A 54766-nucleotide genomic window follows, 5' to 3' on the forward strand; every position below is an offset into this window, starting at 1 on the left:
AATGGCGAGATGATCGCGTCGGTATCAGCGGTAAATTACGACGAAACCTTCGCATTCCTGGGGTTCTATATCGTCAAACCCGAGTTTCGCCACCATGGCCACGGGCTTGAGATCGCTCAGCATGCGTTGGCCCATTGTACCGGGCGCAATATGGGGCTGGATGGCGTGGTCGAGCAACAGGACAATTACCGCAAGTCCGGCTTTACCTTTGCCTATAACAACTATCGTTTTGCCGGCACGAAAAGTCGGATGTTGGCTAAGCTGGGAACCAGACAGAACGATCAAATCACCGATCTGACCCAAGCATCCGACGCCTTGAAAGACTATGATCGCGAACTGTTTCCCGCGCCACGCGACTTGTTTCTGGGCGACTGGCTGAGTGCCTATAGCCACGTATCGAAAGTCTTTACCGAGAACGGCAGAATCAGAGGGTACGCAACACTTCGCCCCTGCCTCACTGGGTATAAGGTTGGCCCCCTGTTTGCGGATAACTCCGACATCGCAAGGGCTTTGCTGGCCGCAATTCTGACTGCAATCCCTGAGGATCACAATGAGCATGAGGTCTTCGTGGACATGCCTCAACCCAACCCATCAGCGTTCGCGCTGGCCGATGAACTTGGGTTGGACAAGGTGTTCGAAACAGCCCGGATGTATTCAGACTACGAACCAGACATCGATCTGAGCCGCATCTTTGGCGTCACGACCTTTGAGCTTGGTTAAAACGCCTTGAACGTCATCGTGGTCAGCGACCGTTCGATGTTGGGAATCACCAGCAGGTTTTCATTGATGAAATGGCCTACATCTTCGGTCTCGGGGATGTAAAGCTTCAGCAGCAGGTCAAACTCACCGCTGGTCGAATACAGCTCAGAATGGATTTCGCGCAGGGCGATTTGCTCGGCCACCTTGTAGGTAGAGCCGGGTTTGCAGCGAATCTGGATGAAAACGCAAGTGGACATGGGCCGTGCCTTGTTGGTTCAGTTTCCTGCAGGCTGGCATGGGCCGCGACCGGGCGCAATCCCCTGCAACAGTTTGCGGTGAATGCCACGCTTGGTCTGGATAAGGCGGGCCATCCCCGTCTATAAGCGCGCCTGTAGCAAAAGGAATTCGCCCATGCGCAGCGCAAAGATCAGCCGTCAAACCGCCGAGACCGAAATATCGGTCGAGGTCAATCTGGACGGCACCGGCACCTATGACAACCAGACCGGCGTCGGTTTCTTCGATCATATGCTGGACCAGCTGGCGCGCCATTCGCTGATCGACATGACGATCCGCGCCAAGGGTGATTATCACATCGACGACCACCACACGGTCGAGGATACCGGCATCGCGCTGGGTCAGGCGTTGACCCAGGCCCTAGGCGACAAGAAAGGTATCCGCCGCTATGGCGAATGCCACCTGCCCATGGATGACGCCCAGGTGCGGTGTGCGCTGGATCTGTCGGGCCGTCCGTTCCTGATCTGGAACGTGGACCTGCCGACGCCCAAGATCGGCGCGTTCGACACCGAACTGGTACGCGAGTTCTTTCAGGCGCTCAGCACCCATGGCGGCATCACGTTGCACATCGACCAGTTACACGGCTTCAACAGCCACCACATTGCCGAGGCCGCGTTCAAAGCCGTCGCCCGCGCCCTGCGTCTGGCGGTTGAGACTGACCCGCGCAAGGCCGATGCGATTCCGTCGACAAAGGGCGCGCTGTAAATGCTCACGGCCATTATCGACTACGAAAGCGGCAACCTGCACTCGGCCGAAAAGGCGTTTCAGCGCATGGCGCGCGAAATGGATGCCGGTCAGGTCGTAGTGACCTCGGACGCGGATGTTGTGGCGCGGGCCGACCGTCTGGTTCTGCCCGGTGACGGCGCCTTTCCAGCCTGCGCGTCTGAACTGCGCGGCCACAAGGGCATCTATGACGCGATGGTCGAGGCGGTGGAACAAAAAGGCCGCCCGTTTCTTGGCATCTGCGTCGGGATGCAGCTGATGGCCTCAAAAGGTCATGAATACACCGAGACCGACGGCCTGGATTGGGTGGCCGGTGATGTGCTGCGGATCGAACCCTCGGACGATGCGCTGAAGGTGCCCCATATGGGTTGGAACGATCTGGTGCTGGAAAGCGATCACCCAGTGTTCAGTGGCGTCAAAACAGGTGATCATGTCTATTTCGTCCACTCCTACCATTTTCGGGTAACAGACCCGGCAGAGCGGTTGGCTTTTGTGGACTATGGCCAAGAGGTCACGGCCGTGATTGGCCGCGACACAATGGTTGGCATGCAGTTCCACCCCGAGAAAAGCCAGGACGTGGGCCTACGCATGATCGGAAACTTCCTGACCTGGACGCCCTGAACGGTTACTGAACCCGCGTCCAGGTCTGCCCACGGCAGACCAGACCACCAGCAACACAGCCTTTGACAGTCAGTTCATTCTGACTGTCCAGTGTCATTTTCGAGTTGTAGGTCTTGTCGCGGTCCGGTGCCCAGATTTTTCCGCTGTCGTACTGACCATCCCCCTCGGGCACCATATCCCAGATGATCTGTTTGCCCAAGTTTTCGTATTCCAACTGCTGGTTGCCATCACCGTCGAAGGCGCTGTCAATTGTGCCGCAAATCGCACTGCCACATTCCGCAATGGTTACATGCAGATAGCCGCCCGTATCCCCCGGCTGGGTCTTCCACAGCCCATCAACCGGGTCAGCCGCAAAAGCGGTGGTCGCCATGGTGGCAAAACCTGCTGTAAGTAGAAATTTCTTCATAATGCTCTCCCTGTGTTGCGATCACTCTGGCCCGGTGACCGGCTTCGGGCAAGAATGACTTTGCGTCGCGTTGCATCCCCTGCCCTGACTGTGCGATATCCCGCGCGACTGACCAAGATATAGGGCCGCCCGACATGATCCTCTACCCCGCCATCGACCTCAAAGACGGCCAGGCCGTGCGCCTGCTGCGCGGTGAAATGGACAAGGCCACCGTGTTCAACGACGATCCGGCGGCGCAAGCCCGCGCCTTTGTCGAGGCCGGGTGCGAGTGGCTGCATCTTGTCGATCTGAACGGCGCTTTTGCGGGTGAGCCGATCAATGCCGCGCCGGTCGAGGCCATTCTGAAAGCCTGCAACGTGCCCGCGCAGTTGGGTGGCGGCATTCGCGACATGACCACAATCGAAACCTGGATCGAAAAAGGCCTCGCTCGCGTAATTCTGGGTACGGTTGCAGTGGAAAACCCCGATCTGGTGCGTGAAGCAGCAAAGGCATTCCCCGGCAAGGTCGCTGTGGGCATTGACGCGCGGAGCGGTATGGTCGCCACCAAGGGCTGGGCCGAAGAGACCGACGTTCAGGTCACCGATCTGGCCCGCAGTTTCGAGGATGCAGGCGTCGCAGCCATCATCTACACAGACATCAACCGCGATGGCGCGATGCAGGGCCCGAATATTGAAGCAACCGCCGATCTGGCCCGCGCCGTCTCAATCCCGGTCATTGCCTCGGGAGGTGTCAGTTCGCTGGATGATCTCATCGCCCTGCGCGATTGCGGCGTCGAATTGAACGGGGCGATTTCTGGTCGGGCGCTCTATGACGGAGCCCTCGATCTGAAAGAGGCCCTGGCCACCCTGAGCAACTAGAGCGGGCCCAAATGCGCCAGCAAGAAGTGCAGCTGGCGCATTCCTGATGTTATTGAGCCGCGACCGAAGTCAGTTTGGCCAACGCACCGCGCATCTTTTCGATGACCGGAGATTTCTCGACGTCGTCAAGCTCATCCATGGTCTCTTTCGGGTCTTCATAAGCCAGCCAAACCTGACCGTTTTCATCCTCATAGGCTTGAACTTTCAGTGGCAGGAACAATCCCGCCCGCGGATCGATCTGCATCGCGGGCGTTCCCAGCGCCGGATTGCCGAAGATCAACACCTGATTGGCTGGGATACTCAGCCCGACCCTTTCCGCACCAGCCGCGTGATCGACGCGCGCAAATACGGTCGCGCCTGCATTGCCAACGGCGGCTTCAAGTGCATCCATAACCTCGGGCACGGATTTAGCTGTGTTTACCTTGATGATATCGTCTGCCATCGCTGCGACGGTCCCCCCAAATACAAAAGCGGCTGTCAAAAAAAGTTTACGCATCTCTTTGATCTCCTGATGAATTTGGGCGCAGTGTTCACAGTTTTGAACCGGGTGGCAATCACATCTCCGGCATCGGCGAGGCTTTGCCGGTTGCGAATTAAATGGGTTTCAATGGGCCCGCCGCGACCGATGACAAATCGTGAACAATTCCACGTTTCCGGTAAGAGTTTGCACATATCAGCCGCAAAATAGTCTTATTCCGTCGCTAGGGCTGAACCGCAATCTAATGCCGGAGTTTCACTGTGTCCGTTTCAAACGTATCTCAACCGACTGAAAATTGGCGCTATTATGCTCCGGTCATCAGTTTTTGCGCGACAATTTTTGTCAGCGCCAGCCTTCTGTTTTTTGTTCAACCACTTTTCGCAAAACTCGTCTTGCCCAAAATCGGCGGTGCACCGGCGGTTTGGACAACAGCTATGCTGTTTTTCCAACTTATGTTGATCATGGGATATCTGTACGCCCATATCCTGACCCGGTGGTTTAGCCTGCGTTGGCAACTTGTTACACATCTGGCCCTTTGGCTGATCGCCCTCAGCTTTTTGCCCTTGGCCACGCAAGAAGGCTGGAGATTCGATTCTTCGCAATCTATTGCCCTTCAAACGCTGATTCTGTTTGCGGCAGGGGTCGGCGTTCCATTTGCAGTGCTGTCCGCAAATGCCCCGCTTCTTCAGGCATGGTATTCGCGCTCTGGCGGTCCATCGGCCAACGATCCATATTTTCTGTACGCAGCCAGCAATGTTGGATCGCTGCTGGCCCTGTTGGCGTTCCCACTGATGGCCGATCCTTTCTTTGGTGCGCAAGAAATCAGCCTGTTCTGGTCCGTCGGATTTGTCGTGTTTGGTATTCTTATGGCCGTCAGTGGTGTGTTTGCCCTTCGTGGTGGAACCGAACCTGTCGCCGTACATGAACCGCAAACGACAGGCAGCGCCCTGAGCGTCAAGACAATTTCCACTTGGGTGTTCATTGCATTCATTCCGTCATCCCTGATGCTGGCCACAACAACCAAGCTCAGCATCGATCTTGGTGCCATCCCGCTAATCTGGGTTCTGCCACTGGCGACATATATCCTGACCTTCATTCTCGCTTTTACCAAATGGCGTCGAGTCACCCTGGATAGTCTGAAAGTTCCGGTTTTGATCGCGCTGGCAATCGCCGTGGTCCTGCTGTCCAAGGTTGCACCGACGCACAAGGCCTTGGCGTTGATGATGCTGTATGTTCCGATCCTCTTTCTGGTCGCCCTGTTTGCGCATAGGCTTCTGTATGAACTTCGGCCACCAGCCGAGCATCTGACCGTCTTCTATCTGGCGCTTTCGGTTGGAGGGGCTTGTGGAGGCCTGTTCAACTCGATCATTGCGCCGGTCTTCTTTGACCGCGAGATCGAATTCGCCCTGACACTCATTGCGACCGGTGGACTGTTTCTGCTGCACGCAGGTACTTTCAGTATCCGTCACGTTGCCATTGGAATCATTGCGTCGATTCCGCTGTTGTTCGTGACAGGCGCACTGCGCTTCAGCCTCGTGTTCGACTCTCGCACACTTGGTATCTTGGTGGCGTCCTCACTTGTTGCCGCAGTGCTACTGGCCTTTAGAAATGCCCCGACCCGATTGGCGACAGTTCTGCTGATCGTTTTGGCACCGAACCTGATCTCGAAGACTCAGGTCTATTTCCGCGATCGCAGCTTTTTCGGAACCCACGCCGTCTATGATTTTAAAGAGTTCCGGGTCTACAAGAACGGAACCACCGTACACGGCTGGCAAAGGCAAACACCGCCTAGTACGCGGCCGGTTGGGTCTTCGTATTATCATCCGAACGGGCCAATGGCCGAAATCCTGACATCGGAATACGGCCAGAACTTGGACAATATCGCAATTGTCGGCCTTGGGACCGGTGCGTTGGCTTGCTATGGGCAACCGCATCAGACGTGGGATTTCTTTGAGATCGACCAAACCGTTGATCGCATTGCACGCGACCCTGAACTGTTCACCTATATGTCCACATGTGCGCCGGACACGACCACCCATCTGGGCGACGCCCGGATCGTTCTGGAATATCAAAAGTTCGACTTTGATATCATGGTGCTGGACGCCTACAGTTCCGACGCGATACCGCTCCACCTGATCACGCAGGAGGCAATCGAGGTCTATCTGAACCATCTGGATCAGGATGGCACGTTGGTCTTCCATATCTCGAACCAGTATTACGATCTTTCACCGCAACTGGCGCGAGCCGCAGCAGCGCTGAACCTGCACGCGGCACTTCAAATGGACGATGCCACCGAGGAAGAAGAAAAAACCGGCGCGTCTGACACGCATGTCGTCATCCTGAGCCGAGACAAAAATCGCATCGAATCGTTCATCGATACCGGCAAGTGGGAGCCTTTGGTCACCGACGGTCAGGTTCCGTGGACGGATGACAAGGCGAACCTTCTGTCGGCCCTCAAGATACTGCACACAAACTGATTGCAAATAACGCAACCTGTGCCCCGCCACAGTCAGGCTGTTCAGCACTGGCATCGGCGGGGCTTTGTAGGTAGAGGTGCGGCAACAAAGGATGCCGACATGCTGAAAACCCGCATCATTCCCTGTCTGGATGTCGCTGATGGCCGTGTGGTCAAGGGCGTGAATTTCGTTGGTCTGCGTGATGCCGGTGACCCGGTTGAATCGGCCAAGGCCTACGACGCCGCCGGCGCAGATGAGATCTGCTTTCTGGACATCCACGCCACCCATGAAAACCGCGGTACAATGTTTGACGTGGTACAACGCACCGCCGAGCAGTGCTTTGTGCCCCTCACCGTGGGTGGCGGCGTGCGTACTAAAGATGACGTGCGCGCTCTGTTGCTGGCTGGTGCGGACAAGGTCAGTTTCAACTCGGCCGCCGTGGCAAACCCCGATGTGATTGCGGAATCGGCTGATCAGTTCGGCAGCCAGTGCATTGTCTGTGCCATCGACGCGAAGACCGTCAGCCCCGGCAAGTGGGAGATTTTCACCCACGGCGGCCGCAAACCCACCGGCATTGACGCGGTGGAATTCGCCAAAACCGTCGTCGCCAAAGGTGCTGGGGAAATCCTGCTGACGTCAATGGACCGCGACGGCACCAAAGCCGGGTTCAATCTGCCCCTGACCCGCGCGATTTCCGACGCAGTGTATGTACCAGTGATCGCTTCGGGCGGGGTTGGCAACCTTGACCACCTGGTCGAAGGCGTCACTGAGGGCGGGGCAAGCGCGGTTCTTGCCGCCTCGATCTTTCATTTCGGCGAATACACCATCCGCGAAGCCAAGGAACACATGACCGCCGCAGGTATCCCGATGAGGCTGACATGAGTATTCTACACGATCTGGCCGCCACAATTGAGGCCCGCAAAAACGCTGATCCTGACTCCAGTTGGACCGCCAAGCTACTGGCAAAAGGGCCCGAGAAATGCGCCGAAAAATTCGGCGAAGAGGCCGTCGAAGCCATTATCGAGGCCGTCAAGGACAACAAGGCCGCGCTTACGGCAGAGGCGGCGGATGTGCTCTATCATCTGCTTGTCATGCTGGCTGCGCGGGATGTGGCACTGGATGATGTGCTGGCGGAATTGGAACGTCGTCAGGGCACCAGCGGCATTGCCGAAAAATCCGCGCGCCCCAAGGGGTAATCGGCAGGGTTTCGTCATACCGCTCAACCCTTTATCATCGTGTTTCATGCTTTGCAGATCGAAGGGCACGCAGATGATCAAAGCTTTGGCCTTGGTGCTGGCCCTTCTGACGTTGGGGGCATGCGCGTCCCCTCCCCCTTCGACCGGAGATGAAGTTCAACGGCTGGCCAGCGAAATACGCAGCCTCGGCCCCGATATCGACCCGGAAGAGGCTGACCGCGCCGCGCGTATTGCCTATTCCTATACGGCGCAATTGGTGCAGGAATACGAAATCACCGACCCTCCGTTGATCCACAACGCCAAGGTCAACAAGGGTCTGCGCCCGCGCGGGCTGTGCTGGCATTGGGCCGAAGATATCGAGCGCCGCCTGAAGCAGGAAAACTTCCAGACGCTTGACCTGCACCGCGCCATCGCCAACGCCGACAACCCGTTCAGAATCGATCACAGCACGGCTATCATCAGCCGCAGAGGGGAAACGATGTATGACGGTGTGGTGTTGGATCCGTGGCGCTATGGCGGAGTGCTGTTTTGGTCGCCGCTGATCGAAGACACAAAATACGAATGGGTGCCACGCGACGTCGTTTTGGAGAAGCGCCGCGTGGAACAATACGGCGATCTCTTGCCCTATACCGGCGGCTAGATTTTGGACGAGATGACACCAGTGGTAAATCCGCCCATGCGCAACTCACCAAACAGGCGCTGATATTCGATCTTGGGGCAACGGTTCATCACCACATCCACCCCGCGCGCCTGTGCCTTGGCGGCAGCATCAGCGTTTTCGACACCGATCTGCATCCAAATGGTGCGCAGGTTCGGGAATGCGTCCAATGCCTCATCCACAATCGGCGGCACGGATTCGGAGCGGCGGAAGATATCGACCATATCTACGGGTTCAGAAATCTCGGACAACGACGCCCTGACGGTCTGACCAAACAGCTCTTTGCCTGCGTGGCCCGGGTTGACCGGAATGACCGTAAAGCCCTTCAAGGAAAGATATCGTGCCACATAATAACTGGGGCGTACTGAGTTCATTGACACACCCACAACAGCGACAACTTTGGTGCGCTGAAGAATCTCTTTCAGGTGCTTATCGGAATAGTCGGCCATCTGCGCACCCTATGCCGTCCTTAACAAAGAAAAAAGCGCCCAGGTTGAACCTGAGCGCCAGTTGTTGGAACGAGGGACAGTGAAATGACCCGCGGCAGTTCCGTTCCGCGGTCACTGTGACATTTAGGCATAAATTGAGAGAAAAAAAGAGGGGATGCGCATTTTTGTGATGACAGATCACGAAAAGCGAAAACCCGCCTATTGCTCGTAAAGAATTACAGGCCAATGCGCCTCGGCCATACGGATATATTCCGTCCTGGCTTCACGCCACATCGCTTCGATTTCGGGTGAGTGGGTCAGATACAGCCGACCGTCCACGACCTGCCATGCCTTGGGATCGGTGCTAACAAGCGATCCATGCGCCATGGCATAGGCGCAATATCCACCGAATTGAGGGGCAAAGGCACGTGGATCACGTTCAAACGCGTCACGGTTCTCAGCGGTTGCAAAGTGCCATTGGGCCCCTTTCCAGACGACGGCGTATTTCGGCTGACCATGAACCGGAGCATCGCCATTGAAATACGACACCACGTCATACCCGGACATCGCGGTGCCATCGGTCACGTAGAAGACAGGTATCTCCTGCGCTGTTGCGGCAGGAGTGATCAAAGCGGCGACAATCGCGCCCAGAAGAAAACGTCGGGTCAACATCACAGAAATCGGAACAAGGTCATCAGGGTCTCAAGATGCAAGTTTTATGACCAAGTGACACCCCACTTAACGGGCTTGTGATCACCTGTGTCGCCCAGGCGCCACATCAATCAAAGATGTCTTCGATGACATCCCATGCCTCATCCAACACGTGTGAGAAGACACTCTTTTTCTTTTTCTGCTTCTTTTTCTTGTGGCTTGCAGTCGGCTTTGCCGCACCACGCCTTGATTGGCTTTCGGACAATTTACGCTTGGGCATCATCTTGAGGTTATGCAATGGCGCCCCGCAGCTGGAACAGCTCAGCTCATGACGGTCCTGACCTTTCAGAACCAGCGCAGCGCGGGTCCCGCAATAACAACAGGTGGCGATTTTGGACGGGCTGGGAATGGCACTCTCCTGTCTATCTGTGCCTTGAGGCATATAGGGCAATTGCGGCAGCATTTGAGACGTTAAGTGACCCAAACCCGCCCGCTGCGTCGATTTTCACCAGTTGATCAACTGTTTCTTTGGTTTTTTGCCGCAAGCCCGGCCCCTCGGCCCCCAATACCAACGCAACCGGCTGATCAAGTTTGCCGCCCAACGCTGTCTCGATGGTTTCTTCGGCCTCACCATCCAGACCAAGAACCAGAAATCCCATGTTCTGAAGCTCGACGATGGCGTCGGCCAGATTGCGAACCCGCAAATACGGCTGACGTTCCAACGCGCCGCTAGCGGTTTTGGCCAGCGCCCCGGTTTCCGGCGCCGAATGGTGCCGCGTGCCGATCACCGCACTGGCCCCCAAAACCTCGGCTGAGCGCAGAATCGCCCCGACGTTATGCGGGTCGGTCACCCGGTCCAGCAGAATCACGCGAGGAAGCTCGCGCCCGATGCAATTCTCGGCCAGCCCTCCCCAATCCAGCGGTTTAACCTCAAGCGCTGCGCCTTGATGGACAGACCCCGGATCAATCGGCGCGGTGAATTTGCGCGGATCGACCATTTCGGCCTCAATCTCTGCAAAATCAATGGCCTCTGTCAGCTTGTCCTGCGCATTTCGCGTCACGATCAAACGCAGTTTTTGCCGCTTCGGATTCATCAACGCATCGCGTACAGCGTGAAGGCCAAACAGCCAGACAGTTTCGGACGCAGCCGCTTTACGGGCTTGTTCTTTCTCAACGACCCACTTGGGTTTCTTCATTTCTTGGGCCTCCGAGCCGGGAAGTCGGTTTCCTGCGTCAAAGCGGTATTTTCCTGTTGACGCTCCTTTAAGGCGCTAGTAATCACGCCTCCACGTCAGGTGCAACGCCTGACAGTGGGCGACAGGCCGCAAGGTGTGGCAGGGGACTGTAACTCCCTCGCGGAGACGCACGCCTGGTTCGATTCCAGGGTCGCCCACCATCTTCTTCTGATGGTGACAAAGTGCAAGGGGCCGTTAATTCGGCAGGCATTCCCATTCGTCTACCACCTGACCACCCCTAACCGCCAATACGATCCCGAACTGGTTCAGCACAGCTTCGCTCTGGCTTGGGTGTAGCAGGGCGATGTCGCCGGGTTTGACGGGCGCATCTGGTGGGCCTGTCCAGACCTCCTGATTGGTTGAACGTCCGAAAATGGAGGAATAGCCAAAGCCGTTGGGAAATACCGGTTTAGCGCGGAAATACCCCCCGAAAATCGCAAGATCGGTTTTGCGCCGGGCCAGAAAATCCAATCCCGGCAGCGAATTACCGGGCATGGTTTTCAAAACCGGAGTCGCGATGAACGCTGCGGGTTGAAATCCCTGTGTCGTTTTGTGGTCGAAATCTGTGGGTTTCACGAGGACCGACCCAAAAGCGATCTCGGTGGTCTTACCTGTTGTGCGGTAGGACTGAAAAGTCAGACTGCCACCCGTGTTGAGGCACAGCCCTTTGGCCTCATTCGGCAGGTTGGAAACGGCGTGATCGAACGCATCCGCGCTGGCCCGAATGGCACGTTTGCGCAAGAAATGCGGCAGTTTGGCCAGATGCGCCTCGTACCCCATAACACCGGACAACCGCGCATTAGGGTTTGTCTCAATTTCTTGCGCAATGCGCGCAACTTGATCTGGTTGAAAGCCACCGCGATGCAGGCCGATATCAACCTCAAGCGACAGGCGCAGGGCTAGCTGACGATCCGCTGCAAGGGCCAGATAGGATTGCAACCGTTCCGACGAGTCGATCAGCCATTGAACCCGCGCAGCAGCGTCTGGACATTCGCTCAGAACCCGCGCAGCTGACCGGACCGGCAACGGTTTGCCGATCAAATGGTCGGCTTTCGGCTCGGCCTTCAAAAGCGCCAGCAGCATGGGCTCGGAAAACGTCATCAGGCCCGAGGTCTGAATCAGGCCCCGAACATGATCCAGCAGCGGCAAACAAGGCAGGGATTTGGCGACCAATCGACGGTCCAACCCATCATCCGACCTGTCCACCGCCAAGGCACAATTTGCATCGAGCCTGTCCAGATCAACCACCGCGACCGGCTTGTCCACGCCATACGCACGCAGCGTTTCAGAGAGGGATTGCAGATAGTTCGTCATGGTCGAAACAGCCTGGCAAGCGCGGGCATGAGAAACTTGCCCGACGGGTCCAATTGTTCCCGCAGCGCGCAAAAACGGTCGAAATCAGGATACATGGTGGATAGTTCTGTGAAGCCCAAGCTGTGCATTTTGCCCCAATGCGGTCTTCCTCCAGCTTCGACAAATAGTGACTCAATGGCGTCAAAGTATCGCTGGTGATCCTCGTCCGCATCGGTGTGGATTGCGATTGAAATGCGCGGCCCGCCCTGAAATGGGGATAGGCAGGCCGAGTCGCCCGCAGTTTGGCGGACTTCAATTGGAAAATAGATATCCTTGTGGTCGCGATGCAGCCGGGTAATGACCTCTTGCAGAACATCTTGGGCGACGTCAGGCGGCAGGTGGTATTCCATTTCCTTGAACCGAATATGCCTGTCACTGCACAGTACCCGCCAGCTTTCGCCCACATAATCTTCGTCCGATTGCGCCATGGTCAGTAGTCGCAACAGCAAATTGCGTAGCCCACTGCTGAGCCGACCAACATTGCGCGCCAGCTTCAGCACTTTGACGGCAATCATGTCCAGATCACGTGGTGCCCTGCTTTCGGCTGCGTCTGAAATTTCATGGCGCAGCTCGACGGCCTTACCGGTGAAAGGGATATAGAAGAACTCGAAATTTCGGTTCTGTGCCCAGTTCTGGTGCATGTTGGCGATGCAGTCCTGCAGATCAGCCAATCGTACCCTTCGGCGCAGGTTGTATTTCGGCACGACCGAGATTTGGGCCTCGGTCAAAATGCCCAACATGCCCAAAGTGACTTGCGCCATCTCAAGCGGAAGGTCGTCGGTTGTCAGAATATCCCCACCCGCGCTGACCAGTTTTGCGGCGGTGATTTCCGCTGCCAGACAGGGCAGCGAGCGTCCGGTGCCGTGTGTGGCGGTTGATACTGCACCGGCCAAAGACTGTGTGTTGATGTCACCGAGATTGCGAAAAGCCATCCCCTGCCCCGCCAAGGCCGGAGACAAGTCGCGCAGCCGGGCATTTGCGTTCACCCAAACCTTGTCTTCCCCGACTTCTCCGACCACTGGCAAGTCGATATCCGACAAGTCCAGTATCCGATCCCCACCGGCAACAATGGGTGTGAACGAATGACCGGCCCCAACGACCCGCAGCGTGCCTGACTGCGCCACGGCTTGCTGCAACTCGGAAATCGAGGTTGGGCGTTTGATCGGCGTCTGCGTACGCTGGTTTCCGGCCCAGTTGGTCCACATGTGCAATCTCCTCCGAAATCGAAGATTGCAGCACAGGTGGAACGAAACAAGTCAGGATTACAGAGGTTTACCCAACGAGAGGTTAACTCAGGCCGCAGCCGCGCGTTGCGCGTTGACCCGGTCGAACCAAGCAGAGATGGCTTCGAGGTTCGGCTCCAACTGCTCGGCCGCGCCGACGGTGAACTCTTGAAACTTTTCCTTGTTCAAACCGTTCACGCCGACCAGCACGGGGATATCCAGTGTCAACGCTTCGGCGATCACCGGGCGAAAACCGCGCCCGTCAGCCTCATGCTTGCCGAATTTGTTGATGATCAGCAACTGCGGCGCATCCTCAAGCGAGTTGGTGACATACCCCACAGCCCGCTCCAACGCAGCCGGGTCCAGCCGACAACCGCGCGAATGCTCGCCCAGAGATTGCGAGATGCGGATGGTCTCGCCATCTGGCAGCACACGGACATCCATGTCGCATTTGCTGCTGTCGGCGCATTCGGTGTTAGTTTGAACCACGCCGACCAGACGGGCATCGTTGGCCAGAAGATGTTCGGCAACGGCGCTCAGCAGGCGGTCGGTCGCGCCGCGATCGGTGGTGGTAACATAGGCCAGATACATTGAAAGACCCTCATAGTCCTAAAGTGTGACTTTCCAGATAGCACGCATGACCCGGTCCGGCCACTCCTTGCGTTATGGCAGGGGCGAAAGGCCGATCACAGGCGCGTGCAGGTGAAGCAGAACCACAAATGCGGCCAAGGAAATCAGCGCGATCCCCAAGCCAGGCCAGGGTTGCGGCGCGCGCAGGGAAAACCGCGCCGTATTGCGGGATAGGCGTACCCATTCGATCCCCATATCGCGCGCCTTGCGCTGATCGATCAGCGCCATGCCCCACGCCGCAAAACCTGCAAAAAGACCAAATAAGATGACATGCGACAGGCTGCCATTCGCCAGAAGATGCGCCAAGGCCCACAGCATCATGGCAGCAAGAAGCGGGTGACGCGTGGCGCGCAGGATACCGGGGTTTTCGGGGTCGAACCGACGGTGACCCAGGCCGCCAAAAGAAAACGGATTTTGGATTGTCAAACCTGCCACCGCCAACCAGCACACCACAGGCATAGTCAACAGCGGCACCCAACGCAGGATGGGAAGCGGTGGAATTACTTCAACATAGGGCGCTTGCGCTGCGGCGACGATCAGCCAGCCCAAAACTAGCAGGGACAACGCGGAATACGCCGTAAAATACCCCCTGCGTCCCATCACGTCGATCAACCGCCCGCGCACGACGGGTCGGGCGGGGATGGCGTGGGTCAGCAGAAAGGTGATCAGTGCGGCAAGGAAAAGAGCCCAACCCAGCATGGCATTCTCCGTTAATTTTGGCCCCTATTTAGGTCCGTGACGCGGCATGATCCTTGTCCGAAATCAAGTCGGGTGCGGCGCATGGGGTTTCCGCGCATGTTCTGGGCATATTGTTTCAACGCTTGCAACCCGACGATGAACAGGCAACCCTGCCTGCGGAGGACACCGATGCACCATTTCGATGAGATCTACACCATGGCTGCCAATCGCCACGGTGGGCCCGACGCTTTGCGGGCCAAGCTGAGCAAACCTAAAAGCGTGGCTGAGTTGACCGCCCTGCCCGATGATCGCTGGCTGTCGATCATCACGAAATGCGTCTTTCAGGCCGGGTTCAACTGGAAGGTTATCGAAAACAAATGGGATGGGTTTGAAGCTGCCTTTGATGGTTTTGACGTCGGCCGCTGCGCCTTTATGGATGATGAGAAGTTCGACGCCCTGCTGCAAGACACCCGCATTGTCCGCAACGGCACCAAGATCGCCACGGTCCGCGACAATGCCGCGTTTCTGTTGGAACTGCGTCAGGAAGGTGGTGTGGGAAAGGTGCTGGGCGGCTGGCCCTCGACTGATTACGTCGGCTTGCTGGCGATGCTAGGCAAGCGCGGGTCGCGTCTGGGTGCGGCCTCGGCGCAATACGCCATGCGATTTGCCGGGCGCGACAGTTTCATCCTGTCGCGGGACGTCACCGCCCGATTGATTGCTGAAGGCGTGATCGACAAAGCGCCAAGCTCCAAGAAGGCGATGGCTGCCGTTCAAGACGCATTCAACACCTGGATGGACCAATCCGGGCGGTCGTTGACGGAAATCAGCCGGGTTTTGGCGATGAGCCTGTAAAACCGGTTGCAGTGCGGGTGCTTCACACTAGGCTCACTTCATGACCTGCCGCATTTTGATGATGGTTCTCCTTCTGCTTGCATCCTGCGGTCGCCCGCTGACCGAGCAGGAACGTGCTTTTGCCAGCGCTGTTCAGGGCGAGTCGCTGAATCTGGATCGGGTGCGCCTGGTCGAGGGGGCTCCGGTCGCGCCAATCACGTTTTACCGCAAGGAACGGCCCCGTCTGGCCTGCCGTGAACGCATATTGCCAGCCCCGACCGAAGGGGTCGTCACAGCAAAGCCCGCCGCCGTAGCCCTGTTCAACAAGGTCTATTTCACGCGTGAGTGGTATCTTGAGGACTATATGTCCGACTTCCCCGAGCAGATGAACCTAATCGCCGGAATGCTGCTGGCGCATGAGCTGACACATGTGTGGCAATGGCAGAACCGGAAAACCACAGGCTATCACCCTTTGCGTGCAGCGGCCGAGCATGGTGGCAACAAGGACCCCTATCTGTTTGATATCGAAACCTCGTCCGACTTCCTATCCTACGGGTTTGAACAACAAGGCGCGATTGTCGAGGAATATGTCTGCTGCCGGGCGCTGGACCCTCAAGCCCCCCGCACCCAACGCTTGCACGACATGCTGGGCGCGCATTTCGACATTTCACCCCTGCCGAACCAACCGCGTGAGCGCGATATCGTCATCCCCTGGAGCGGCGCAAAGACCGAAGGCATTTGCCGCTAGACGTTACCCGCCTTGCAATGTTTCAAGATAGGCGATCAGATCCACGATCGGCTGGCTGGTCAGAATCGGCTGCCCCTCGGGTGTTTTCATCGAGGTGTCCTGCCCGTCGAAATAAGGACCATAGACTGGCATCGGGCTGCCGTGGCTGACCAACGGATCGCGCCCGTCAATCCGCGCAACGACGCGCGCAGTTGGGAAAACACCGTCTTCTCCGGCCAGCTTGGTCAGATCAACCGGCTGAATGACCAATATCCCCGCCATCGGCCCATGCCCGGTCGCATCGATTCCGTGGCACGTTGCACAATAGTGCTGATACAGCTCGGCCCCGGTATCCACATCCTGCGCCGCGACCTGCGCAGCGGTCACAAGCACTCCGAACGAAACGGCAGTCATTAGGGGTCTGGGCATCGCATCCTCCTGTCAAGATTGACATATACAGGCTTGCCCGAGGGCCGGCTTGGCGCAATGATCCAGATCAACGAAGCAGATGGGTACGGGCAATGACACAATATGCAGTTATCATGCTGGCCGCCGGGATTGGCGTTCCAATCCTTGCCGCTCTGAACGCGGCGCTTGGAAAGCTGATCGGATCACCGACCACCGCCGCCGTCATCCTGTTCGCCATCGCGTTCGGAGCATCCACGCTGGTGATGGTTCTTTTTACCGGCACGGGCGCGCTGCCCAAAGTCACGCAGGCCCCGAAACACCTGCTATTGGCCGGTGTCCTGATCGCCTTTTACGTCCTATCCATCACCCATGTCGCACCGCATTTCGGTGTCGGTAATGCGGTGTTCTTCGTTTTACTCGGGCAACTGATCAGCACGGCAGCCATCGACCACTTCGGACTTTTCGGCGCGCAAGTCACGCCACTGACATGGATACGCGCAGGTGGGATCGCCGTGATGGCCGCGGGCGTTGCGATCACTCAACTGGCCTGAGTACACCGCCCTCCAACCGCAGCTTGCGGTCCATCCGCGCGGCAAGTTCCATGTTATGCGTGGCGATGAGTGCCGACAGCCCCTCGTCCCGCACCAGTGCCATCAGCGCGTCAAACACCTGATCCGAGGTTTCGGGATCCAGATTTCCTGTCGGCTCATCCGCCAGCAGAACGCGCGGCTTGTTGGCCAGCGCCCGGCAAAAAGCAACCCGCTGTTGTTCTCCACCTGACAGCGCCGCCGGGCGGTGATCAGCGCGCGGTGCCACGCCAACGCGGTCCAGCAAAGACTTCGCCCGCGCCTGTGCCGCCGCCTCGGACACCCCATTGGCCAGTTGCGGCAAGGTGATATTCTCCAGCGCAGTGAATTCCGGCAGCAGATGGTGGAACTGATAGACGAACCCCACGTCCTGACGCCGCAAAGCGGTGCGGATCCGGTCGCCCTTACCCTTGACATTCTGACCCGCAATCTCGACCGAGCCGTCATCCGGCGTGTCCAGCAAACCGGCAATGTGCAAAAGGGTCGACTTGCCCGCACCGGATGGCGCAACCAGCGCCACCGCTTCGCCTGCGCGCAGTTCCAGATCGGCCCCACGCAGCACCTGAACCTCGCCCGGTGTGCCCTTCAGATAGGTCTTGGTCAGACCGCTCAATCGCAATGTCACATCATTCATAGCGCAGCGCCTCAACCGGATTCAGCCGCGCCGCGCGGCGGGCGGGGAAATAGGTGACGAAAAAGGACAGGCCCAGCGACAAGCCGATTGCCTTCAACACGTCCGACAGGTGCAGTTCGGCGGGCAGGGCATAGATGCCGCGAATGGAAGGGTCCCAGACACCGCCACCCATGACGTAGTTCACGAACGAAAAGATCGGGTCGATAAAAATCGCGAACAAGCAACCCAGAACAACACCCATCACGGTGCCTATGATGCCGGTGAATGCACCGCAGATGAAGAACACCCGCAGTACGGACCCCTCGCTCAGACCGATGGTGCGCAGGATGCCGATATCGCGCCCCTTGTTCTTCACCAGCATGATTAACCCCGAGACGATATTCATCGCCGCAATCAACACGAGGATCGACAGGATGATAAACATCACGTTGTCCTCGACCTCCAACGCGCGCAGGAACCCGCCCGAGGCGTCCTGCCAGGTCCAGATCTGACTTCGTTCGCCGGCGGCCTCAAGAATAGGGATCAGGATCGGTGTTAGTTCTTCGGGGCGGTCAACCATCACCTCGATCTCATCCGCAACGCCCTCGCGGTTGAAGAAGCCCTGCGCCTGTTCGAACGGCATATAAACGCGGGTGCGGTCGATATCATAGCGCCCGGCTGAGAAGACATAGACCACCCGATAGGCATTCACACGAGGTGAGGTACCAAAGGCCGTCTTCACCCCGTTAGGGGACGTCAGTTTGACCGTATCCCCCACAGTTGCCCCAATACTGCGCGCCACGCCCGAACCGATGGCGATAACGTCCTCTCCATTCTGGAATTCGGAAAGATCCCCCACCGCCTGTTCGCTTTCGGCGACGCCGGGCAGGTCCAGCAGGTCGTCAGGCTGAATGCCAAAGACCTCAACCCCGCTGCTGCGCTCGCGATTGGTAATCAGCACCTGCCCTTTGACCAAGGGCGCGGCGCGTTCAACGCCGGGCACCTGCGCAACGCGCTCAGCCACTCCGTCATAATCCGCGATGGTGCGGTCCAGGTTACCCTGCGCATCGAAATTACCCGCCGAGTAGACAGTGACATGCGCATTGGCCCCCAGAATGGTACCCACGAACTCGGATCGGAAGCCGGACCGAACGGCCAGCGTCGCGATCAGGGCAAACACCGCCAGTGTGATTCCGATCAGAGAAATCCAGGTCATCACGCTGACACCGCCCTCGGCACGGCGTGCGCGCAGGTATCGCCAGGCGATCTTCCATTCGAATGGGGCAAAGGGCGGGGGCGTCTTGGCCATGTCTGCTCCGGGGCTTTTTGGTTTGCGCGACCCTTTCGGCATTTGCCGGGATGGTCAAGGTGGTTATGCGCGTCCCGCCCGGCGATAGGCAATCCTGCGACTTTTATTGGCATGGCCTACTACGAATCACCCTAGGTGTCGGGAAGGCCGCTCTGGCGAAAGGAGAGAGAAAGGATCCAGATTACACCCTTGGTTGTGACCCCCTTCACAGACAACCCCCAATTGTTTCAGCTATGAAGTCAATAGGGCCGTTGCGTGAGTTACTGAACTCAAAATGCAACATTGATTAAGCAATATTCTTTCGCCTTTTGCTTATTTTTTAAAACTTTGTCACCCTAGATGTAAGGGGGATATCATTTTTAGAGCGGGGGTCGCTCATGTTTGTAAAGAGTAATAAGGAATTGTTGGACCCGATTTTGGTCCGAAACGCATCTTCAGAACTGGATTGTGAAACAGCAGCATTGTTGCGCGCAGTCATTCGCCCTGTTTTCGATACAGCGGCAAGCTGGGCAAGTTTGACCGATATCCTGAAAGACAAAGGATACCGATTGGCGTTCCGTCAGGGGCGGCTGTGCATTACGGATCGCACGACCGATCAACGGGTTTGTGGGATACGCTTTCTAGGGTTCGAATACAAAGATCTGGTCAGACGTCTGGGCCGTCCGATTGTCGTAGCACGCGGCAACAGTGCGGATGGTGAAATTCTGACGGAACGACCGGAACCGCAGTGAACCTAGAAAGACCGCCAGAACTGAGCCTTGCGACGTAACGTCTTTGTCAGGCTGTAAAGAGCGGCACGCGCGATAGCGGGCTGCGATAGCGATTTCAGCAAAATGGCGCCTGAAACCCGAACCGGCAAATGGCCTTGCTTGTACCAACCAAAGCGCTGCGCGTCCGAGTACCCGGACAGATCGCAGAACTGACTGTAGTTTTTCAGCCAACATGCGGCCATTTCGGCCCCGGCAGCGTCTGTGTCTGCTGATACTCCACCGATCCGAAACAGTGATATTGGGGCCTGCAACCGCTGGCCGGAATGGCCAGACAGGATCATTCGCAAAACCATGTCATAGTCCGCGGCGATACGGAATTGCAGGTCGTGACCGCCCAATTCCTGAAACAACGCCCGTTTCAGGACCATCGCATTGTGACCGAATGGTAAGCGCTGCAAGATGGATTTCGGGGTTAGCCGACGGGCATGACGGCGGTTGCCCTCATCATCGAAAAAGACGGTTTCACCATACACAAAATCGGGCTTATCGGGCTCGATAGCTTTTTGCACCCTCAACAGGCTGTCAGGGTCTGCAATCAGATCGTCCGAGTTGAGAAACAAGACATACTCGCCGCGACACCGATCAACCGCCTGGTTCATCGCGTCATACAGGCTTTTGTCTGCCTCACAGAAATACCGCACCGGAATGGGGTCGCCCGACTCCGAGAATTTCTGAATCGCGTCTTTCAGCAGGTCTTGCGTTCCGTCATCGGATTGGCCGTCCCAGATCACATGCTCGATGTCACGGAGCTTTTGCGACTGCACGCTGTCCAGGGCGGCGAGGACTTGCACCTCGCGCCCTGCTTCGATCAGGTTCCGCGTAACGGTGACGACCGAGATCAGCGGCCGATGATCCTGTTCAGGCGATTTGCTCATAGATTTCGGCAACTTTCGTGACGGCGGCTTCGGGGCTCAACTCCTCGCTTTCACCGGTACGGCGGCAGGTCAGCTCAACGACGCCGTTTTTCAGACCCCGCGGCCCGACGGTGATACGCCACGGCAAGCCGATCAGGTCCATGGTGGCAAACTTGCCCCCTGCCCGTTCGTTGCGGTCATCATACAGCGGCTCAAGACCCAGTGCGGTCAGCGCGCCATAGAGTTTGTCGCAGGCGGCGTCAGCCTCATCATCACCCTGCTTGAGGTTTATGATACCGCAATGGAACGGTGTTACGCCCTCGGGCCAGATGATGCCCTTGTCGTCATGGCTGGCTTCGATGATCGCACCGATCAAGCGGCTGACACCAATGCCATGGCTGCCCATATGGACCGGCGTTGGCTTGCCATCGGGGCCTTGAACAGTCGCGCCCATCGCCTCGGAATACTTGGTTCCAAAGTAGAAGATCTGGCCCACTTCGATCCCGCGCGCCACACGGCGGCGATCTTCGGGCACCTGATTGAACAGCGCCTCGTCATGGGTTTCATCGGTACGGGCGTATTTCGAGGTGAACTCTTCCAGAATGGCCTGACACTGCTCTCGGCTGTCATAGTCGATCTGACGATCACCAAACGTCAGGTCGGTGACGGCGCTGTCATAGAACACTTCGGATTCACCCGTATCGGCCAGTACGAGGAATTCATGGGTGTTGTCGCCGCCGATCGGGCCGCTATCAGCACGCATCGGAATAGCCTGCAGGCCCATGCGCTCATAGGTGCGCAGGTAGGTAACCAGATGACGGTTATAGGCGTGCAGCGCGTCCTCTTTGGTCAGGTCGAAATTATACCCGTCCTTCATGTAGAACTCGCGCCCCCGCATCACGCCAAAGCGCGGGCGGATCTCGTCACGGAACTTCCACTGGATTTGGTACAACGTCAGCGGCAGGTCCTTGTAGCTGCTGACGTGGCCGCGGAAGATATCGGTGACCAGCTCTTCGGCCGTGGGCGTGAACAGCATATCCCGGTCATGCCGGTCCTTCATACGCAGCATTTCCTGACCGTAGTCATCATAGCGCCCGGATTCACGCCATAGGTCTGCCGATTGGATAATCGGCATCTGGATCGCGATATGACCTGCGCGCGCCTGCTCTTCATGGATGATATTTTCCAACTTACGCAGAACTTTGAAACCCAGCGGCAGCCAGGAATAAATCCCGGCCGATGCTTGCTTGATCATCCCGGCGCGCAGCATCAGCCGGTGGCTGACGATCTGGGCCTCGGACGGGTTTTCCTTGAGAACGGGCAGAAAGTAACGGCTGAGGCGCATTGTATGACCTTCACGGGTGAGAATTCGACTTCAAAGGTCCTTATTCCAAAGCCCCGCCGGGGGCAATCGGCCATTGGTTATTTTGCGACCTCGGGACGGTCGGAATTTTGATTGACCCGCCAGCCAAGGTTTTCAATGGTGGCTAAAATGCAAACCCATGAGGCGCCGATGCAAACCATTCAGGAACCCGCCCGTCAAATTCCCGTCGTTCACAAAACCGACGTTCTAGTTGTGGGCTCCGGCCCCGCGGGGCTGGCCGCTGCCTTGGCGGCAGCGCGCGCAGGGGCCGAAGTGTCTCTGGTCGACCGCTTTGGCTGCATGGGTGGCAATATCACCGCCGTGGGTGTCGAAGGATTTGCTTGGTACCGCCATGAGAAAACCGTCGAAGCAGGCGGCATTGGTCTGGAATTTGAAACCCGCGCCCGGGACATGGGGGCAGCGGTGCCAGAAAGCCAGTCGCTCAGCTATGAGTTGGACAGCGAAGGGTTCAAACTGGTTGCTGACAAGCTGGTCGAAGAGGCCGGGGTGCATCCAATGTTGCACCGTCAATTCGTTGCTCCAATCATGGATGGTGACCGGATCACCGGCGTCATCACCGAATCCAAAGCTGGGCGTGAGGCGATTTTGGCCAAGGTAGTGATCGACGCCACCGGGGACGCGGATGTAGCCCATCGCGCAGGCGCGCCCACCTACAAGACCGCGCGCGAGGATATGATGGCCGCTTCGGTCATGTTCCATCTGGCAGGCGTCGACAAGCGCGCCTTTATGGAGGGCGTCAAGGCCGACCCGCAGACCTATAAGGACTGGGGCGGCGGTGGCGAGTGGAACATTGAAACCAGTGGCAAAGAGGACGACATGTTCTCACCCTTCGTCAAGAAACCGTTCCAGCAAGCCATCGAACAGGGTCTGATCCCACCGCATCTGAACACCATCGCCGGCACTTGGGGCGCGGTCCACGATACGGGTGAGCTGACTTATATGAACCTGATCCATATGGACGGGATAGACGGCACCGATCCCGATAGCCTGACCCGTGGCGAGATCGAGGGCCGTCGACAGTCAATGCTAGCCATCGAGGCGCTGCGCCGTTTCATGCCCGGCTGCGAAAACGCGCGTCTGCGGAATTTCGGCATGACCATCGGCATTCGCGACACCCGCAAGATCGATGCGATCTACAATATGACCGAGGACGACGCCCGGCATCAGGGTCGGTTCGAGGATACGATCGGCATCTATCCTGAATTCATCGACGGCTATGGCATCCTGATCCTGCCGACCACGGGCCGGTATATGCATGTGCCCTACCGTTCGATGCTGCCGAAAGGCGTTAAGGGTCTGCTGGTTGCAGGCCGGTCGCACGGGGCGGACAAGGTGGCCCATGCCGCCACCCGCAATATGTCCTGCTGTGCGGTCATGGGTCAGGGTGCCGGGATTGCAGCCGCCCTGTCTCTGAAGAGCAATCAGGACTTGCATGGGCTGAACCTAGCCCCGGTTCATGCTGAACTTGACCGCCAAGGCGTCAGGGTTCACTGATGGGTGGCATTCCCACTATAGACATCGCCCCGCTGTTTAATGCGTCCCATGCGGATTATGAGCAGACCGTTCAGCAGGTCATCAGCGCCTGCACTGACATCGGTTTTTTGTCGATCACCGGAACCGACATACCCACTGACACGGTTCAAAACATGCGCGCCTGTGTGCAGGCCATCTTTGACGTTGAAGAAGGTGCCAAGTGGGATCAGGCCATCACCCGCGACAATTATCGCGGGTTCATCCCGCTGGGGTTCTTCACCCCAAATGACGGGTCTGGCAAGGCGGACAAATACGAAGGCTACAAGTTGCACCATGAGGTCGCCAGCGATGCGCCGATCCGCAACGATTGTGCCTTGTACGGCCCGAATGTCTGGCCGTCACAGGTGCCAGACGCTCGCGGAATGATCCTTGACTACTGGTCCCAACTCGACCGCGTTGCAGATGCCTTGCTGGGTGCGTTGGAAACAGGACTGGGCCTGCCCGCGCGCCAATTGCGGGACGCTTTCCGCGATCCCATGACCAACATGACTCTGCTGCACTATCCGCCTCAAGCCCCCGATGAGGGCGGCTATGGCATTCATCCCCACAAGGACACCGATGCCCTGACCATCATCGCCCCTGATCCCGTCGGCGGGCTTGAAGTGCAAACCCGCAACGGCGGCTGGATCAGCCCTGATTGCCCGCCGGGAGGATTTGTCGTCAATATCGGAGACATGCTGGAACTATGGTCCGGCGGGAGGCTGAAATCTACGCCGCATCGGGTGGTGAATCGCTCGGGACAGGAACGTTACTCGTTTCCTTATTTTGCCGTGCCCCGCCATGACGTGGTGGTTTCACCTCTGGTCGACCCCCTGCCCGGCTTTGATCGGCCTGCGGTACATTGCGGCCATTGGTCTGCGGAAATCTGGCGCACCAACTGGCCGGACGAGGCCGCCCATGACGCCACGCCTGAACTGGGCACGCTCAGCGATTAGCGCCCGGGAATTGTACGGGCGATGAAGCGCTTGCATCATGGGGCTTCATGCGCCAAGAACACTGGCAAGAGCCGAAAACAAGGGGACAGCCATGGCTTTGCCGGTGAAGGATCAGCTCAGGTACTGGGGCATAGCAGCTGTAGTTTTTGTGCTTCTATTGTGGGCACTTGGCGACGTTCTTTTGCCCTTTGTGATTGGCGGAGCAATCGCTTACTTCCTTGATCCAATTGCAGACCGGCTGGAAAACATGGGGCTGTCGCGAATGGCCGCAACTGGGATCATCACCATTGTCGGCGTTCTGGGATTTGTGCTGATGGTGCTGATGGTGGTGCCCGCGCTGATTACCCAGTTGATCGATCTGGTCGAAGTTATGCCCAGTCTGCTTAAAGAACTGCGCGGCTTCATCGAAAAACAATTCCCATCCCTGCTGGATACCGAATCCAGCTCTCACCAATTCCTTGTGTCGCTGGGCGAGACGTTGCAATCCAAAACTGGAGACGTTCTGCAATCCGTCGCCGCTTCGCTGGGATCAGCCATCAACGTGGTGGTTCTGCTTGTCATCGTGCCGGTGGTCGCCGTGTATCTGTTGTTAGATTGGGATCGTATGATAGCCCGCATAGGAGAGCTGCTACCTCGTGACCACGCCCCAACGATCAAGCGGCTGGCGGGTGAGATTGACGATGTTCTTGCCTCATTCGTCCGCGGCATGGGAACCGTCTGTCTGATCCTGGGCACCTACTACGCCGTTGCGCTGATGATCGTTGGTCTGCAATTCGGCCTGATCGTGGGCTTCATCGCAGGGCTCGTGACATTCATCCCCTATCTGGGTGCCCTGATTGGCGGCACGTTGGCTATCGGCCTTGCGCTGTTTCAGTTCTGGGGCGATTGGCTTCATATCGGCCTGGTGGCAGGCATCTTCGCGCTGGGACAGGTGACCGAGGGCAATTTCCTGACGCCCAAGCTGGTTGGCAGCTCGGTCGGGTTGCACCCTGTCTGGCTGCTGCTGGCCCTGTCCGTCTTTGGCGCGCTGTTCGGCTTTGTGGGTATGCTGGTTGCTGTTCCGGTTGCCGCAGCGCTGGGCGTGGTCGCCCGGTTCCTGACCTCAATCTATCTGGACAGCCGCCTGTATACCGGCCTCGACGGGTTGAAGCAGGAAGACGAATAAATGGCCCAACAACTCAGCTTTGATCTACCGGCCAAAACCGCACTGGGCCGCGGAGATTTTTTTGTCTCGCCCGCCAATGCGCTGGCCGTTGCGATGATCTCGGCGACGTCGTGGCCCGGCAACAAGCTGGTCCTCAGCGGCCCTGCCGGGTCTGGCAAAACGCATCTGGCCCATGTCTGGGCTGCCGAAACCGGCGGGCGGATCATTCAGGCCCGCGATGTGCGGTACGAAGACGTGCCCGCCTTGGCCAGCACTCCGATAGCGGTCGAAGATATTCCGATGGTCGCAGGCGACCTCGATCAGCAGAAAACCCTGTTTCACCTGCACAACTTGGTGCTGGCAGAAGGCCATGCGTTGTTGATGACCGGGCGGTTGGCGCCAAAGCTGTGGGAACTGCCACTGCCCGATCTGCAAAGCCGGATCGAAGGGGCGCATCACGTGGCGCTGGACCCACCGGACGATGCCCTTTTGGGGGCCGTTCTGGCCAAGCTGTTTGTCGACCGCCAACTGAATCCCGGACCAGACGTGATTGCCTATCTCGTCAAGCACATGGATCGGCGGTTCAAGACCGCAGCCGAGGTCGTAGCCCGGTTGGATCATCTGGCTTTGTCGGAAAAGCGGGAAATCACCCGCGCTCTTGCGATCCGGGTGCTAAACGCGGACATGACAGATGTCGCATCCGACAATTGACCCGCACACTGCGATTTCGCATTCTGCCACCCGAATATCTGGAATAGACATGGATCAGATTGCAGAAGCCAAAATCCCGGACTGGGGATCGTTCGGCAAGCCCTTGTTCGACAACCCCGAGGCCCGCGCCCTGTCGCGGGTGGGCGTGGTCGACGTTGGATCGAACTCGGTCCGGATGGTAATCTTTGACGGGGCCGCGCGATCCCCGGCTTATTTCTACAATGAAAAGATAATGTGCGAGCTGGGTGCGGGCCTGTCGGAATCCGGGTTCCTTAACCCGCGCGGGCGCAAGCGTGCGCTGTCCGCTTTGCGCCGGTTTCAGCAATTGGCCAATGATCTGGACCTACCGGGCCTGCATGTCGTGGCAACCGCTGCAGTGCGCGAAGCCAAGGATGGACCGGATTTTTGCAATCAGGTTCATTCGGAAACCGGTCTGACCGTTCAGGTCATAGACGGCGGCGAAGAGGCGCGCTTGTCCGCGCAGGGTGTGTTGCTGGGCTGGCCCGGGGCTTATGGCCTGATCTGCGACATTGGCGGTTCATCCATGGAACTGGCCGAGATTGGCGACGGTCAAGTCGGGCGCCGTCTGACCTCGGCCCTGGGGCCATTGAAACTACGCGATATCAAGGGCGGGCGGCGCGCGCGCAAGGCCCATATCAAGGCCACCATGGAAGAACTGCGGGATCAGCTGGGGCCGCAGCGGGATCGCCTGTTTTTGGTGGGCGGCAGCTGGCGTGCTTTTGCACGTCTGGACATGCTGCGCCGGGGTTATCCGCTGAACGTGCTGCATGAATACCGCATGACCACAAAGCAGGTCCGTGAGACCATAAAGTTCATCGAAAAAGGTGATCCGGATCAGCTGCGCAGTCAGGCGGGCGTGTCTAGTTCCCGCATGGCGCTGATCCCCTATGCGATGGACGTTCTGGCGCGGCTGATCCGCACTTTCAAACCAAAGGACATCGCGATCTCAAGCTATGGCATCCGCGAAGGGTTGCTGTACGAACAAATGCCGCAGATTCTGCGCGACCGTGACCCGTTGATCGAAGCCAGCTACTTCTCCGAAGCCAAAGATGCCCGTCTGCCCGGATTTGGCAAACACCTGTTTGATTTTGTCATGCCGTTGTTCAAATCCGCTCCAGAGGCACGCGTGCGCCTGATCAAGGCTGCCTGCCTGCTGCACGACGTCAGCTGGCGCGCCCATCCCGATTACCGGGCCGAGATTTGTTTCGACAATGTCACCCGCGCCAATCTGGGCGGATTGAAACATTCTGAACGGGTTTTTATCGGCCTTGCGCTGCAACACCGTTATCGCAATAAACGCGAGGGCAACCGGTTCGAGCCGCTTTACAAACTGCTGGACGAGAAAGATCAGAAACAGGCTGAAATTCTGGGCAAGGCCATGCGCTTTGGCGCCATGCTGTGGATGCACCACGATGTCAAAATGGGCACGCTGCGATTCTATCCCAAAAAGCGTCAGCTTGAACTGCGGCTGCCCAAAGCCGCAGAACCATTGTTCAGTGAGGTGGCCGAAGCGCGCCTGAATTCCTTGGCGAATGCCCTAAAGTCAGAGGTTCACGTCACTATCCGAGGTTAGATTTCCGTCGCTCCGTCGGCTTCTTCTTCGATTTGCTCGGGCTCTTCTGGTTGATCCTCAGGCTTTTTGCGGATGATGATATCCCCATTGGGCAATATCTCAGGCGCTTCATAGGCGCTCCAGTCCTCGATCTCACCCGCCAGTTCGGCCAGGGCTGGGCCCATCTCTTCAAAGAATGACTGCATTGCTGGGCCAAATTGGCTGACCAGCCCCTGCAAGTCTTCCAGCGCGGGTTCCATTTCCTTGCGCAAACCTTCAAAAAACAGTTCGGCCCCCTGCTCCATCAAGGATTTGCCGGTATCTTCCTCGGCCTGTGCGGGCAAGGCCAGCGCGACCGATAACGCGCAGATCGCAATGAGATGTTTCATGTCAAAGAATATAAGCAGAGCCTTCCGTCGATAAAAGGTCACAACGCGATATCCAGAGTAACGGGGAAGTGGTCGGACGCGGTCAACAAGGCCTGATGCAAGTCCTCTGACGCACGAAGGCCTGCGTCTTTGAAAGGGTGCCAGATACGCCACGCCGGACGATTGGCGCGCAGGTTTTCACTGACCATGATGTAGTCCAGCAGCGCCTCAAGATACCGCCCACCCTCGCGGGCAAACCGGGCGGTTGACGGCTCTGCGTCCGTCCCCGCGGCATGCGGGTCAAACAATCCGGCCTGCAGCAGAATTTCGACCGAGGATCGGCCAAACAGGTGTTCAAACTCATCCAGCCCCGGCCCATCGTTCAAATCGCCCAGTAGGATGACCTGTTCCTCGGCCTCGACATGCGCTTTGACACGCCGAGACAGCCACACGGCCTGCGCCAGTTGCTTGCGGCGATTCGCGATCGAGATGCGGATCGCCTCATCCCGCGATCCCGCCCCGTGCGGGGCCTTGGATTTCAGATGCGCCCCGATCAGGCGAAGCTGCGCGCCGGATCGGATCTGCACCGCCAGTTCCATCGGGGGTTTGGAAAAACGCACAAGATCCTCGGTCGCATCGATATCGAGGTCGATATGGAACACGTCGTCGAACCTGGGGGCCGCATCGTTGCCCGCAACCGGGTCGTGCCGCGCTTGCAGCACATTCGGATCGTAAAGCAGCGCCAGCTCTTGATGGGTATCGTTGGGAAACCCCATCACCGCGTGTGAGGTGCGCAGATCAAACGCCTCGGCAAAATTCTGCAAAGCACGGATGGTGTCCTGCGATTTCCCGGAATTGGGGGCTTCGACAATCAAAACTGCATCCGCGTCAATTGCCGTCAGAACCTTGGCGATGGCCTCAACCTGCTGCGCTTTGGTGACGTTGTGACGACCGGACCAGCGATCATTGACGACCAAATTATCATTGCGGTCGAACAGGTTGGCGAACCATTCAATATTGTAGGTCGCCAACCGCATTCGCCTACGCCTGTGCGCCGTTGATCTCGTCCCAGGCGCGGTTGATGTCGATCATCTTTTTCTCGGCCAGACGGATGGCTTCCTCGGGCACGCCGCGGGCCATCATCGCGTCGGGATGGGTATCACGAACAAGTTGCCGCCAAATCTTGCGGATTTCAGGCAGCGGCATGTCGTGCGGCACTCCCAACACGGTATAAGGGTCATTGGGTGCGTCAGGCACAAACCGCGCGCGCAAGGCCATGAACTGCGCGTCGGTCTGACCGAAAATGCGGCTGACCTGTTCCAGAAATTCGTTCTCGTTTGGGTGATAGAACCCGTCGGCCATGGCGATGTGAAACAGCCCCTCCATCAGGTCGCACAGCGTGGTGCTGTCATCGGCAAACATACGGGCAATCTTGCGGGCATAGTCCTGATAACCGGCAACGTCCGTCCGGGCCATGTCGAAAACACGTGCGGCACCGGCCTCATCATCGCGGGCAATCTGGAAGACATCGCGAAAGGCGGTGACCTCATCCCGCGTCACCTGCCCGTCAGCCTTTGCCATCTTCGCACCCAGCGCGATCACGGCAATTGCAAACGCAACCGAGCGTTCCGGCGGCGTGCGCAGTTTTTCAAATACGTCCGTAAGGCTTTCACCCTGGGCAAGCGCACTTAGCGCATCGGATATGCGGGTCCAGATCGACATGGGCGCACCCTAGCGTCCGAAATCGCGACTGTCAGGTACGACAGGTGGGTCAGAGGAAATAATTTTCTGCATCAGCACAAGATCCAACCGTTTGCCCCATTTGAATCCAACCTCTGGCATGTGCCCGACTTGCTTAAACCCCAGCGCCGCGTGGAATGCGACCGCCCCAGGATTCGCCGAGGAGATCCCGGCCACCAGCACATGCACACCTTCCACCCGGGCGGCGGTCTCAAGCGCCGCCATCAATGCCCTCCCACCCCCCTGCCCCCGCGCATCAGGTGCCAATTGGATCGTAAGCTCGCGGCACTGCGCGTAACCTGGCCCGGAGCGGTATGGGCCGTAGGTGGCAAAACCCACAACTTGCTTGCCTTTTCCCGCAACCCAATAGCCGTCCCCACGAGAAACGATTTCCTTGGCGATGCTTTCGACGCTGCGCTCATCCGTGGTGAAGGTCACAAGCGTATCGCGGATGATCGTGTTGGTGATTTCCGCGATTGAGGCGGCGTCCGCGACCTTTGCGCGCCGTATTTTCATTCCAGCACGCGGGGGCCATGCGGGGTTTCGAACTCGGCCCGCAAGGCGGCCGGACCGGTATCGAACACCACGGTTTCCAGATTACCCAGCAACCGCGCCAGATCCAAAGCGTCAGGATGAAAAACCACCAAACGTCTCAGGCGGCATCCACTGCCTTGCAACATACGCGCCGGGTGTAGATCGCCGTGCCATTGAATGAGCGCAGGAAACAGATTGTCGAATGGCAGCCGCCCGTTGGGCGGGACCGCCATTTGCCACCTCAGCGCGCCTCGGGTCAGGTCAATTGGTTGGCCTACGCCATCTGGGAATATGGACAGTGCGGCCTGGATATCTGAGACCCGGCATATCCAGTTTGTTAGGCGCGGCTGGCCAGAAAATCGATCCAGATCGAACCACCGTGTGCGCTTTAGTTTTGGTGCCTGCGGATCAATCGCGATGGCCTCGAGATAAAGCTCATCCCGCAAACCCAGTAACCGGTTGTGCGTGCCGAAAGCATCATGTTTACCGCCCGCCTGCAGTGGCACTCCCAATGCCTGTTCGATATGGGCCGAGGCTTCTTCCAATGTTTCGCCCGCAACCGCCAAATGATCCAGTAACACGTGCGCTGCCTCCAACAAAAAACGACCAGATCCCGATGGATCTGGTCGCATGTTTTCGCCAACGGCGGTGAATCACAAGATTTTTCGGCGAAAAATCTTGGCTGGCCTCAGCCTTTTGCTTCTCGGATCAGACGCAGGATATCCTGCGCGGCCTCGGGGATATTGGTTCCCGGACCAAAGATCGCCTTAACACCATGGTCATAAAGGAACTGATAATCCTGCTGCGGGATCACGCCGCCACAGATCACAATGATGTCCTCTGCCCCGGCTTTCTTGAGTTCCTCAACCAGTTGCGGCGCCAGTGTCTTGTGCCCCGCGGCTTGCGAGGAAATGCCAACCACATGCACATCGTTATCAACTGCGTCTTGCGCAGCTTCGGCAGGTGTTTGGAACAACGGGCCAACGTCCACGTCAAACCCGATATCGGCAAAGGCTGTGGCGATGACTTTGGCACCTCTGTCATGCCCGTCCTGCCCCATCTTGACCACCAGCAAACGGGGGCGACGGCCTTCGGCTTCGGCGAACTCCTCAATGGATTTCTGGATCGCAGCAAAGCCCTCATCACCTTCGTAAGCCGCGCCGTAGACACCGGCCAAAGTCTTCACCTCGGCGCGGTGGCGGCCGAATTCTTTCTCCATTGCCATGCTGATCTCTCCTACGGATGCGCGGGCGCGGGCGGCCTCGACCGCAGCAGCCAGCAGGTTGCCACCCTCGCGGGCGGTCTTGGTCAGTGCGTCCAGCGCTTGTTGGCACGCAGCTTCGTCGCGAGTGGCGCGAATGCGTTCCAGACGTGCCACCTGAGCCTCACGCACGGCGACATTGTCGACGTCCAGGATGTCGATCGGGTCTTCCTGTTCCTTGCGGTATTTGTTGACCCCGACGATAACCTCGTCACCCCGGTCGATCATCGCCTGACGACGGGCGGCGCTTTCTTCGATCCGCAGTTTCGGCATACCCGAGGCTACGGCCTTGGTCATACCGCCCATTTCCTCGACTTCTTCCATCAATGCCCAGGCCTTTTCGACCAGTTCATTGGTCAGGCTTTCGATGTAGTAGGACCCGGCAAGCGGATCGACCACATCGATCACGCCGGTTTCTTCCTGCAGTACCAACTGAGTATTCCGCGCTATGCGTGCCGAGAAATCGGTGGGCAGCGCAATCGCCTCGTCCAGCGCGTTGGTATGCAGCGATTGGGTACCGCCCAGAACCGCACTCATCGCCTCATAGGCGGTGCGGATCACGTTGTTGTAAGGGTCCTGCTCTTGAAGCGACACACCAGAAGTCTGGCAGTGGGTGCGCAGCATCTTCGACCGCTCGGATTTTGCTCCGAACTCGGTCATAACCCGGTGCCACAAGGTGCGTGCGGCACGCAGTTTGGCAATCTCCATGAAGAAGTTCATGCCTATGGCAAAGAAAAACGACAGGCGTCCAGCAAATTTGTCCACATCCATCCCGGCCTGCGTTGCGGCGCGTACGTATTCACGCCCGTCCGCCAAAGTATAGGCCAGCTCCTGCACCAAGTTCGCTCCGGCTTCCTGCATGTGATAGCCGGAGATCGAGATCGAATTGAATTTGGGCATCTCATTCGACGTGAATTCAATAATATCCGAGATGATCTTCATCGAAGGATCGGGCGGATAAATATATGTGTTGCGCACCATGAACTCTTTCAGAATGTCGTTCTGAATGGTGCCCGACAGGACGGATTTGTCGTGCCCCTGCTCTTCGCCCGCCACGATAAAGCTGGCAAGGATGGGGATCACCGCACCGTTCATCGTCATCGAAACCGAGACCTTGTCCAACGGGATGCCATCGAACAGGATTTTCATATCTTCAACGCTGTCGATGGCCACACCAGCCTTGCCGACATCACCAACCACGCGCGGGTGGTCACTGTCATAGCCCCGATGCGTCGCCAGATCGAAAGCAACCGAGACGCCCTGTTGGCCCGCAGCCAGATTGCGGCGGTAAAAAGCGTTCGATTCCTCGGCCGTCGAAAACCCGGCATACTGGCGAATTGTCCACGGCCGCCCCGCATACATCGTCGCCTTCACCCCGCGCGTAAACGGACCGAAACCGGGCAACGATCCCATATGCGGAAGATTTGCAGTGTCCTCCTGCGTATAGAGCGGTTTGACGTCGATGCCTTCCAACGTCTCTTTCGTCAGGTCCTCCAACGGACGCCCGCGCAGCTCTTTTTCGGCTAGCGCGCGCCAGTCTTTCGTATCGGTCATAGCGATATCCTTTTTTCAATTCGGGTCGCGCTGGGGCCTGGCCTGCGCGTTGTGGTGTTCGGACGGGTTGGTTCAGACAGCGCTTTACGCAAAATTTTGAACCTTTGATGCAATTCGCCGGTCGCATTCACCGACGCAGGGGCTATATTCAATTCAACAGGAGGCCCCATGATACGAACGCTTGCCCTTGTTTTCTCGGCACTATTCCCGCTGGCCGCCTTGGCTGCCGACGGGTCCGCACCGGTGGAAGACGAATTTGTTCGCCCTACTGGTGACAGCGATCTCAGTGAGTTTCTTTGGGTCAAACGGCCCATCGTCGTTTTTGCCGACACGCCAGCCGACCCGCGGTTCCAGCAACAGATCGATATGCTGACCGAAGGCGAGGCAGCGATGCGCGACCGTGATGTGGTCGTGCTGACCGACACCGACCCTTCGGCGCGGTCTCCGATCCGGTCGCAGCTGCGGCCTCGCGGGTTCCAAATGGTATTCGTAGACAAGGACGGCGTGGTCAAACTGCGCAAACCGTCCCCATGGAGCGTGCGTGAAATCGGCCGGTCCATCGACAAAACCCCCCTGCGCGAACGCGAGATTCGCGAGCGGCGCCAGGGCGGCTGAACGCATTCGCCACGCCCAAAGCACCCGGCGCAAAACGCCGGGACCATTTGGATATATGACGAACGCGCGGACATGATCACTCGAACTCGATGATCACGTCGTCCACGGCCAGACTGTCGCCGGGGCCTGCGTTGATCTTGGCTACCACGCCTTTCTTCTCGGCGCGCAGGATGTTTTCCATCTTCATCGCCTCGACCGTACAAAGCGCCTGACCTTCCTGAACCTCCTGACCTATTTCGACGTCGATCTTCACGATCAGGCCGGGCATCGGGCACAGCAACATTTTCGAAGTATCAGGTGGCAACTTCTCGGGCATCAGCTTGGCCAGTTCTGCCTGACGCGGCGTACGGACATGAACTTTCAGGTCAGCACCTCGATTGCGAATACGGAAGCCGCCAGAGATTTTACCGACCTTCAGAACAAGCGGAGCGCCGTCTACATCTAGCAACGCAAGCTGATCGCCCGGTGTCCAATCTGATGCAACACGCATCACCGCACCGTCAGTGAACGTAACCGTTGACCCGTCATGATCCGCCTCGATGGCAAGTTCGAAATCCTGACCTTGCAGGGTGACGGTCCAATCGGTTCCGACCTTACGCTCGTGATTATCCATGCGGCCGGAAACACGGGTGCGGCGAATCTCAGCAACACGATGCATCGCCGCGCATGAGGCCGCGATGCGACGCAAGTCGGCCTCGGGCAAGATTACACCTTCAAACCCGTCGGGATATTCTTCGGCGATGAAGGCCGTTGTCATATCGCCGCTGACGAATTTCGGGTGATCCATCACTGCGGACAGGAACGGCAGGTTGTGACCGATGCCTTCGACCTCGAAACTGTCCAGCGCTACACGCATCGCCTCAATCGCGGCTTCACGGGTCGGGGCCCAGGTACACAGCTTGGCGATCATGGGGTCGTAATACATGCTGATCTCGCCGCCCTCATAGACACCGGTATCATTGCGCACGGCGGCCTCACCATTGGGCGCGTCACCCTGCCACTTGCCGTTGTCCAACATCGGGCCAGCTGCGGTTTCCTGTGGCGGGCGATAGCGGGTCAAACGGCCAATCGACGGCAGGAAGTTGCGATACGGGTCTTCAGCATACAGACGGTTTTCGATGGCCCAGCCGGTCAGGGTCACGTCGTCCTGCGTGATGGACAGAGGCTCACCCGCAGCAACGCGGATCATCTGTTCGACCAGGTCGACGCCGGTGATCAACTCGGTCACTGGGTGTTCCACCTGCAGGCGTGTGTTCATTTCAAGGAAGTAGAAGTTCTTTTCGCCATCCACGATGAATTCCACCGTACCCGCGCTGGCGTAGTTCACAGCCTTGGCCAGAGCGACAGCTTGTTCGCCCATCGCCTTGCGGGTTTCGGGGTCAAGGAAGGGCGACGGGGCTTCTTCCACGACTTTCTGGTTGCGGCGCTGGATCGAGCATTCGCGTTCTCCCAGATAAATCCCGTTGCCGTGGCTGTCGCACAGTACCTGAATCTCGATATGGCGCGGCTGGGTCACAAATTTCTCGATGAAAATCCGGTCATCGCCAAACGAATTCGCGGCCTCGTTCTTGGAGGACTGGAACCCCTCGCGCGCTTCTTCGTCGTTCCACGCGATCCGCATGCCTTTACCGCCACCACCAGCGCTGGCCTTGATCATGACCGGATAACCGATTTCGTTCGAAATCTTCACCGCCTCATCGGCGTCTTCGATCAGGCCCATATAACCGGGAACAGTCGAAACACCCGCATCCTGCGCGATTTTCTTCGAGGTGATCTTGTCACCCATGCTTTCAATCGCACCAACCGGGGGACCCACAAAAGCCACGCCTTCGGCATCCAATGCCTCGGCGAATTTGGCGTTTTCAGACAGAAAACCGTAACCCGGATGCACCGCCTGCGCCCCGCTCTGGCGGATGGCATCCATCACCTTGTCGATCACAATATAGGACTGGTTCGCGGGCGGCGGGCCGATGTGTACGGCCTCATCTGCCATCGATACATGCAACGCTTGTCTGTCCGCGTCCGAGTATATGGCAACTGTGCCGATACCCATCTTGCGTGCAGTCTTGATGACCCGGCAGGCGATCTCACCCCGGTTGGCGATCAGGATCTTGTTGAACATGGAACGTCCTTTGTCTTGATGTTCTGGAAACGCAAAACGCCGCCGCAGGGCGTAAACCCTGCGACGGCGTGATGCGCAATGGCAACCGGAGCGGCGGGCGCCCCGAATTCTTGGTTAGTAACAGTTCTTCTGTGTTTTGCAGTACAGCACGTTGCCCGCAGCCCCGACTGCTGCGCCGACAAACGGATCCGCTCCGATGACCGCCGAACCCAGTGCCCCTGCGCCGCCGCCAAGCAACGCCTGTTCACCGAATGAGTCGCCGCAGGCAGCAAGGCCCGCGCAGGTCGCAACGGCCAGGAAGAATTTTGAGATTCGCATGTGTTCTGCCCCTTTAGCTTTCTTGATGCATTGGGGCGCAGATGCCGGAACCAAGCGCTGTTATTCAATAACAAGCGCTGGAAATGGATGTTTTGCGCAGATTTATGCCGCATTAAGCCTGCATTGTGCGCAAAGAAAAACGCGGGCAGGATTTTGTGGGTTTCACAAACCTGCCCGCGGAAGGAAGGGGTACGGAATAGTAGGTGCTTGTGCGGCGCAGGCAAAGTAGAGCCGCACGGCCTGATCACATTGCACGGCACAAATGAGGCCGCAAACAAAGTATTGTTTCCACCCAAATTTCCGGCCAGAATTCGCCCATAAGGCGAATTCTCGCGCAAAATCGTGCCGACACCGGGTCGTCCCGACTGGAAAACGCCATCCTCTGAATCAGTCACACTTCCGTTACAATTCGCGCTTCCGAGGCAGTTTTCTGCATGTGCAACATCACGTTTCAGTTCACTGATCCCATTTGAAAAAGTCTTTGCGAACGTATGGTTGACAGATCTGTTCACTTTGCTGTGAAAAATACCGGCTCTTTGCACAATTTTGCTTGAGGAAAACGGCGCTTTCTTTGCCGTTCTCGTGATTTCCCCCACTGACGTTTGCGTGAAACTTTGCGTGGGCACACTCGCACACAAGGAATCAACTGCATGATTACAAATAGAAAAAAGGCACTCTTGCTTGCTGCCTCTGCGCTTAGCGTCACGGGCACGCTCGCGCTCGCTCAAGATGCCGGAACCCAGGCTGAACTGGATGCGCTGCGCGCCCGCGTCGAGGCGCTGGAGACCGCAAATACCGGCTCTGGGGGCGGAGACGGAGACCTGAGGATCGGAAACACCACCTTGGATCTCTATGGCTACGTCAAGGCCGACTTTTTCTACGATACGGATTTTGAACTTGGCGATTTGGCCGATACGTCGCGGATTGGTGAGCCCCAATTTGCCACGGATGGAACCTTTGGCGCCACGGTTCGCCAATCTCGGGTCGGATTGCGCACGACGACGCCAAGTGCGTTGGGCGATATCGGTGGTCAACTGGAACTGGATCTTTTCTCCGGCGGTACGGACGGTCCGGCCGAATTGCGTCTGAGACACGCCAACATCACAATCGGTGACCACTGGTTGATCGGTCAGTACTGGACCAACTTCCAGCCGCTGGATACCTACCCGACCTCTGTGGAATTCAACGGCCCCGTTGGTATCCCCTTCGCGCGTGTCCCTCAGGTGCGCTTTACGAATAAGATTGGCGGCAACGCAACCTTTGCCCTGTCGGTTGAAGAAAATGTCGGCGCTTCGAATTCCGACGATCCGGTTCTGACGGCGTCGGCGGAATATAATGACGGGAAATACATCGCCCGAGCCTCGGCCTTGTACGGCAGGGCACAATCCGGTGATGTCGAAGTTGATCAAACCGGCTTTACTCTGTCGGCTGGTATCCGTCCCTGGGAAGGTGGTCTGTTTCAGGTCAACTACGTCGACGGCGAAGCGCTTGGCCCCTATCTGATCGGCTTCGGGGACGCCATCGTCAGTGGAGAGGCCAACGACGTTGACGGCTTTACCGTCGAATTCCGGCAGCAAATTAGCGAAAAGTGGAATGTCGGCATTGCCTATGGCGAAGAAGATTACGACCTGCCCACCTCGACCGGAACTCTGGCTTTTACCGAGCTTGAGACAATCCACGTCAATGCCTTCTACAAGGCAACCGACGACCTGACGTTCAGCGCCGAATATTTCTTTGGCGAACGCAACGACGCGTCTACAGGCCGGACATTTGACTCGGACCGAGTTCAATTCGCGGCCCAGCTGAATTTCTAGGCACACAAATCCACCCTGCCCGATCCTGGGCAGGGTTTTTTCCGAAGTTTCCCCCGAATGGATATGCGCGACAGCGGGTTGCACGGATCAGCGTATCCCGTCGAAGATATCGGGGAACGACATGCGCGCCGCGTCCACATCAATCACCAGCAGCGCATCATAGCTGGCCGGATCGAACGGATCCTCCGCCGCGATCACCTCACGCTCGAACAACCAGCTTAGGCGACCGGCGTCCAGGTTGCCACGCTCGAACGGCTGGTCTCCGAAATTCTGCCACAGCGCTTCCATAAACGCCGCATCCGCGCGGCGATCGGCGGGTTTGCGGTCACGGAACCGCTCGCGCCGGGCAATCGGGGTTACGCCCTTGGGATTGGCGCGGCGAATGGTGAACTGAAAATCAGTTCCGGCCAGACGTCCGGGGAATCCGCGGTGCTTTAGCATGCCAGCACCTCGTTGTTCGATGTATTCGGGGAAACAAACTCGTACCCGATTGCAGACGGGGTCATTTCGCGCACCTCCAAAGTCGCTTTGGTGTCTAGGAACGCTCGGACGTGGTGAAAACGGGGTTTCATGGTCAGAGCCCCTCCCAGATACATTGGGATTGCTCCAGCCGGTAGGCTTCAAAATACTGAGTTGCATCAGGTGAAGATCGCCCGAATTCAAGGGGTCGATCAGAAAGCGATATCACGACCCGCGCCGGATTAAGCTCGTATTTCGCGACATAAGCCACCGCAAGGGTTTGGCACAGATGTTCCATGTCCACCGAGGCCACATCATACCCGATCCGTCCAACGTCCGATCCGATCTTGGGCGCGATAAAACGGAACCTGACCCACAGCTCGCCCGGGTTGTTGTCCAGCAGCACATCACTCAGATGCACCGGCTGACCAGAGGGGACAGGCAACAGGTTTTCGGATTGAGCGATTGCAGGGGAGGTCCATGCCAGAAACGCCAGTACAAAAGCGCGATCCCAGACCCACAAGTGGGCTCCTCTCTCCGGGATCGCGCGCGCATGGCTTTCGGCCCGCGCGTGTATGTATCTGGTAAGACGTCTCATCTAGCAGCTTTGGCCTCAAAGTCAAACGTACCGACAGTTACCCTTGCCATGACCCGCCCAAGGAGCATTCTGCAAAGGGCAGGTCATTCAGCGCAGTCTGTTACAGCGGAATGTTGTCGTGCTTTTTCCACGGGTTTTTCAGCTGCTTGTTGCGCAAGCTGGCAAACGCGCGCGACACTCGGCGGCGGGTGGATTGCGGCATGATCACCTCGTCGATGAAACCGCGCTCAGCCGCAACAAAGGGGTTGGCAAAGCGATCTTCGTAGTCCTGCGTGTGCTGCGCGATCTTTTCGGCATCGCCCAGATCGGCACGGTGGATGATCTCAGTCGCGCCCTTGGCACCCATCACCGCGATTTCAGCTGTGGGCCAAGCATAGTTGAAATCGCCGCGCAGGTGCTTGGAGGCCATAACGTCATAGGCGCCACCATAGGCTTTGCGAGTAATCACGGTGACCTTTGGAACCGTCGCTTCACCATAGGCAAACAACAGCTTGGCGCCGTGCTTGATCACCCCGCCATATTCCTGCGACGTCCCCGGCAGGAATCCGGGCACGTCCACCAGCGTCAGGATCGGGATTTCGAAACAGTCGCAGAACCGCACGAACCGTGCTGCCTTGCGCGAGCTGTCAATGTCCAGACATCCGGCCAGAACCATCGGCTGGTTCGCCACGACACCCACAGTCTGTCCTTCCAGCCGGATGAAACCGGTGATGATGTTCTTGGCGTAATCTTCCTGAATTTCGTAGAAATCGCCCTCATCCGCCACCTTGGTGATCAGCTCTTTCATGTCGTAGGGCGTGTTGGGATTGTCTGGGATCAGAGTATCCAGCGAGGTTTCAACCCGTTCGGGGCTGTCAAAGAACGGACGAACGGGCGGTTTCTCTTGGTTGTTCAGCGGCAGGAAATCGACCAGACGGCGCACCTCGGCCAGTGCTTCGACGTCGTTTTCAAACGCGCCATCAGCGACCGAGGACTTCTTGGTGTGGGTCGACGCACCACCCAGTTCCTCTGCCGTGACAACTTCGTTTGTCACGGTTTTCACCACATCGGGGCCGGTCACAAACATGTACGACGTGTCTTTGACCATAAAGATAAAGTCGGTCATCGCCGGGCTGTAAACCGCACCGCCCGCACATGGCCCCATGATCACGCTGATCTGAGGAACGACGCCCGAAGCCATGATGTTGCGCTGAAACACTTCGGCATAACCGGCCAGCGAAGCCACGCCTTCTTGGATTCGCGCACCCCCCGAGTCGTTGATTCCAATTACAGGCGCGCCGTTTTGGATCGCCATATCCATGATCTTGCAAATCTTCTGCGCATGGGTTTCCGACAGCGAACCACCAAACACGGTGAAGTCCTGACTAAACACATAGACCATGCGGCCATTGACTGTGCCCCAGCCGGTGACCACACCATCACCCGCAGGCTTTTGATTTTCCATCCCAAAGTCAGTGCAACGATGGTTGACGAACATGTCGAACTCTTCGAAACTGCCTTCATCCAACAACAGTTCGATCCGCTCGCGTGCTGTCAACTTACCGCGGCCGTGCTGCGCGTCGATACGCTTTTGCCCACCCCCAAGACGGGCGTCGTTGCGGCGGTCTTCAAGCTCAGTCAGGATGTCTTTCATGGCGCTAATTCCCTGTGAAATTTAGGCGAACACTATACGCACGGATGCCGTTGCCAAAGTACATTTCGGCAAATTTGCAAACCTTTGGCAACAAAGTTATGGAAAACTGTAAAATTGCAAAGTTTCATACTGAAACACCGTCTTGGATAGCATTCCCTGAAACGGTCACTATACATGTGAACCATGCAGTTTAGTTCGCCTATGGCGCGTCGGTCGCCACCCACCATTTTCACGCTGGTTTTGCTGTCGGGGCTGTCCGCCCTCAGCCTGAACCTGTTCTTGCCCAGCCTCCCAAATATGGCGCTGCATTTTCAGACCGACTACAAGGTCATGCAACTTTCCATCGCGCTGTACCTGCTGGTCAATGCGGTGCTGCAGGTACTGATCGGCCCGATTGCGGATAAAGCGGGGCGTCGCCCTGTTTTACTGTGGGGATTGGCGCTGTTTCTGATCGCCACGCTGGGCTGTATCTATGCGCCGACGGCCGAGGTTTTTCTAGCCTTTCGAATGTGCCAGGCCATCGTGGTGGTCGGCATGGTGCTGAGCCGAGCAGCCGTCCGGGATCTTTATGATCAGGATCAGGCGGCCTCGATGATCGGCTATGTGACCATGGGCATGGCCATCGTACCGATGATCGGCCCTGCCATCGGCGGCCTGCTTGAGGAAAGCTTTGGGTGGAAAGCTAATTTCTGGCTGCCTTTCGGCCTGGGCGCTTTGACGCTGGCATTGACCTTTGTCGACTTTGGGGAAACCTCCGCCAAAAGCGGTAAAACGCTGGTACAGCAATTCCGAGAATATCCAGAGCTGCTGCGCTCACCTCGGTTCTGGGGCTATTCCTTGTCCTCTGCCCTGTCTTCGGGCGCGTTTTTTGCCTATCTGGGCGGCGCGCCCTTCATCGGTACGGAATTGTTCGGCCTCAGTGCCGCGCAGGTCGGCATCTATTTCGGCGCTCCTGCTGTCGGGTATTTTGTCGGCAATTTTCTCAGCGGTCGATACTCGGTCAGATTTGGCGTGAACCGGATGGTATACTGGGGATGTTGGCTGAACGCGATGGGTGTTGCCTTGTCGGCCATCCTGTTTCTGGCAGGTTTTGGCACCGCGCTCAGCTTCTTTGGCCTCATGACCTTTGTGGGCCTTGGCAACGGCATGACGATCCCCAACGCGACCTCGGGCGCCCTGTCGGTTCGTCCGCATCTGGCCGCCACCGCCTCGGGCCTCAGTGGCGCGATCATGCTGGGCGGTGGCGCGGGCCTCAGCGCCCTGGCCGGGACGCTGCTGACCCATGAAACCGGCGCCATGCCCCTGCTTTGGCTGATGCTGGCAACATCGGCGCTGGCGATCTGCGCGATTGCGTCCGTCATCCGACGCGAGAGGCAACTGGGCTTGTAACACAGCTTGCACCGCATGGTTTGCAAAGTTAGCTTGCCACAACGGAAAAGTTGCAAAGAAACGCCATGGCCACTCAAAAGCTATATGCCGGTGCGAAACTGCGCGAAATGCGCACGCGCCTGACCCTGACGCAAAAGGAATTCGCCACCAAATTGGGCGTCTCTTTGCCCTACTTAAACCAGATGGAGAATAATAACCGGCCGATCTCGACCACAGTTGTTCTGGCTCTGGCACAGGAGTTCGGTATGGATGTGACCGAGCTGAGCACCGGCGACAGCGAGCGTCTGGTCTCGGACATGCGCGAGGCTTTGGCCGACCCGGTTTTCGATGACGCCATACCACCACTGGCCGATCTGCGCCTGACGGCCTCGAACGCCCCTGCGCTGGCGCGCGCGTTCATCGCACTGCACCGCACCTATCGCCAAACCCATGAACGGCTCGCTTCGCTGGACGAAGCTTTGGGTCGCGAGGACGCGCAGATTCAGGCCAGCCCCTGGGAAGAGGTGCGTGACTTTTTCCATTATTGCGACAACTACATCGACGCGGTCGACCGCGCGGCCGAACATTTTTCGACCCGCGCTGGTAAGGCCGATGGCATAAGGGCGGAAGCGATCAACAGTCTTAATGAGCGCGACATTCGGGTGCAATTTGTCGATATCCCCGAAACACGGAAATACGACGCTGACAGCAAGACACTGCAACTCTCGTCCCGTATCGCGCCGCAAACACAAGTGTTTCAACTGTTGCTGCAGTTGGCGCTTATCAGCCAGGACAAACTGCTCGAAGCCACCCTGGACTTCGCCAAGTTCCAAAGCGAGGAAGCCCGCGCCATCGCCAAGATCGGTTTGGCCAACTATTTCGCCGGGGCGTCCTTGATGCCTTACGACGCCTTTCTGACCGCAGCGCAGGATTATCGCCACGATCTGGAACTGCTCAGCAACCGGTTCGGCGCGTCAATCGAACAAGTGGCACACCGGCTTTCCACACTGCAACGCCCCGGTGCCAAAGGCATCCCGTTCTTCTTTGTCCGCGTTGATCAGGCTGGTACGATCACCAAACGCCATTCGGCCACTCGCCTGCAATTTGCACGTTTCGGCGGTGCCTGCCCCCTGTGGAACGTCCACCGTGCATTTGAAACGCCCGGCCATTTCCTGCGGCAACTGGCGGAAACACCCGACGGCGTGCGCTATATCTCTCTGGCTCGGGATGTTTCGAAATCGGGCGGTTCCTATGGCGCGCCGGTGCGTCGCTATGCCATCGCGCTTGGTTGCGAAATCCGCCACGCCGAAGCGCTGGTCTATGCCGACAATCTCGACATCAATAACGCCAGCGCCTATGAGCCCATCGGCATCTCGTGCCGTATCTGCGAACGGCAAACCTGCCACCAACGCTCGGTCCCGCCGCTGGAACGCCGCCTGTCGATCGACGCCCACACCCGTGGAACCCTGCCATATAAGGTCACCTGATCTTCACCTGGCCTGAAAATACTTCGGGGGAGTCGCGGCCTGCGGCGACGGGGGCATCGCCCCCGCCTTAAGGTTTAGGCTTTCGACAAGATCGCCCAGATCTCATCCTTGAGCGCCGCGCGCTTCTTGCGCATTTCACCCTCGGTCAGATCTTCGACTGGTTCGATGTTGGTCTCGGCCCGATGCACGATGCGGTTGATCTCGTGATACTCATCCGCCAGCCGGGCAAAATGTGCATCCGATTGCTTGAGCTGGCTCATCAGCTCGACCTTGTCCGGAAACTCTTCGGCCAGTTCATGCGGGGTGTGGGACATTCCTGTTCGCTCCTCAAAATATGTCGTTGCGATTCAGGTCTATACGTCTTTTCCACACCCTGCTTTGACGCGGATCAAATCACCGCTGCGCTGTTGCCCATGCCGGATGAATCCACGGACGGTCATTGGCTTTCGGCAGGGCTTCTTTACCCAACAGATGATCCGACATTTTCTCACCCACCATGATCGACGGCGCGTTGAGGTTGCCGTTGGTGATCTGCGGAAAGATCGAGCTGTCGGCGACGCGCAGGCCGTCCACACCAATTACACGACCCTCAGGATCGACCACCGCATTCTTGTCATCGGCCCGACCCATGCGACAGGTGCCGCAGGGGTGATAGGCGCTTTCGGCATGTTCGGCGATGAAGCCATTCAGCTCTTCGTCTGTCTGCACGTCGGCACCCGGCTGGATTTCCTTGCCCGCATAGGGTTTGAACGCATCTTGCCCGAAAATCTCGCGGGTCAGGCGGATACATTTGCGGAAGTCCTCCCAATCCGTTTCGTGGCTCATGTAGTTGAACCGGATCACCGGCGCGTCCTCGGGCTTGTTCGAACGCAGCGTGACAGCCCCGCGCGAAGGCGAACGCATCGGCCCTACATGCGCCTGAAAGCCATGCCCCTCGGCCGCCGCCTGCCCGTCATACCGGACAGCAATCGGCAGGAAGTGATACTGGATGTCCGGGTATTCGACACCGGGGTTCGACCGGATGAAGGCCGCGCTTTCGAACTGGTTCGACGCGCCAAGGCCGGTTTTGGTAAACAGCCACTGCGCCCCGATCAAGCCCTTGCTGATTAGGTTCCAGTGCTTATACAGCGTGATCGGCTGCAGCGAAGCCTGTTGGATATAAAGCTCCAGATGGTCCTGCAAATTCGCCCCCACACCGGGGCGATCAGCGACAACTTCGATCCCATGTTCGGCCAGATGTGCCGCCGGACCAATGCCCGACAACATCAGCAGCTTGGGCGAGTTGATCGAGGATGCGGCCAACACCACCTCGCGCCGCGCACGGATAATTTCCTTTTTACCACCACGCACCAGCTCAACACCCGTCGCACGGCCGTTCTCTATCACCACGCGCGCGGCCAGCCCGCGCACGATATCGCAGTTTTCACGATTGAGCGAAGGCTTCAGGTAAGCATTCGCAGCCGACCAGCGCCGCCCTTTCCAGACGGTCTGCTCCATCGGGCCAAAGCCTTCCTGTTTTTCGCCGTTATAATCTCCAGTAACTTCATAGCCAGCTTGCTGACCAGCATCGACAAAGGCCTGAAACAGCGGATTTTCACGGGGACCGCGCGAAACATGCAGCGGCCCATCAGTGCCGCGCCATTCAGGATCACCACCATGGCCACCATCATGCCAGGTCTCCATACGCTTGTAGTAGGGCAGCACATCCGAATAGGACCAGCCATCAGCCCCCATCTCGGCCCAGGTATCAAAGTCACGCGCATGACCTCGCACATAAACCATGCCGTTGATCGAGGATGACCCACCGATCACCTTGCCACGCGGACAGGCCAGACGGCGGTTATTCAGGTGCGGCTCGGGTTCAGAATGATAGCCCCAGTCATAGCGCGACATATTCATCGGATAGCTCAGCGCCGCGGGCATCTGGATGAACGGACCGGCATCGGTGCCACCATGTTCGATCACCAGAACCGAGGCCCCAGCCTCGCTGAGGCGATAAGCCATCGCGCATCCTGCGGATCCTGCGCCAACGATGACGAAATCTGCTTCCATTATTTGGTCTCCATGCCCCGCCGAACCAAGTTGCGAATTTTCGGCGAGGAATCTTCGATTAGGTTGATAAGTCTATTCGCCACGCGGAAAACGAGCGTTTTCCTCGACGACATTCAGATCCATGTGATTGCGCATGTAGCGTTCCGATGCCTTCTGCAGCGGCTGGTAATCCCACGGGTAATACCCACCCTGCCGCAGCGCCTCGTACACCACCCAGCGGCGGGCCTGGCTGGCGCGGACATCCGCGTCGAACTGATCCAGATCCCAACGGGCCTCGGACTTGGCGCGCAGCGTTTCCAGCGTTCCGGCATGCGACGGGTCTTCGGCCAGGTTGGCCTGTTCGTGCGGGTCGGCCTCAAGATCGAACAACTGATCCGGGTCCAGCGCGCAGCGGTTGTATTTCCACTTGCCATAGCGCAGCGAAACCAGCGGGGCATAAGATGCCTCGGCCGCATATTCCATTGCTACGGGCGCGGTGCGCTCAACGCCCTTGGCCAGCGGCACGAGGTCTTCCCCATCGGTCCAAGGTTCGATCTCGACCATGTCGACACCTGCCAACGCACCCAATGTCGGCGTAACGTCGATTGTCGAAACTGGCGTGCCGATCCGGCCGGCAGGCAAGTCAGGGGCCGAAATCATCAGCGGAACACGGGACGAGCCCTCGAAGAAGGTCATCTTGAACCACAATCCACGCTCACCCAGCATATCGCCGTGATCCGAGACAAAGAGGATGATCGCCTCTTGCCGTGTACTTTCCAGCACTTCAAGAATCTCGCCTATCTTGTCGTCCAGATACGAAATATTGGCAAAATAGGCGCGGCGGGATTTGCGGATATCTTCTTCGGTGATGTCGAAGCTGCGCCAGTCATTGGCGTCAAAAATCCGCTTGGAGTGCGGGTCTTGGTTGTCATAGCCAAGGTCCGCGACCTCGGGCAGCAGATGTTCGCAATCCTCGTACAGGTCCCAATACTTGCGGCGCGCCACATAGGGATCATGCGGATGGGTAAAGCTGACGGTTACGCACCAGGGTCGGTCATCCTTACCGCGCGCCAGATCATACAGCTTGGTTTTGGCGTTATAGGCGACCTCGTCGTCGTATTCCATCTGGTTGGATATCTCGGCCACGCCTGCGCCCGTCACCGAGCCCATGTTGTGATACCACCAATCAATCCGTTCACCCGGTTTGCGGTAGTCGGGCGTCCAGCCGAAATCGGCCGGATAGATATCGGTGGTCAGGCGATCCTCGAACCCGTGCAACTGATCGGGGCCGACGAAATGCATCTTGCCGGACAGGCAAGTGTAATACCCCGCACGGCGCAGATGGTGCGCATAGGTGGGGATGTCGCTGCGGAACTCAGCGGCGTTGTCGTAGACGCCGGTCCGCGACGGCAACTGGCCGGACATAAAGCTGGCCCGCCCCGGCGCGCATAGCGGCGAGGCCGTATAAGCATTGGCGAACCGTGTCGACCTTTCCGCCAATTTCTTCAGATTGGGTGCATGCAGCCAATCTGCGGGACCATCTGGAAAGAGTGTCCCGTTGAGCTGATCCACCATCAGGATCAGAATGTTCGGTTTTGTCATTTTTCAGCCTCGAGCAGAGTGTTGAGGACACGCAATGCGTGATTAACCGCCAGTTGCGGCTTTTTCGGCGCGCTCAGCGCGGCGCGGATATACAGCCCGTCAATCAGAGCAATCATATTCTCGGCCGCTTCGACCGGGTCGCTCATCAACGGGCGCAGGGCATCAATAAGATTGGAACGGATACGCGCCTGATAGATCTGCCACAGGCGCAGCGCGTCATCGTTGGTTTGGGCCAGAACGTAAAACGTCATCCATGCAGCAATGACATCGGGCGTAAAGCACGAGGGCGCAAAACAGGCCCGGATGATGGCCTGCGCCCGCTCCTGCGGTGCGGCTGCCTTAAGCTCGCTGCGCGCCTCGGCACCGAAATCGGACAGGATGCGTTGCATCGCCGCCAGAAAAATCTGGTCTTTGCCACCGAAATAGTGATGCGCAAGGGCGCTGGACATGCCGGCCCGCTTGGCGATTTGGCTGACGGTCACATCTAGGGATTTCTTCGACCCAAGCTCGGCAATCGTCGCCCGGACGATTGCGTCTCGGCGGATCGGCTCCATTCCGAGTTTCGGCATAGCTGTCCCCTCCCTATGACTGGTAGGAAAACGCTACGGTGTTTTTATTGACTCGTCAATCAATAACCATTTCCGCACGCTGAAACCTGCTAGAGTTTTGGGGCTATACTGGGCGTGGTCAGGTTGCTGCGGTTCAGAACCGCTTCGCGCCAGGCGATGAAGCTGACGGCAGACAGGATTAACGTACCCCCGGCAACAACCCAGATGTCAACACTTTCGTGAAAAACCAACGCACCCAGCAGCGTGGCCCAGATCAATTGCAGGAAGGTCACCGGCTGCGTGACCGCCACCGGAGCCGCCTGCAAGGCCAGCGTCATGAAATAGTGCCCCGCGGTGGCAAAGCAGGCGACCAGAAACAAAACCCAGATGTCACGCAAGCTGGGCGGCTGCCAAACGGCGATGGCAAAGGGGATCAACGCCAGTGTCACCCAAATCGACAAATGCGCCACGACCACCGATGGTGGAATATCGCGCACCAGCAGTTTGGCCAGCAGGTAGGACCCTCCAAGCAGCAGAGCAGTTCCTAACATGGCCAAGTGACCGGTCGAAACCTCTCTGAACCCCGGGCGCAGGATGATCACCACACCGACCAACGCCACCATTATCGCCGCAATCCGGCGAAAGGCCAGCGGCTCACCCAAGAACAGCGCCGCACCCAACGTGACATAGACCGGCGTCATATAGTTCATCGCCGTGACCTCGGCCAAGGGGATCTGGGTCATTGCATAGAACCACAGCATCACAGCAAAGGCGTGAATGATCCCACGCAGCCCGAACAGGGTCAGATGACGCTTTGTGAGATGAGTCGACAGGATCAAACGCAGGGCCGGCAACAGAAATACCAATCCCAGAGCATAGCGTATGAATGCCGCCTGGATCGGACTCATTGTTGTGCCCAGCGATTTGACCAAGGCCGTCATCACCACAAAGGACAGCCCGGCGGCAAACATCCAGAACATGCCCGCAAGGGGCCGGTATGAGGTTGCAGACGTTTTCATGCCGAAACCTGAACACTGAAACCTGCGCAGGTACAACCCTTCACATGGCAACAAGTTTCAGTGCGATTCCCAGCATGACAATACCGATGACCACATCCAGAATCTGCCAGGCACGCGGTCTTACAAAGACCGGGGACAGCACCCTGGCCCCATAACCGAGGGAAAAGAAGAACACGAAGCTGGACAGCATCGCACCGCTCGCGAAGGCCAGACGGTCATCATACTGGGCCGAGATCGATCCGATCAACACTACCGTATCCAGATAGACATGCGGGTTGAGCCAGGTAAAAGCCAGCACCGTCAGCAGCACCGACCGAAGGCTGGCGCGTTGGCCTTTGGTCACGTCCATCGCCGCCCCGCCCTGCCACGCAGATTGCAGGCTGCGCAGCCCGTACCACGTCAGAAAGATCGCCCCTCCGTATCGCATGACGGTCTCAAACCAAGGTGCCGCTTCGGCCAGCGCACCAAACCCCGCGACACCTGCGGCAATAAGGATGGCATCCGACACTGCGCAGGTCAGACACAGGGGAAAAACGTGTTCGCGCCGCAATCCCTGACGCAACACAAAGGCGTTTTGTGCCCCGATGGCTAGGATGAGGCTGAAGCCCAGTAAAAAACCGGCGAAAAGGGATGCGGACATAATGCCTCCTGTGCGTTCAGGGGCATTGACTATGCGCATTTTGGCATCCTATCAAATTAAAGATGTTGATCCTAATTAAGTCTAGCTAATGATACTCGACCCCAACCACTTGTCGGCTTTGTCGTCGATTTTGCGGCACGGCAGTTTTGAGGCAGCTGCGACGGAACTTACTGTGACGCCTTCAGCCATATCCCAGCGGATCAAGGCACTGGAAGATCGCGTGGGGGCAGCATTGATCAATCGCGGACCGCCTTGCACCGGAACACCGGCGGGGCTGCGTATTGCCCAGCATGCTGAGGATATCGGTTTGCTCGAAGCGAAGCTGGCCCGCGAACTGACATTGGATCAAGGCACCGGCCCGGCCCGTGTCCGCGTGGCAGTGCCTGCCGACGTTCTGGCCACGTGGTTCATTGATGCCATAACACAGGTGGATGGGCTGCTATTTGATCTGGTGGTGGATGATCAGGATCACTCGGCCGAGTGGTTGCGTCGCGGCGAGGTCAGCGCTGCAATCACGGTAGGCGGTCAGCCGGTTTCGGGGTGCGACACCTATGCCTTGGGCGCGCTGCGCTACATCGCGACCGCCAGCCCGGCCTATATGCAACAATGGTTTGCCGAGGGTGTAAACGAACGCTCGCTGGCCCTTGCCCCTTGCTTGACCTTCAACCGCAAGGACAACCTTCAACGAACGTGGATCATCGAACAGATGGGGTGCCGGATTTCCCCACCCTCGCATTTTCTGCCGTCTCCGCAAGGGTTTGTGGAAGCGGCCATAGCTGGGTTGGGTTGGGGCATGAACCCTGTCGGGCTGGCGAAGAGCGCGCTAAATGATGGGCGACTACGTCCGCTGCTGCCTGAGGCCCCTCTTGACGTGGGTCTGACTTGGCAGGTGGGGCGCGTTCTGTCCTCTGCGCTGGTTCCGCTGACCCGCGCGGTCAGACAAACCGCGGCAAAGGAGCTTCTTCCGTCGCAATCATGACTGTCCCGGTTGCGCGCCCTTGGCCTTTTCCGCGTTGGGAAGGACCACGCGGTAACAGGTGAGGGCAGCAAACAGACTGACCATAGTGATGAACACAATGGCCCACGCAACCTCATGCATATGGGCGACCCCGGCCAAGGCCGCCGACAGGATCACCGCCGTGATCCGGCAAATACTTTTGATCGCCGCCGCGCCTTTGACACGTTGATCCTTGGGGGCCACGTCCAAATAATACAACTGCCGCGCACCGCTTATGCCAGTTACGGCCACGGTCACAACGAACAGCGCGATAGCATGCAGATGGACTGCGTGATCAATACCCAGAAAGTGGACAGTGACCAACGTGGCACCTGTCGCGGCAACCATCAGGTTTCCGGCCACCATGACGGCGCGGTGGGATTTCATGTTCACCAGCTGCCACAGCGGTGCCGCGACCAAATATCCCGACGCGGATGAGATGATCATGGCCGTCAGTCCCTTGGCTGAGGCATGATGTGCCTCGGCCGCGATCAGGGCAAAAAATGGCACCGACAGGGAGACCACGACCAAGGGCAACCGCATGACCAGATACCGACGGAACCAAGCCTGGTCGAACATGGCGGCAATATCGGTAAAGTTCTCTGAAAATTTCCGTTTCCGCACCCTTTGCGGTGTGTCCTTGACCTCATCCCCTCGTGCGATTTCTGAGATCGCAAGAATGGACAGGCCAGACAGAACGAAAAAGGCCACCGAAACCGCAATCACGGTGGAATGGCGGGAAAACGGTGGGTTTTCCTTTGTGATCTCATGCACCAGCAGCGCCAATCCGATGGCTCCCAACCCGCCTATACCTAATTGAAGATAGTGCATGATCATCCGCGATTTGGATTGCACTTGATCCCCTATCAGATCCGTTAACATCAACGATTGAATTTCTTCGATCAGGCCGATCACGAAGAACGCTGCGACAAAGGCCAGTGCAATTGCAGGAACAAACCCTGTCGCGGCCACCAAAACAGCCATGACAAGGCAGGCGCCTATACAAACCTCGGTTAGGGCAATCCCGCGTTTCTTCTGCTGTCGCGCCGAAATCGGCTGTGCCAGAAAGATATCCGAAATCATGCTGCCGACCATCCGAATGGACACCAATGCGCCTGCGATGAACATGGGCAATTCAAAAGAAACGGCCAGAAACGGCAGGACGATTGAAGGGCTGCCAAGCGTCCACGCGACCTGAGACAGGATGCTCTGACCGGTCAGAACAGGAATATTGCGTTTGGGTTGGCTGGCTGGGCTGTCCGTCATTCGCTCAATCAGATTATGTGCCGTTTGGGCACAGATATTCTGGTCAAGCCTATCGGGTTCTGTCCAACCGGCCAAGAACCCACAAAGCAAAAAACCCGACCAGAGGCCGGGTTTTCCAACAGAAATTCAAAACGCTTAAAGCTGCGCCATGACCTCGTCTGTGGCCTCGAAGTTCGTGGTCACGCGCTGTACGTCATCGTCATCTTCCAGCGCATCGACCAGCTTCATCAGCTTTTGCATGTCTTCCAGCCCCAGCTCGGTTGTAGTGGTGGGTTTCCAGATCAGCTTGGTAGATTCGGATTCGCCCAGCGCGCCCTCCAGTGCGTTCGACACATCATTCAGGTCGGTGTCAGCACACCAGATGATGTGACCGTCTTCCGAGCTTTCGACGTCTTCGGCGCCGGCATCGATGGCGGCCTCAAAAACGGTGTCCGCATCGCCTGCAGTGGCCGGATACACCACCTCGCCCTTGCGGTCGAACATGAACCCGACCGAGCCGGTTTCACCCAGATTGCCGCCATTCTTGGAAAAGGTTGAACGCACGGTCGAGGCGGTGCGATTGCGGTTGTCAGTCATCGTCTCGACGATCACAGCCACACCGTTAGGGCCGTAACCCTCATACCGGATTTCTTCGTAATCATCGCCTTCACCCGCAACCGACTTTTTGATCGCCCGGTCGATCACGTCCTTGGGGACTGAGTTCGACTTGGCCTCTTTAACTGCCAAACGCAGGCGTGGGTTCTTTTCGGGATCGGGGTCGCCCATCTTGGCGGCGACGGTGATTTCTTTCGACAGTTTGGAAAACAGCTTGGACCGCGCGGCGTCCTGACGTCCCTTGCGGTGCTGGATGTTGGCCCATTTGGAGTGGCCTGCCATGGTGCGTCCTCGTGATAGTGATTGCGTATTCGGCGCTCATATAGACGTTTGCAGGGCATGGGATCAAGAGAGCGGCTTGCGAGACGCCCCCTTGCGGGTATGGTGGCGGGATGACGACAGATCAGATTATTCTTTTCACCCTTTTTGCCACTGTATTCGGAATGCTTCTTTGGGGGCGGTTTCGCTATGATCTTGTGGCGTTTTCTGCGCTGTTAATCGGGGTCGTTCTTGGCGTCGTGCCGGTGGACAACGCCTTTGCCGGGTTTGGACATCCGGCAACCATTATTGTGGCGTTAGTTCTGGTTGTCTCAGCAGGGCTGGTTCGGTCGGGGGCGGTGTTTCTGATCACGCGCACGCTGGTTGATGCCTCGCGCGGGCTTGGCGCGCATATCGCACTGATGGGCGGGATCGGAGCTGTTCTGTCGGCTTTTATGAACAACGTGGCCGCACTGGCCTTGTTGATGCCGGTCGACATTCAAACCGCGCGCAAGGCGGGGCGGTCGGTAGGCCTGACCCTGATGCCGCTGAGCTTTGCCACCATTCTGGGCGGTATGGCCACCCTGATCGGGACGCCGCCTAATATCATTATCGCCTCAATCCGTGCCGAAACCTTGGGCGAGCCGTTCCGGATGTTCGATTTCGCCCCTGTCGGCGGGTTAGCGGCCATTGCCGGGCTGGCCTTTGTGTCTTTGATCGGATGGCGTCTGATCCCGAACCGCGGCCCGCAAGAGGAAACGTCCGAGGCGCTGGCGGAATACATCGCCGAACTGACCATCCCTCCGGAATCAGCGCATATCGGCAAGCGGGTCAGCGAATTGTATGAGGCCGCCGAGAAATCCGACGTCGCCATCATCGGTTTGATCCGCGATGGCAAGCGGCGCTATGGACGATCGGCCCATGCTACCTTGAAACCGGGCGACGCGCTGGTGCTTGAGGCGCGGCCCGAGGCACTGGATGAATTCCGTGCAGCGCTGAATCTCGATTTTTCGGACACGCGGAGGCAGGAGTTGCTGACGGCCGAGGGCGACGGGCTGGAAGTGATCGAGGTTGTTGCCACCGAAAGCGCCCGCATCACCGGACGCACCGCGCAAGGGTTAGGGCTTGCCTGGCGGCAAAGCACTGTGCTGATGGGCATCTCGCGCCAGGGTCGCCGTATCACCGAACAGGTCCGCAAGACCGAAGTCGAGGCAGGCGATATTCTGCTGCTGCTCTGCCCTCGTGACCGCAGTGCCGACGTGACCGAATGGCTGGGCTGCCTGCCGCTGGCCACGCGTGGCCTGAACGTCACCGCTAATGACAAGGCCTGGCTGGCCATCGGGCTGTTTGTCGCTGCGGTATTGGCCGCAAGTGTCGGGCTGATCTACCTACCGATTGCTCTGGGGTTTGTCGTAGTCGCCTATGTGCTGACCAAAATCTTGCCGATTGCCGATCTCTATAACCATATAGAATGGCCGGTCGTTGTGCTGCTGGGATCGATGATCCCGCTGGGCAGTGCTCTGGAGACATCAGGCGGCACCGAATTGATCGCCAATGCGCTAGTGCAACTGACGGATGGCCTGCCCGCATGGGCGATCCTGACGGTATTGATGGTTGTTACAATGACCCTGTCGGATGTGCTGAACAACACCGCCACAGCCATCGTCGCCGCCCCCGTTGGCATCCAAATGGCTCGCACGCTTGAAGTCTCTCCCGATCCGTTTCTGATGACGGTTGCCGTGGCAGCCTCGGCCGCGTTCCTTACTCCGATCGGGCACAAGAACAACACGCTGGTGCTGGGGCCTGGCGGATATCGGTTCGGGGACTACTGGCGCATGGGGCTGCCGCTGGAAATCCTCATCGTTGCAGTTTCCGTTCCTGCCATCCTTGTCTTCTGGCCGCTTTGATGGGTAAGGGCTCTGCATGAAACGATTTCTGATCCTGCAACTGCGTCCCGAGACCGAAGCTTCGGACG

General features: G+C 57.9%; 61 protein-coding genes and 1 tRNA gene (2 of these 62 only partly in view). 26 read left to right on the forward strand and 36 right to left on the reverse strand.

Annotated elements, in window-relative coordinates:
* A protein-coding gene (locus tag ACR0LY_RS06755; RefSeq protein ID WP_170348020.1) for a GNAT family N-acetyltransferase crosses the window boundary here: on the forward strand, positions 1-720 show its 3' portion. It extends 147 nt beyond the left edge of the window; 720 of the gene's 867 nt are visible here — the last part of the coding sequence; its start codon lies beyond the left edge, outside the window; it ends in the stop codon at positions 718-720.
* Here ACR0LY_RS06755 and ACR0LY_RS06760 read toward each other — a convergent pair.
* The gene (locus ACR0LY_RS06760; RefSeq protein ID WP_170348019.1) at positions 717-956 is read right to left on the reverse strand and encodes an Lrp/AsnC family transcriptional regulator; all 240 of its coding nucleotides are present in this window, start codon (positions 954-956) and stop codon (positions 717-719) included. The genes ACR0LY_RS06755 and ACR0LY_RS06760 overlap by 4 nt on opposite strands.
* A 154-nt stretch (positions 957-1110) precedes the next feature.
* On the opposite strand from ACR0LY_RS06760, the gene hisB reads away from it, so the two are divergent.
* A complete protein-coding gene (hisB, locus tag ACR0LY_RS06765) occupies positions 1111-1698 on the forward strand; it encodes an imidazoleglycerol-phosphate dehydratase HisB (RefSeq protein ID WP_170348018.1) in 588 nt (195 codons plus the stop codon).
* A complete protein-coding gene (hisH, locus tag ACR0LY_RS06770) occupies positions 1699-2337 on the forward strand; it encodes an imidazole glycerol phosphate synthase subunit HisH (RefSeq protein ID WP_170348017.1) in 639 nt (212 codons plus the stop codon).
* A gap of 4 nt (positions 2338-2341) precedes the next feature.
* Here the strand turns inward: hisH and ACR0LY_RS06775 are convergent, their stop codons facing one another.
* On the reverse strand, positions 2342-2743 hold the full coding sequence (locus tag ACR0LY_RS06775; RefSeq protein WP_170348016.1) for a DUF2147 domain-containing protein: 402 nt from the start codon (positions 2741-2743) through the stop codon (positions 2342-2344).
* Positions 2744-2877: 134 nt separating this feature from the next.
* On the opposite strand from ACR0LY_RS06775, the gene hisA reads away from it, so the two are divergent.
* Complete coding sequence (gene hisA / locus ACR0LY_RS06780; protein ID WP_170348015.1) at positions 2878-3600, forward strand: 1-(5-phosphoribosyl)-5-[(5-phosphoribosylamino)methylideneamino]imidazole-4-carboxamide isomerase; 723 nt, start codon at positions 2878-2880, stop codon at positions 3598-3600.
* A 49-nt stretch (positions 3601-3649) separates the two neighbouring features.
* Here the strand turns inward: hisA and ACR0LY_RS06785 are convergent, their stop codons facing one another.
* Complete coding sequence (locus ACR0LY_RS06785) at positions 3650-4096, reverse strand: DUF302 domain-containing protein (RefSeq protein ID WP_254438692.1); 447 nt, start codon at positions 4094-4096, stop codon at positions 3650-3652.
* 416 nt (positions 4097-4512) lie between these two features.
* Between ACR0LY_RS06785 and ACR0LY_RS06790 the strand changes: the two genes are divergently transcribed.
* The 4 genes from ACR0LY_RS06790 (at position 4513) to ACR0LY_RS06805 (ending at position 8370) form a co-directional block, all read left to right on the forward strand.
* Positions 4513-6555, forward strand: a complete 2043-nt coding sequence (locus ACR0LY_RS06790) for a fused MFS/spermidine synthase (RefSeq protein WP_254440164.1) — start codon at positions 4513-4515, stop codon at positions 6553-6555.
* A gap of 99 nt (positions 6556-6654) precedes the next feature.
* Positions 6655-7416 carry an imidazole glycerol phosphate synthase subunit HisF gene (gene hisF / locus ACR0LY_RS06795; protein ID WP_170348013.1) on the forward strand — a complete coding sequence of 254 codons (762 nt, stop codon included), beginning with the start codon at positions 6655-6657 and terminating at the stop codon, positions 7414-7416.
* Positions 7413-7730: a phosphoribosyl-ATP diphosphatase gene (locus ACR0LY_RS06800; RefSeq protein ID WP_170348012.1), complete on the forward strand. Its 318-nt coding sequence runs from the start codon at positions 7413-7415 to the stop codon at positions 7728-7730. The genes hisF and ACR0LY_RS06800 overlap by 4 nt, the downstream gene beginning before the upstream one ends.
* A gap of 73 nt (positions 7731-7803) precedes the next feature.
* On the forward strand, positions 7804-8370 hold the full coding sequence (locus tag ACR0LY_RS06805; protein ID WP_170348011.1) for a hypothetical protein: 567 nt from the start codon (positions 7804-7806) through the stop codon (positions 8368-8370).
* Here the strand turns inward: ACR0LY_RS06805 and ACR0LY_RS06810 are convergent.
* From ACR0LY_RS06810 to rlmB, 4 genes are all read right to left on the reverse strand, one after another.
* Positions 8367-8837 carry a CoA-binding protein gene (locus tag ACR0LY_RS06810; RefSeq protein WP_170348010.1) on the reverse strand — a complete coding sequence of 157 codons (471 nt, stop codon included), beginning with the start codon at positions 8835-8837 and terminating at the stop codon, positions 8367-8369. The two genes, ACR0LY_RS06805 and ACR0LY_RS06810, sit on opposite strands and share 4 nt — an antisense overlap.
* 198 nt (positions 8838-9035) lie before the next feature.
* The gene (locus ACR0LY_RS06815) at positions 9036-9488 is read right to left on the reverse strand and encodes a YHS domain-containing (seleno)protein (RefSeq protein WP_170348009.1); all 453 of its coding nucleotides are present in this window, start codon (positions 9486-9488) and stop codon (positions 9036-9038) included.
* A gap of 106 nt (positions 9489-9594) precedes the next feature.
* Complete coding sequence (locus ACR0LY_RS06820) at positions 9595-9909, reverse strand: hypothetical protein (RefSeq protein WP_174821525.1); 315 nt, start codon at positions 9907-9909, stop codon at positions 9595-9597.
* Positions 9890-10663, reverse strand: coding sequence for a 23S rRNA (guanosine(2251)-2'-O)-methyltransferase RlmB (gene rlmB, locus ACR0LY_RS06825; RefSeq protein WP_170348008.1), 774 nt, complete (start codon positions 10661-10663; stop codon positions 9890-9892). Before rlmB ends, ACR0LY_RS06820 begins: the two co-directional genes overlap by 20 nt.
* 116 nt (positions 10664-10779) lie before the next feature.
* Between rlmB and ACR0LY_RS06830 the strand changes: the two genes are divergently transcribed.
* A tRNA-Tyr gene (locus ACR0LY_RS06830) sits at positions 10780-10863 on the forward strand.
* A 34-nt stretch (positions 10864-10897) separates the two neighbouring features.
* Here ACR0LY_RS06830 and ACR0LY_RS06835 read toward each other — a convergent pair.
* From ACR0LY_RS06835 to ACR0LY_RS06850, 4 genes are all read right to left on the reverse strand, one after another.
* Positions 10898-12016: an alanine racemase gene (locus ACR0LY_RS06835; protein WP_170348007.1), complete on the reverse strand. Its 1119-nt coding sequence runs from the start codon at positions 12014-12016 to the stop codon at positions 10898-10900.
* A complete protein-coding gene (locus tag ACR0LY_RS06840) occupies positions 12013-13260 on the reverse strand; it encodes a D-arabinono-1,4-lactone oxidase (protein WP_170348006.1) in 1248 nt (415 codons plus the stop codon). Before ACR0LY_RS06840 ends, ACR0LY_RS06835 begins: the two co-directional genes overlap by 4 nt.
* Positions 13261-13347: 87 nt before the next feature.
* Positions 13348-13869 carry a DUF2478 domain-containing protein gene (locus ACR0LY_RS06845; protein WP_170348005.1) on the reverse strand — a complete coding sequence of 174 codons (522 nt, stop codon included), beginning with the start codon at positions 13867-13869 and terminating at the stop codon, positions 13348-13350.
* Between the two features lie 72 nt (positions 13870-13941).
* Positions 13942-14607, reverse strand: coding sequence for an NnrU family protein (locus tag ACR0LY_RS06850; RefSeq protein ID WP_170348004.1), 666 nt, complete (start codon positions 14605-14607; stop codon positions 13942-13944).
* Positions 14608-14660: 53 nt separating this feature from the next.
* Between ACR0LY_RS06850 and ACR0LY_RS06855 the strand changes: the two genes are divergently transcribed.
* Genes ACR0LY_RS06855 through ACR0LY_RS06865 form a run of 3 tightly spaced genes read left to right on the forward strand, consistent with a single transcriptional unit; the run spans position 14661 to position 16165 of the window.
* Positions 14661-14792 (forward strand): hypothetical protein, encoded by a 132-nt coding sequence (locus tag ACR0LY_RS06855; protein ID WP_480640672.1) that lies wholly within the window; start codon positions 14661-14663, stop codon positions 14790-14792.
* Positions 14776-15438 carry a DNA-3-methyladenine glycosylase I gene (locus ACR0LY_RS06860; protein ID WP_170348003.1) on the forward strand — a complete coding sequence of 221 codons (663 nt, stop codon included), beginning with the start codon at positions 14776-14778 and terminating at the stop codon, positions 15436-15438. The genes ACR0LY_RS06855 and ACR0LY_RS06860 overlap by 17 nt, the downstream gene beginning before the upstream one ends.
* A 58-nt stretch (positions 15439-15496) precedes the next feature.
* Positions 15497-16165 (forward strand): hypothetical protein, encoded by a 669-nt coding sequence (locus ACR0LY_RS06865; protein WP_480640674.1) that lies wholly within the window; start codon positions 15497-15499, stop codon positions 16163-16165.
* A 3-nt stretch (positions 16166-16168) separates the two neighbouring features.
* On the opposite strand, the gene ACR0LY_RS06870 is transcribed toward ACR0LY_RS06865, so the two are convergent.
* Entirely contained in the window at positions 16169-16573 is a 405-nt protein-coding gene (locus ACR0LY_RS06870; RefSeq protein WP_170348001.1) for a c-type cytochrome, read from the reverse strand.
* Between the two features lie 92 nt (positions 16574-16665).
* Between ACR0LY_RS06870 and ACR0LY_RS06875 the strand changes: the two genes are divergently transcribed.
* A complete protein-coding gene (locus ACR0LY_RS06875; RefSeq protein WP_170348000.1) occupies positions 16666-17103 on the forward strand; it encodes a DMT family transporter in 438 nt (145 codons plus the stop codon).
* On the opposite strand, the gene ACR0LY_RS06880 is transcribed toward ACR0LY_RS06875, so the two are convergent.
* Together ACR0LY_RS06880 and ACR0LY_RS06885 are read right to left on the reverse strand one after the other, a co-directional pair.
* Positions 17087-17773 carry an ABC transporter ATP-binding protein gene (locus tag ACR0LY_RS06880; RefSeq protein ID WP_170347999.1) on the reverse strand — a complete coding sequence of 229 codons (687 nt, stop codon included), beginning with the start codon at positions 17771-17773 and terminating at the stop codon, positions 17087-17089. The two genes, ACR0LY_RS06875 and ACR0LY_RS06880, sit on opposite strands and share 17 nt — an antisense overlap.
* The gene (locus ACR0LY_RS06885; RefSeq protein WP_170347998.1) at positions 17766-19061 is read right to left on the reverse strand and encodes a lipoprotein-releasing ABC transporter permease subunit; all 1296 of its coding nucleotides are present in this window, start codon (positions 19059-19061) and stop codon (positions 17766-17768) included. The genes ACR0LY_RS06880 and ACR0LY_RS06885 overlap by 8 nt, the downstream gene beginning before the upstream one ends.
* Positions 19062-19438: 377 nt before the next feature.
* Between ACR0LY_RS06885 and ACR0LY_RS06890 the strand changes: the two genes are divergently transcribed.
* Positions 19439-19792 carry a hypothetical protein gene (locus ACR0LY_RS06890; RefSeq protein WP_170347997.1) on the forward strand — a complete coding sequence of 118 codons (354 nt, stop codon included), beginning with the start codon at positions 19439-19441 and terminating at the stop codon, positions 19790-19792.
* A gap of 2 nt (positions 19793-19794) precedes the next feature.
* On the opposite strand, the gene ACR0LY_RS06895 is transcribed toward ACR0LY_RS06890, so the two are convergent.
* Both ACR0LY_RS06895 and proS read right to left on the reverse strand, forming a co-directional pair.
* Entirely contained in the window at positions 19795-20706 is a 912-nt protein-coding gene (locus ACR0LY_RS06895; RefSeq protein WP_170347996.1) for a glycosyltransferase family 2 protein, read from the reverse strand.
* The gene (gene proS, locus ACR0LY_RS06900; RefSeq protein ID WP_170347995.1) at positions 20690-22030 is read right to left on the reverse strand and encodes a proline--tRNA ligase; all 1341 of its coding nucleotides are present in this window, start codon (positions 22028-22030) and stop codon (positions 20690-20692) included. Before proS ends, ACR0LY_RS06895 begins: the two co-directional genes overlap by 17 nt.
* A 168-nt stretch (positions 22031-22198) precedes the next feature.
* On the opposite strand from proS, the gene ACR0LY_RS06905 reads away from it, so the two are divergent.
* From ACR0LY_RS06905 to ACR0LY_RS06925, 5 genes are all read left to right on the forward strand, one after another.
* Positions 22199-23563, forward strand: coding sequence for an FAD-dependent oxidoreductase (locus ACR0LY_RS06905; RefSeq protein WP_170349345.1), 1365 nt, complete (start codon positions 22199-22201; stop codon positions 23561-23563).
* The gene (locus ACR0LY_RS06910; RefSeq protein ID WP_170347994.1) at positions 23563-24537 is read left to right on the forward strand and encodes an isopenicillin N synthase family dioxygenase; all 975 of its coding nucleotides are present in this window, start codon (positions 23563-23565) and stop codon (positions 24535-24537) included. Before ACR0LY_RS06905 ends, ACR0LY_RS06910 begins: the two co-directional genes overlap by 1 nt.
* 91 nt (positions 24538-24628) lie before the next feature.
* Positions 24629-25702, forward strand: coding sequence for an AI-2E family transporter (locus ACR0LY_RS06915; protein ID WP_170347993.1), 1074 nt, complete (start codon positions 24629-24631; stop codon positions 25700-25702).
* Entirely contained in the window at positions 25703-26392 is a 690-nt protein-coding gene (locus tag ACR0LY_RS06920) for an HdaA/DnaA family protein (protein WP_170347992.1), read from the forward strand.
* 49 nt (positions 26393-26441) lie between these two features.
* Positions 26442-27986 carry a Ppx/GppA family phosphatase gene (locus ACR0LY_RS06925; protein WP_170347991.1) on the forward strand — a complete coding sequence of 515 codons (1545 nt, stop codon included), beginning with the start codon at positions 26442-26444 and terminating at the stop codon, positions 27984-27986.
* On the opposite strand, the gene ACR0LY_RS06930 is transcribed toward ACR0LY_RS06925, so the two are convergent.
* The 6 genes from ACR0LY_RS06930 to scpA form a co-directional block, all read right to left on the reverse strand.
* Positions 27983-28354, reverse strand: a complete 372-nt coding sequence (locus ACR0LY_RS06930) for a hypothetical protein (RefSeq protein ID WP_170347990.1) — start codon at positions 28352-28354, stop codon at positions 27983-27985. The genes ACR0LY_RS06925 and ACR0LY_RS06930 overlap by 4 nt on opposite strands.
* 38 nt (positions 28355-28392) lie before the next feature.
* Positions 28393-29370 carry an endonuclease/exonuclease/phosphatase family protein gene (locus ACR0LY_RS06935; protein ID WP_170347989.1) on the reverse strand — a complete coding sequence of 326 codons (978 nt, stop codon included), beginning with the start codon at positions 29368-29370 and terminating at the stop codon, positions 28393-28395.
* A gap of 4 nt (positions 29371-29374) precedes the next feature.
* Positions 29375-30055: a molecular chaperone DjiA gene (locus ACR0LY_RS06940; protein WP_170347988.1), complete on the reverse strand. Its 681-nt coding sequence runs from the start codon at positions 30053-30055 to the stop codon at positions 29375-29377.
* A gap of 9 nt (positions 30056-30064) precedes the next feature.
* Positions 30065-30589, reverse strand: a complete 525-nt coding sequence (locus ACR0LY_RS06945; RefSeq protein WP_170347987.1) for a GNAT family N-acetyltransferase — start codon at positions 30587-30589, stop codon at positions 30065-30067.
* Entirely contained in the window at positions 30586-31188 is a 603-nt protein-coding gene (locus ACR0LY_RS06950; RefSeq protein WP_170347986.1) for a VOC family protein, read from the reverse strand. Before ACR0LY_RS06950 ends, ACR0LY_RS06945 begins: the two co-directional genes overlap by 4 nt.
* Before the next feature lie 107 nt (positions 31189-31295).
* On the reverse strand, positions 31296-33422 hold the full coding sequence (gene scpA, locus ACR0LY_RS06955; protein WP_170347985.1) for a methylmalonyl-CoA mutase: 2127 nt from the start codon (positions 33420-33422) through the stop codon (positions 31296-31298).
* 168 nt (positions 33423-33590) lie between these two features.
* Between scpA and ACR0LY_RS06960 the strand changes: the two genes are divergently transcribed.
* Positions 33591-34037, forward strand: coding sequence for a DUF4174 domain-containing protein (locus tag ACR0LY_RS06960; RefSeq protein ID WP_170347984.1), 447 nt, complete (start codon positions 33591-33593; stop codon positions 34035-34037).
* 76 nt (positions 34038-34113) lie between these two features.
* Here ACR0LY_RS06960 and ACR0LY_RS06965 read toward each other — a convergent pair whose 3' ends face one another.
* Together ACR0LY_RS06965 and ACR0LY_RS06970 are read right to left on the reverse strand one after the other, a co-directional pair.
* The gene (locus ACR0LY_RS06965; protein WP_170347983.1) at positions 34114-36159 is read right to left on the reverse strand and encodes an acetyl-CoA carboxylase biotin carboxylase subunit; all 2046 of its coding nucleotides are present in this window, start codon (positions 36157-36159) and stop codon (positions 34114-34116) included.
* Positions 36160-36273: 114 nt separating this feature from the next.
* Complete coding sequence (locus ACR0LY_RS06970) at positions 36274-36477, reverse strand: hypothetical protein (protein ID WP_170347982.1); 204 nt, start codon at positions 36475-36477, stop codon at positions 36274-36276.
* Positions 36478-37127: 650 nt separating this feature from the next.
* Between ACR0LY_RS06970 and ACR0LY_RS06975 the strand changes: the two genes are divergently transcribed.
* A complete protein-coding gene (locus ACR0LY_RS06975) occupies positions 37128-38291 on the forward strand; it encodes a DcaP family trimeric outer membrane transporter (RefSeq protein WP_170347981.1) in 1164 nt (387 codons plus the stop codon).
* Positions 38292-38378: 87 nt separating this feature from the next.
* On the opposite strand, the gene ACR0LY_RS06980 is transcribed toward ACR0LY_RS06975, so the two are convergent.
* The 4 genes from ACR0LY_RS06980 to ACR0LY_RS06995 form a co-directional block, all read right to left on the reverse strand.
* Positions 38379-38732: an alpha-amylase family protein gene (locus ACR0LY_RS06980; RefSeq protein ID WP_170347980.1), complete on the reverse strand. Its 354-nt coding sequence runs from the start codon at positions 38730-38732 to the stop codon at positions 38379-38381.
* Positions 38726-38863 carry a hypothetical protein gene (locus tag ACR0LY_RS06985; RefSeq protein ID WP_170360362.1) on the reverse strand — a complete coding sequence of 46 codons (138 nt, stop codon included), beginning with the start codon at positions 38861-38863 and terminating at the stop codon, positions 38726-38728. Before ACR0LY_RS06985 ends, ACR0LY_RS06980 begins: the two co-directional genes overlap by 7 nt.
* 2 nt (positions 38864-38865) lie before the next feature.
* Positions 38866-39348, reverse strand: coding sequence for a DUF6497 family protein (locus ACR0LY_RS06990; RefSeq protein ID WP_254437370.1), 483 nt, complete (start codon positions 39346-39348; stop codon positions 38866-38868).
* A gap of 100 nt (positions 39349-39448) precedes the next feature.
* Positions 39449-40981 (reverse strand): acyl-CoA carboxylase subunit beta, encoded by a 1533-nt coding sequence (locus tag ACR0LY_RS06995; RefSeq protein ID WP_170347979.1) that lies wholly within the window; start codon positions 40979-40981, stop codon positions 39449-39451.
* Positions 40982-41164: 183 nt separating this feature from the next.
* Here ACR0LY_RS06995 and ACR0LY_RS07000 point away from each other — a divergent pair, with 183 nt between their 5' ends.
* Both ACR0LY_RS07000 and ACR0LY_RS07005 read left to right on the forward strand, forming a co-directional pair.
* The gene (locus ACR0LY_RS07000; protein WP_170347978.1) at positions 41165-42370 is read left to right on the forward strand and encodes a multidrug effflux MFS transporter; all 1206 of its coding nucleotides are present in this window, start codon (positions 41165-41167) and stop codon (positions 42368-42370) included.
* 65 nt (positions 42371-42435) lie between these two features.
* A complete protein-coding gene (locus ACR0LY_RS07005; protein ID WP_170347977.1) occupies positions 42436-43836 on the forward strand; it encodes a helix-turn-helix domain-containing protein in 1401 nt (466 codons plus the stop codon).
* A gap of 74 nt (positions 43837-43910) precedes the next feature.
* Here the strand turns inward: ACR0LY_RS07005 and ACR0LY_RS07010 are convergent, their stop codons facing one another.
* The 6 genes from ACR0LY_RS07010 to ACR0LY_RS07035 all read right to left on the reverse strand — a co-directional run bounded on the left by ACR0LY_RS07010 (position 43911) and on the right by ACR0LY_RS07035 (position 49676).
* Positions 43911-44150 (reverse strand): HP1242/YdcH family protein, encoded by a 240-nt coding sequence (locus ACR0LY_RS07010; RefSeq protein ID WP_170347976.1) that lies wholly within the window; start codon positions 44148-44150, stop codon positions 43911-43913.
* A 79-nt stretch (positions 44151-44229) separates the two neighbouring features.
* Positions 44230-45888 carry a choline dehydrogenase gene (gene betA, locus ACR0LY_RS07015; protein ID WP_170347975.1) on the reverse strand — a complete coding sequence of 553 codons (1659 nt, stop codon included), beginning with the start codon at positions 45886-45888 and terminating at the stop codon, positions 44230-44232.
* 72 nt (positions 45889-45960) lie between these two features.
* Positions 45961-47469 carry a choline-sulfatase gene (gene betC / locus ACR0LY_RS07020; RefSeq protein ID WP_170347974.1) on the reverse strand — a complete coding sequence of 503 codons (1509 nt, stop codon included), beginning with the start codon at positions 47467-47469 and terminating at the stop codon, positions 45961-45963.
* Complete coding sequence (betI, locus tag ACR0LY_RS07025) at positions 47466-48038, reverse strand: choline-binding transcriptional repressor BetI (protein ID WP_170347973.1); 573 nt, start codon at positions 48036-48038, stop codon at positions 47466-47468. Before betI ends, betC begins: the two co-directional genes overlap by 4 nt.
* 89 nt (positions 48039-48127) lie before the next feature.
* A complete protein-coding gene (locus ACR0LY_RS07030) occupies positions 48128-49036 on the reverse strand; it encodes a DMT family transporter (RefSeq protein WP_170347972.1) in 909 nt (302 codons plus the stop codon).
* Positions 49037-49076: 40 nt separating this feature from the next.
* Complete coding sequence (locus tag ACR0LY_RS07035) at positions 49077-49676, reverse strand: LysE/ArgO family amino acid transporter (RefSeq protein WP_170347971.1); 600 nt, start codon at positions 49674-49676, stop codon at positions 49077-49079.
* Positions 49677-49764: 88 nt separating this feature from the next.
* Here ACR0LY_RS07035 and ACR0LY_RS07040 point away from each other — a divergent pair, with 88 nt between their 5' ends.
* Entirely contained in the window at positions 49765-50655 is an 891-nt protein-coding gene (locus ACR0LY_RS07040) for a LysR family transcriptional regulator ArgP (protein WP_170347970.1), read from the forward strand.
* Here ACR0LY_RS07040 and ACR0LY_RS07045 read toward each other — a convergent pair.
* Positions 50650-51939: a permease gene (locus ACR0LY_RS07045; protein WP_170347969.1), complete on the reverse strand. Its 1290-nt coding sequence runs from the start codon at positions 51937-51939 to the stop codon at positions 50650-50652. The genes ACR0LY_RS07040 and ACR0LY_RS07045 overlap by 6 nt on opposite strands.
* Positions 51940-52074: 135 nt before the next feature.
* A complete protein-coding gene (locus ACR0LY_RS07050; protein WP_170347968.1) occupies positions 52075-52815 on the reverse strand; it encodes a YebC/PmpR family DNA-binding transcriptional regulator in 741 nt (246 codons plus the stop codon).
* A 110-nt stretch (positions 52816-52925) separates the two neighbouring features.
* Here ACR0LY_RS07050 and ACR0LY_RS07055 point away from each other — a divergent pair, with 110 nt between their 5' ends.
* Both ACR0LY_RS07055 and ACR0LY_RS07060 read left to right on the forward strand, forming a co-directional pair.
* Positions 52926-54698, forward strand: coding sequence for an SLC13 family permease (locus ACR0LY_RS07055; RefSeq protein ID WP_170347967.1), 1773 nt, complete (start codon positions 52926-52928; stop codon positions 54696-54698).
* A gap of 16 nt (positions 54699-54714) precedes the next feature.
* Positions 54715-54766 carry the start of a glutamine amidotransferase gene (locus ACR0LY_RS07060; protein WP_170347966.1) on the forward strand. The gene runs 683 nt beyond the window's last position, so the window shows 52 of its 735 coding nt (coding positions 1-52); the start codon lies at positions 54715-54717; its stop codon lies off the right edge, out of view.

It is taken from the genome of Ruegeria sp. BC5 (genome assembly GCF_056539205.1).

Coding starts and splice junctions, on each gene's coding strand:
- ACR0LY_RS06845 (WP_170348005.1), bottom strand. CDS start 13,869: ATGTATCTGGCCTATGTTACCACCACCGATCGCGGCGCGACCGACCGC.
- ACR0LY_RS07055 (WP_170347967.1), top strand. CDS start 52,926: ATGACGACAGATCAGATTATTCTTTTCACCCTTTTTGCCACTGTATTC.
- ACR0LY_RS06810 (WP_170348010.1), bottom strand. CDS start 8,837: ATGGCCGACTATTCCGATAAGCACCTGAAAGAGATTCTTCAGCGCACC.
- ACR0LY_RS06850 (WP_170348004.1), bottom strand. CDS start 14,607: ATGCTGGGTTGGGCTCTTTTCCTTGCCGCACTGATCACCTTTCTGCTG.
- ACR0LY_RS06860 (WP_170348003.1), top strand. CDS start 14,776: ATGCACCATTTCGATGAGATCTACACCATGGCTGCCAATCGCCACGGT.
- ACR0LY_RS07000 (WP_170347978.1), top strand. CDS start 41,165: ATGCAGTTTAGTTCGCCTATGGCGCGTCGGTCGCCACCCACCATTTTC.
- ACR0LY_RS06790 (WP_254440164.1), top strand. CDS start 4,513: ATGCTGTTTTTCCAACTTATGTTGATCATGGGATATCTGTACGCCCAT.
- ACR0LY_RS06930 (WP_170347990.1), bottom strand. CDS start 28,354: ATGAAACATCTCATTGCGATCTGCGCGTTATCGGTCGCGCTGGCCTTG.
- ACR0LY_RS06820 (WP_174821525.1), bottom strand. CDS start 9,909: ATGCCTCAAGGCACAGATAGACAGGAGAGTGCCATTCCCAGCCCGTCC.
- ACR0LY_RS06875 (WP_170348000.1), top strand. CDS start 16,666: ATGACACAATATGCAGTTATCATGCTGGCCGCCGGGATTGGCGTTCCA.
- ACR0LY_RS07045 (WP_170347969.1), bottom strand. CDS start 51,939: ATGACGGACAGCCCAGCCAGCCAACCCAAACGCAATATTCCTGTTCTG.
- betA (WP_170347975.1), bottom strand. CDS start 45,888: ATGGAAGCAGATTTCGTCATCGTTGGCGCAGGATCCGCAGGATGCGCG.
- ACR0LY_RS06865 (WP_480640674.1), top strand. CDS start 15,497: ATGATGGTTCTCCTTCTGCTTGCATCCTGCGGTCGCCCGCTGACCGAG.
- ACR0LY_RS06785 (WP_254438692.1), bottom strand. CDS start 4,096: ATGCGTAAACTTTTTTTGACAGCCGCTTTTGTATTTGGGGGGACCGTC.
- ACR0LY_RS06990 (WP_254437370.1), bottom strand. CDS start 39,348: ATGAGACGTCTTACCAGATACATACACGCGCGGGCCGAAAGCCATGCG.
- ACR0LY_RS06970 (WP_170347982.1), bottom strand. CDS start 36,477: ATGCGAATCTCAAAATTCTTCCTGGCCGTTGCGACCTGCGCGGGCCTT.
- ACR0LY_RS06815 (WP_170348009.1), bottom strand. CDS start 9,488: ATGTTGACCCGACGTTTTCTTCTGGGCGCGATTGTCGCCGCTTTGATC.
- ACR0LY_RS06880 (WP_170347999.1), bottom strand. CDS start 17,773: ATGAATGATGTGACATTGCGATTGAGCGGTCTGACCAAGACCTATCTG.
- ACR0LY_RS06980 (WP_170347980.1), bottom strand. CDS start 38,732: ATGCTAAAGCACCGCGGATTCCCCGGACGTCTGGCCGGAACTGATTTT.
- ACR0LY_RS06910 (WP_170347994.1), top strand. CDS start 23,563: ATGGGTGGCATTCCCACTATAGACATCGCCCCGCTGTTTAATGCGTCC.
- ACR0LY_RS06935 (WP_170347989.1), bottom strand. CDS start 29,370: ATGCGGTTGGCGACCTACAATATTGAATGGTTCGCCAACCTGTTCGAC.
- scpA (WP_170347985.1), bottom strand. CDS start 33,422: ATGACCGATACGAAAGACTGGCGCGCGCTAGCCGAAAAAGAGCTGCGC.
- ACR0LY_RS06800 (WP_170348012.1), top strand. CDS start 7,413: ATGAGTATTCTACACGATCTGGCCGCCACAATTGAGGCCCGCAAAAAC.
- ACR0LY_RS06945 (WP_170347987.1), bottom strand. CDS start 30,589: ATGAAAATACGGCGCGCAAAGGTCGCGGACGCCGCCTCAATCGCGGAA.
- ACR0LY_RS06835 (WP_170348007.1), bottom strand. CDS start 12,016: ATGACGAACTATCTGCAATCCCTCTCTGAAACGCTGCGTGCGTATGGC.
- ACR0LY_RS06775 (WP_170348016.1), bottom strand. CDS start 2,743: ATGAAGAAATTTCTACTTACAGCAGGTTTTGCCACCATGGCGACCACC.
- ACR0LY_RS07030 (WP_170347972.1), bottom strand. CDS start 49,036: ATGAAAACGTCTGCAACCTCATACCGGCCCCTTGCGGGCATGTTCTGG.
- ACR0LY_RS06915 (WP_170347993.1), top strand. CDS start 24,629: ATGGCTTTGCCGGTGAAGGATCAGCTCAGGTACTGGGGCATAGCAGCT.
- ACR0LY_RS06870 (WP_170348001.1), bottom strand. CDS start 16,573: ATGCCCAGACCCCTAATGACTGCCGTTTCGTTCGGAGTGCTTGTGACC.
- ACR0LY_RS07040 (WP_170347970.1), top strand. CDS start 49,765: ATGATACTCGACCCCAACCACTTGTCGGCTTTGTCGTCGATTTTGCGG.
- ACR0LY_RS06805 (WP_170348011.1), top strand. CDS start 7,804: ATGATCAAAGCTTTGGCCTTGGTGCTGGCCCTTCTGACGTTGGGGGCA.
- hisA (WP_170348015.1), top strand. CDS start 2,878: ATGATCCTCTACCCCGCCATCGACCTCAAAGACGGCCAGGCCGTGCGC.
- betI (WP_170347973.1), bottom strand. CDS start 48,038: ATGCCGAAACTCGGAATGGAGCCGATCCGCCGAGACGCAATCGTCCGG.
- ACR0LY_RS07005 (WP_170347977.1), top strand. CDS start 42,436: ATGGCCACTCAAAAGCTATATGCCGGTGCGAAACTGCGCGAAATGCGC.
- hisF (WP_170348013.1), top strand. CDS start 6,655: ATGCTGAAAACCCGCATCATTCCCTGTCTGGATGTCGCTGATGGCCGT.
- ACR0LY_RS06975 (WP_170347981.1), top strand. CDS start 37,128: ATGATTACAAATAGAAAAAAGGCACTCTTGCTTGCTGCCTCTGCGCTT.
- ACR0LY_RS07050 (WP_170347968.1), bottom strand. CDS start 52,815: ATGGCAGGCCACTCCAAATGGGCCAACATCCAGCACCGCAAGGGACGT.
- ACR0LY_RS06885 (WP_170347998.1), bottom strand. CDS start 19,061: ATGGCCAAGACGCCCCCGCCCTTTGCCCCATTCGAATGGAAGATCGCC.
- ACR0LY_RS06905 (WP_170349345.1), top strand. CDS start 22,199: ATGCAAACCATTCAGGAACCCGCCCGTCAAATTCCCGTCGTTCACAAA.
- betC (WP_170347974.1), bottom strand. CDS start 47,469: ATGACAAAACCGAACATTCTGATCCTGATGGTGGATCAGCTCAACGGG.
- ACR0LY_RS06995 (WP_170347979.1), bottom strand. CDS start 40,981: ATGAAAGACATCCTGACTGAGCTTGAAGACCGCCGCAACGACGCCCGT.
- ACR0LY_RS06985 (WP_170360362.1), bottom strand. CDS start 38,863: ATGAAACCCCGTTTTCACCACGTCCGAGCGTTCCTAGACACCAAAGCG.
- ACR0LY_RS06940 (WP_170347988.1), bottom strand. CDS start 30,055: ATGTCGATCTGGACCCGCATATCCGATGCGCTAAGTGCGCTTGCCCAG.
- hisB (WP_170348018.1), top strand. CDS start 1,111: ATGCGCAGCGCAAAGATCAGCCGTCAAACCGCCGAGACCGAAATATCG.
- ACR0LY_RS06890 (WP_170347997.1), top strand. CDS start 19,439: ATGTTTGTAAAGAGTAATAAGGAATTGTTGGACCCGATTTTGGTCCGA.
- proS (WP_170347995.1), bottom strand. CDS start 22,030: ATGCGCCTCAGCCGTTACTTTCTGCCCGTTCTCAAGGAAAACCCGTCC.
- ACR0LY_RS06895 (WP_170347996.1), bottom strand. CDS start 20,706: ATGAGCAAATCGCCTGAACAGGATCATCGGCCGCTGATCTCGGTCGTC.
- ACR0LY_RS06960 (WP_170347984.1), top strand. CDS start 33,591: ATGATACGAACGCTTGCCCTTGTTTTCTCGGCACTATTCCCGCTGGCC.
- ACR0LY_RS06920 (WP_170347992.1), top strand. CDS start 25,703: ATGGCCCAACAACTCAGCTTTGATCTACCGGCCAAAACCGCACTGGGC.
- ACR0LY_RS06760 (WP_170348019.1), bottom strand. CDS start 956: ATGTCCACTTGCGTTTTCATCCAGATTCGCTGCAAACCCGGCTCTACC.
- ACR0LY_RS06965 (WP_170347983.1), bottom strand. CDS start 36,159: ATGTTCAACAAGATCCTGATCGCCAACCGGGGTGAGATCGCCTGCCGG.
- ACR0LY_RS06925 (WP_170347991.1), top strand. CDS start 26,442: ATGGATCAGATTGCAGAAGCCAAAATCCCGGACTGGGGATCGTTCGGC.
- ACR0LY_RS07010 (WP_170347976.1), bottom strand. CDS start 44,150: ATGTCCCACACCCCGCATGAACTGGCCGAAGAGTTTCCGGACAAGGTC.
- ACR0LY_RS06840 (WP_170348006.1), bottom strand. CDS start 13,260: ATGTGGACCAACTGGGCCGGAAACCAGCGTACGCAGACGCCGATCAAA.
- ACR0LY_RS07035 (WP_170347971.1), bottom strand. CDS start 49,676: ATGTCCGCATCCCTTTTCGCCGGTTTTTTACTGGGCTTCAGCCTCATC.
- hisH (WP_170348017.1), top strand. CDS start 1,699: ATGCTCACGGCCATTATCGACTACGAAAGCGGCAACCTGCACTCGGCC.
- rlmB (WP_170348008.1), bottom strand. CDS start 10,663: ATGAAGAAACCCAAGTGGGTCGTTGAGAAAGAACAAGCCCGTAAAGCG.